General features: G+C 71.2%; 44 protein-coding genes (1 of these 44 cut by a window edge). 10 read left to right on the top strand and 34 right to left on the bottom strand.

Translation table 11 applies throughout. The features are described from left to right. The 4 genes in view from ACFMQL_RS18660 to ACFMQL_RS18645 are tightly spaced (at most 47 nt apart) and all read right to left on the bottom strand, a layout consistent with a single transcriptional unit that may run on beyond the window. Positions 1-1188, bottom strand: the 5' portion of a protein-coding gene (locus tag ACFMQL_RS18660) for an NHLP family bacteriocin export ABC transporter peptidase/permease/ATPase subunit (protein WP_364059763.1). The gene continues 1071 nt to the left of window position 1, outside the view; the window shows 1188 of its 2259 coding nt (coding positions 1-1188); it begins with the start codon at positions 1186-1188; its stop codon lies off the left edge, out of view. Positions 1189-1197: 9 nt separating this feature from the next. Further along, the gene (locus ACFMQL_RS18655) at positions 1198-2022 is read right to left on the bottom strand and encodes an HlyD family efflux transporter periplasmic adaptor subunit (protein ID WP_364059760.1); all 825 of its coding nucleotides are present in this window, start codon (positions 2020-2022) and stop codon (positions 1198-1200) included. Positions 2023-2026: 4 nt separating this feature from the next. Continuing rightward, the gene (locus ACFMQL_RS18650) at positions 2027-3352 is read right to left on the bottom strand and encodes a SagB family peptide dehydrogenase (RefSeq protein WP_364059757.1); all 1326 of its coding nucleotides are present in this window, start codon (positions 3350-3352) and stop codon (positions 2027-2029) included. 47 nt (positions 3353-3399) lie between these two features. Further along, complete coding sequence (locus ACFMQL_RS18645) at positions 3400-5604, bottom strand: TOMM precursor leader peptide-binding protein (protein WP_378786250.1); 2205 nt, start codon at positions 5602-5604, stop codon at positions 3400-3402. A 395-nt stretch (positions 5605-5999) separates the two neighbouring features. On the opposite strand from ACFMQL_RS18645, the gene ACFMQL_RS18640 reads away from it, so the two are divergent. Beyond that, entirely contained in the window at positions 6000-8849 is a 2850-nt protein-coding gene (locus ACFMQL_RS18640) for an AAA family ATPase (RefSeq protein ID WP_378786248.1), read from the top strand. Here ACFMQL_RS18640 and ACFMQL_RS18635 read toward each other — a convergent pair whose 3' ends face one another. The 9 genes from ACFMQL_RS18635 to ACFMQL_RS18595 form a co-directional block, all read right to left on the bottom strand. Then, the gene (locus tag ACFMQL_RS18635) at positions 8850-9299 is read right to left on the bottom strand and encodes a hypothetical protein (RefSeq protein ID WP_364059748.1); all 450 of its coding nucleotides are present in this window, start codon (positions 9297-9299) and stop codon (positions 8850-8852) included. A gap of 274 nt (positions 9300-9573) precedes the next feature. Beyond that, complete coding sequence (locus ACFMQL_RS18630) at positions 9574-12228, bottom strand: cellulose binding domain-containing protein (RefSeq protein WP_364059745.1); 2655 nt, start codon at positions 12226-12228, stop codon at positions 9574-9576. A gap of 167 nt (positions 12229-12395) precedes the next feature. Continuing rightward, positions 12396-12884 (bottom strand): hypothetical protein, encoded by a 489-nt coding sequence (locus tag ACFMQL_RS18625; RefSeq protein WP_364059742.1) that lies wholly within the window; start codon positions 12882-12884, stop codon positions 12396-12398. A 73-nt stretch (positions 12885-12957) separates the two neighbouring features. Then, entirely contained in the window at positions 12958-15855 is a 2898-nt protein-coding gene (locus ACFMQL_RS18620) for a glycoside hydrolase family 3 C-terminal domain-containing protein (RefSeq protein WP_364059739.1), read from the bottom strand. A gap of 13 nt (positions 15856-15868) precedes the next feature. Continuing rightward, on the bottom strand, positions 15869-16690 hold the full coding sequence (locus ACFMQL_RS18615) for a carbohydrate ABC transporter permease (RefSeq protein ID WP_378786246.1): 822 nt from the start codon (positions 16688-16690) through the stop codon (positions 15869-15871). Beyond that, positions 16687-17559, bottom strand: coding sequence for a sugar ABC transporter permease (locus ACFMQL_RS18610; RefSeq protein WP_364059732.1), 873 nt, complete (start codon positions 17557-17559; stop codon positions 16687-16689). The genes ACFMQL_RS18615 and ACFMQL_RS18610 overlap by 4 nt, the downstream gene beginning before the upstream one ends. After that, on the bottom strand, positions 17560-18864 hold the full coding sequence (locus ACFMQL_RS18605) for an extracellular solute-binding protein (protein ID WP_364059729.1): 1305 nt from the start codon (positions 18862-18864) through the stop codon (positions 17560-17562). Between the two features lie 17 nt (positions 18865-18881). Beyond that, on the bottom strand, positions 18882-21167 hold the full coding sequence (locus tag ACFMQL_RS18600; protein ID WP_364059726.1) for a TIM-barrel domain-containing protein: 2286 nt from the start codon (positions 21165-21167) through the stop codon (positions 18882-18884). Positions 21168-21344: 177 nt separating this feature from the next. After that, complete coding sequence (locus ACFMQL_RS18595; protein ID WP_364059723.1) at positions 21345-22733, bottom strand: NAD(P)H-quinone dehydrogenase; 1389 nt, start codon at positions 22731-22733, stop codon at positions 21345-21347. 72 nt (positions 22734-22805) lie between these two features. On the opposite strand from ACFMQL_RS18595, the gene ACFMQL_RS18590 reads away from it, so the two are divergent. Further along, complete coding sequence (locus tag ACFMQL_RS18590) at positions 22806-23258, top strand: gamma-glutamylcyclotransferase (protein WP_364059720.1); 453 nt, start codon at positions 22806-22808, stop codon at positions 23256-23258. Here ACFMQL_RS18590 and ACFMQL_RS18585 read toward each other — a convergent pair. Beyond that, the gene (locus ACFMQL_RS18585) at positions 23255-24559 is read right to left on the bottom strand and encodes an MFS transporter (RefSeq protein WP_364059717.1); all 1305 of its coding nucleotides are present in this window, start codon (positions 24557-24559) and stop codon (positions 23255-23257) included. The genes ACFMQL_RS18590 and ACFMQL_RS18585 overlap by 4 nt on opposite strands. A 110-nt stretch (positions 24560-24669) precedes the next feature. Between ACFMQL_RS18585 and ACFMQL_RS18580 the strand changes: the two genes are divergently transcribed. The 4 genes from ACFMQL_RS18580 to ACFMQL_RS18565 are packed head-to-tail and all read left to right on the top strand — an operon-like array spanning position 24670 to position 29409. Continuing rightward, the gene (locus tag ACFMQL_RS18580; protein WP_364059714.1) at positions 24670-25662 is read left to right on the top strand and encodes an Lrp/AsnC family transcriptional regulator; all 993 of its coding nucleotides are present in this window, start codon (positions 24670-24672) and stop codon (positions 25660-25662) included. Then, positions 25659-26963, top strand: a complete 1305-nt coding sequence (locus ACFMQL_RS18575) for a M20/M25/M40 family metallo-hydrolase (protein WP_364059711.1) — start codon at positions 25659-25661, stop codon at positions 26961-26963. The genes ACFMQL_RS18580 and ACFMQL_RS18575 overlap by 4 nt, the downstream gene beginning before the upstream one ends. A gap of 2 nt (positions 26964-26965) precedes the next feature. Further along, the gene (locus ACFMQL_RS18570; RefSeq protein WP_364059708.1) at positions 26966-27781 is read left to right on the top strand and encodes a purine-nucleoside phosphorylase; all 816 of its coding nucleotides are present in this window, start codon (positions 26966-26968) and stop codon (positions 27779-27781) included. After that, positions 27778-29409 (top strand): phospho-sugar mutase, encoded by a 1632-nt coding sequence (locus ACFMQL_RS18565; protein WP_378786244.1) that lies wholly within the window; start codon positions 27778-27780, stop codon positions 29407-29409. Before ACFMQL_RS18570 ends, ACFMQL_RS18565 begins: the two co-directional genes overlap by 4 nt. Positions 29410-29546: 137 nt before the next feature. Here ACFMQL_RS18565 and ACFMQL_RS18560 read toward each other — a convergent pair whose 3' ends face one another. From ACFMQL_RS18560 to ACFMQL_RS18515, 10 genes are all read right to left on the bottom strand, one after another. Then, a complete protein-coding gene (locus ACFMQL_RS18560; RefSeq protein ID WP_364059702.1) occupies positions 29547-30005 on the bottom strand; it encodes a hypothetical protein in 459 nt (152 codons plus the stop codon). Between the two features lie 141 nt (positions 30006-30146). After that, positions 30147-30632 carry a GyrI-like domain-containing protein gene (locus ACFMQL_RS18555; protein WP_364059699.1) on the bottom strand — a complete coding sequence of 162 codons (486 nt, stop codon included), beginning with the start codon at positions 30630-30632 and terminating at the stop codon, positions 30147-30149. 155 nt (positions 30633-30787) lie between these two features. Continuing rightward, the gene (locus tag ACFMQL_RS18550) at positions 30788-31396 is read right to left on the bottom strand and encodes a PH domain-containing protein (RefSeq protein WP_364059696.1); all 609 of its coding nucleotides are present in this window, start codon (positions 31394-31396) and stop codon (positions 30788-30790) included. Next, the gene (locus ACFMQL_RS18545) at positions 31393-32466 is read right to left on the bottom strand and encodes an adenosine deaminase (protein WP_364059693.1); all 1074 of its coding nucleotides are present in this window, start codon (positions 32464-32466) and stop codon (positions 31393-31395) included. The genes ACFMQL_RS18550 and ACFMQL_RS18545 overlap by 4 nt, the downstream gene beginning before the upstream one ends. A gap of 46 nt (positions 32467-32512) precedes the next feature. Further along, positions 32513-32860 carry a cupin domain-containing protein gene (locus ACFMQL_RS18540; protein WP_378786241.1) on the bottom strand — a complete coding sequence of 116 codons (348 nt, stop codon included), beginning with the start codon at positions 32858-32860 and terminating at the stop codon, positions 32513-32515. Between the two features lie 9 nt (positions 32861-32869). Next, positions 32870-33559, bottom strand: a complete 690-nt coding sequence (locus ACFMQL_RS18535; RefSeq protein ID WP_378786237.1) for a hypothetical protein — start codon at positions 33557-33559, stop codon at positions 32870-32872. Between the two features lie 36 nt (positions 33560-33595). After that, the gene (locus tag ACFMQL_RS18530) at positions 33596-39442 is read right to left on the bottom strand and encodes a proline-rich domain-containing protein (protein WP_378786235.1); all 5847 of its coding nucleotides are present in this window, start codon (positions 39440-39442) and stop codon (positions 33596-33598) included. A 6-nt stretch (positions 39443-39448) separates the two neighbouring features. After that, the gene (locus ACFMQL_RS18525; RefSeq protein ID WP_364059681.1) at positions 39449-39751 is read right to left on the bottom strand and encodes a type VII secretion target; all 303 of its coding nucleotides are present in this window, start codon (positions 39749-39751) and stop codon (positions 39449-39451) included. Beyond that, positions 39748-40161 carry a YbaB/EbfC family nucleoid-associated protein gene (locus ACFMQL_RS18520; RefSeq protein ID WP_364059678.1) on the bottom strand — a complete coding sequence of 138 codons (414 nt, stop codon included), beginning with the start codon at positions 40159-40161 and terminating at the stop codon, positions 39748-39750. The genes ACFMQL_RS18525 and ACFMQL_RS18520 overlap by 4 nt, the downstream gene beginning before the upstream one ends. 139 nt (positions 40162-40300) lie before the next feature. Next, positions 40301-41665: an MFS transporter gene (locus tag ACFMQL_RS18515; protein ID WP_364059675.1), complete on the bottom strand. Its 1365-nt coding sequence runs from the start codon at positions 41663-41665 to the stop codon at positions 40301-40303. A gap of 136 nt (positions 41666-41801) precedes the next feature. On the opposite strand from ACFMQL_RS18515, the gene ACFMQL_RS18510 reads away from it, so the two are divergent. Then, positions 41802-42185: a MarR family transcriptional regulator gene (locus tag ACFMQL_RS18510; protein WP_364059672.1), complete on the top strand. Its 384-nt coding sequence runs from the start codon at positions 41802-41804 to the stop codon at positions 42183-42185. A gap of 51 nt (positions 42186-42236) precedes the next feature. Here ACFMQL_RS18510 and ACFMQL_RS18505 read toward each other — a convergent pair whose 3' ends face one another. The 6 genes from ACFMQL_RS18505 to ACFMQL_RS18480 form a co-directional block, all read right to left on the bottom strand. Next, complete coding sequence (locus ACFMQL_RS18505; protein ID WP_378790177.1) at positions 42237-43514, bottom strand: thymidine phosphorylase; 1278 nt, start codon at positions 43512-43514, stop codon at positions 42237-42239. Further along, positions 43514-43909 (bottom strand): cytidine deaminase, encoded by a 396-nt coding sequence (locus ACFMQL_RS18500; protein WP_378786231.1) that lies wholly within the window; start codon positions 43907-43909, stop codon positions 43514-43516. Before ACFMQL_RS18500 ends, ACFMQL_RS18505 begins: the two co-directional genes overlap by 1 nt. Further along, positions 43906-45186 (bottom strand): ABC transporter permease, encoded by a 1281-nt coding sequence (locus ACFMQL_RS18495; RefSeq protein ID WP_378786229.1) that lies wholly within the window; start codon positions 45184-45186, stop codon positions 43906-43908. The genes ACFMQL_RS18500 and ACFMQL_RS18495 overlap by 4 nt, the downstream gene beginning before the upstream one ends. After that, on the bottom strand, positions 45183-46325 hold the full coding sequence (locus ACFMQL_RS18490) for an ABC transporter permease (RefSeq protein ID WP_364059663.1): 1143 nt from the start codon (positions 46323-46325) through the stop codon (positions 45183-45185). Before ACFMQL_RS18490 ends, ACFMQL_RS18495 begins: the two co-directional genes overlap by 4 nt. Next, complete coding sequence (locus tag ACFMQL_RS18485) at positions 46325-47932, bottom strand: ABC transporter ATP-binding protein (RefSeq protein WP_378786227.1); 1608 nt, start codon at positions 47930-47932, stop codon at positions 46325-46327. Before ACFMQL_RS18485 ends, ACFMQL_RS18490 begins: the two co-directional genes overlap by 1 nt. 90 nt (positions 47933-48022) lie before the next feature. After that, positions 48023-49090 carry a BMP family ABC transporter substrate-binding protein gene (locus ACFMQL_RS18480; protein WP_364059657.1) on the bottom strand — a complete coding sequence of 356 codons (1068 nt, stop codon included), beginning with the start codon at positions 49088-49090 and terminating at the stop codon, positions 48023-48025. A 299-nt stretch (positions 49091-49389) separates the two neighbouring features. Here ACFMQL_RS18480 and ACFMQL_RS18475 point away from each other — a divergent pair, with 299 nt between their 5' ends. Then, positions 49390-51279: a Xaa-Pro dipeptidyl-peptidase gene (locus tag ACFMQL_RS18475; protein WP_364059654.1), complete on the top strand. Its 1890-nt coding sequence runs from the start codon at positions 49390-49392 to the stop codon at positions 51277-51279. Positions 51280-51933: 654 nt separating this feature from the next. Here the strand turns inward: ACFMQL_RS18475 and ACFMQL_RS18470 are convergent. After that, entirely contained in the window at positions 51934-53157 is a 1224-nt protein-coding gene (locus tag ACFMQL_RS18470; protein WP_364059651.1) for a M20 family metallopeptidase, read from the bottom strand. A 518-nt stretch (positions 53158-53675) separates the two neighbouring features. On the opposite strand from ACFMQL_RS18470, the gene ACFMQL_RS18465 reads away from it, so the two are divergent. Next, complete coding sequence (locus ACFMQL_RS18465) at positions 53676-55067, top strand: peptide ligase PGM1-related protein (RefSeq protein WP_364059648.1); 1392 nt, start codon at positions 53676-53678, stop codon at positions 55065-55067. Here ACFMQL_RS18465 and ACFMQL_RS18460 read toward each other — a convergent pair. Further along, on the bottom strand, positions 55039-55317 hold the full coding sequence (locus ACFMQL_RS18460) for an SCO4848 family membrane protein (protein ID WP_378790176.1): 279 nt from the start codon (positions 55315-55317) through the stop codon (positions 55039-55041). The genes ACFMQL_RS18465 and ACFMQL_RS18460 overlap by 29 nt on opposite strands. Before the next feature lie 33 nt (positions 55318-55350). Between ACFMQL_RS18460 and ACFMQL_RS18455 the strand changes: the two genes are divergently transcribed. After that, positions 55351-56487, top strand: a complete 1137-nt coding sequence (locus ACFMQL_RS18455; protein WP_378786224.1) for a D-alanyl-D-alanine carboxypeptidase family protein — start codon at positions 55351-55353, stop codon at positions 56485-56487. Here ACFMQL_RS18455 and ACFMQL_RS18450 read toward each other — a convergent pair. Further along, a complete protein-coding gene (locus ACFMQL_RS18450; RefSeq protein WP_378786222.1) occupies positions 56476-56868 on the bottom strand; it encodes a YhjD/YihY/BrkB family envelope integrity protein in 393 nt (130 codons plus the stop codon). The two genes, ACFMQL_RS18455 and ACFMQL_RS18450, sit on opposite strands and share 12 nt — an antisense overlap. Further along, positions 56841-57485, bottom strand: coding sequence for a YhjD/YihY/BrkB family envelope integrity protein (locus ACFMQL_RS18445; protein ID WP_378786221.1), 645 nt, complete (start codon positions 57483-57485; stop codon positions 56841-56843). Before ACFMQL_RS18445 ends, ACFMQL_RS18450 begins: the two co-directional genes overlap by 28 nt. Between the last annotated feature and the right edge of the window lie 186 nt (positions 57486-57671).

Raw genomic sequence — 57671 nt, 5'->3', positions numbered from 1 at the left:
GAAGCCCGACCAGCGCTGGAAGGCGGCGGGCTCGGCGCCGGTCGCCTTGACGGTCTCGATGAGCTGCAGGGTGTTGAACGTGGTGGAGGTCAGGTTGCCGAGGTCGGCGCGGAGCGCGGCCACCGCGTCCGTGCGCGCCCTGGACACCTGGCGCAGCACCAGGATGTTGACCATCGCCATGCCCACCCCGACCAGGCCGAGCAGCAGGTCGTAGCGGATCAGCACGATGCCGTAGAAGAGCACCAGGACCAGGTTGACGAGGGTGATGGCGAGGTCGCGGGAGAGGATCTCGGCGACGGTGTCGTTGGCCTGCACGCGCTTGGCGACCTCGGCGGGGCGGCGCTGGAGGTAGAACTGCACGGGCAGCCGCAGCAGGTGCCGGAAGAAGCGGGCCGAGCTGACCAGCCCGAGCCGGATCTCCATGCGCAGCAGATAGTGCCGCTGCACCGAGGTCAGCACGAACACCGCGACCGCCGTGACCCCCACGCCGAACAGCAGCGGCACCAGGTAGCCGGGGTCGCGCCCGCTCAGCACCCGATCGATGAAGACCCGGCTGAAGGCGGGCCCGATGATGCCGGGTACGACCAGCAGCAGGCTGGCCAGCAGCACCAGCGGCAGGGCCCGCCCCGACGGCATGCGGCGGGCCAGCAGCGCCTGCCCGACCCTGGTGGGCCGGCCGCCCGGCCGGAAGTCGGGGCCGGGCTCGAAGGTGAGCACGACGCCGGTGAAGCCCGAGTCGAAGTCGTCCCAGTCGATCATGCGGGGGCCGTTGGCCGGGTCGTTGACCGCCACGGCCTTCCTGCCGAACCGGCTGCGCACGCCCTCCAGCACCATGAAGTGCTGGAACGCCCAGAACACGATGGCCGGACCGGTCAGCGTCCGCAGGTCCTCCGCCTCCATCTGAAAGCCCCTGGCGATGAGCCCGTACCGGCGGGCGGCGGCGATCACGCTGGAGGCCTTGGCGCCGTCGCGGGAGACGCCGCAGGCCGCACGGAGCTCCTCCAGCGGGACGAACTTGCCGTAGTAGCCGAGGATCATCGCCAGCGAGGCGGCCCCGCACTCCACCGCCTCCATCTGGATCACGGTCGGCGTGCGCCGCCGCCACCGCCACCGCCTGGCCGGCCGGGGCCGCGGCGTGCGCGGGGCGGCCGGCTGCCTGGCCTGCGCGGGAGCGCTCGTGGTCGTCACATCTCCCCCTCAGCGCCCGAGCAGCAGGTCGAACAGGGTCTGGCTGCCCAGGACGATCGCTCCGGCCACCGATACCTGCGACTGCAGGGGCACCGGCGGCCCGTCCTTGGTGGACCAGGCGTAGCCGGACGGCGTGGTCGGGTCGCGCTCCAGATCGACGATGACGAGCCGGGCGGGCGCGCCCTTGAGGTAGCCGCGGGCCGCCTCCACACCGCCCACCAGGTCGGCCGCCTGCTCCAGCATCACCGGGTACGCGCTGACGGAGTGAACCCGCCCGCGCAGCAGCCCGAACGCGCCCGGCGGCGCCGACGACACCGACAGGTCGACGGGCCGGCCCGGCACCACGCCCATCGCGCGGTCCACCGGCACGAACAGCATCGCCACCAGCCGGTCGTCGGGGGCGTCCGTGCGCTCGATGAGCAGCAGCTCCTCGCCCGGCGCGACCACGTGGCCGTCCACCGCGTTGAAGGCGACCACCCGCCCGGTGAACGGGCTGCGCACGATCCGCTCGCTCACCCGGCCCGTCCCGCCGTCGACGGCGATCACCGCGACCTCCTGGCCGCGCCGCACCGCGTCGTCGGGGCGGACCAGCATCGAGCGGACCGTGCCGCCGTACGGGCTCTGCAGCCGCGCGGTGCCCGCGGGATGGGTGAGCACGCCCGCAGCGGACACCGTCACCGGCAGCCGCCCCACGAAGAACCAGACGGCCGCCGCCGCCACGATGATGAGCACCACGAACGTGGCGATCCATCCGCGCGGCGAGGCCAGCAGCGTCGGCGAGTCGAGCTCGTCGGGCTCGCGCATCCGCTGCAGCGCCTTGAACCGGAACTTCATCGCTCTATCCCCGCCTGCTGCCGATCACCAGCTCGCCGACGCTGCCCTCGCTCAGGTAGCCGAGACCGCTGGCGCGCGCGAAGTCGCCGGCGTCGCCGCCGCCGAGCCCGCACACGGCCAGGTTCATCGCGGTGCCGACCAGGTAGATCGTCTGGTAGAGCACGCCCACGTGTTTGAGCACCAGCGGGTAGGCGATGGCCTCGTACTTCCACATGACCCGGCCGAAGCGGGCGGTGACGATGAGCAGCACCTGCGGGTCCTGTTCGAGCTGGGCCGCCGCCCTGGCCCGCTCCACCAGCACCCGCACCGCCGGCCCCGGCTCGGCCACCAGTTCCAGGGCGTGCCCCGCGGTGTCGTAGTGCCACAGACCCGGGTCGAGGCCGCGGCAGGAGACGACGAGCGGATAGACCTCCAGCTCGTGCACCGATCCACCGGAGGGATAGGGACGGTCGGCCAGCTCCTGGCCGTCGGGCGAGGCGAAGGCCGCGCGGCGCCGCATCGACCGGTAGAGCAGCTCGCCGAGCTGGTCGAGGGTGATGGGCGCGTCATGGTCGTGCTCGCGTATCGAGCGGCGGCGCTCCAGCGTCTCGTACAGGCCCCGGCCCGGCTCGTCCATGTCGGGGGCGGCCAGCTCGACCCGCTTGCCGCCGAAGGGGGCGGGGCTGGCGGGCAGGGGCTCGAAGCGGTCCTTGAACGGGTACGTGCCGCCGTACCTGTCGGTGAGCCGCGGCCCTCTGCTGTGGGCGTGCAGCCACAGGTCGCGCGGCTGCCACTGGGCCAGCTCCAGGTCGCCGTCCTCGGCCTCGGTGGTCAGCGCGTCGGCGGCGGCGAGGAAGCGCAGCAGCTCGCGGTCGCCCACCTCGGCCGGGGTGGTCCAGCCGGACAGCGCGCCCAGCAGACCGGCGGCGGCGGGCTCCAGCTCGACCACGGCGGGGCTGCGCGGGCTCCGCACGCACAGGACGCCGTCCTCCGCCGTGATCACGGCGAAGCGGGACAGCTTGATCCTGCTGCCGGGGCCGGGCGCGGCGGCGGGCTCGACGGGGCCGGCGCCCACGGGCCGCAGCCTGGCGCGCGGCGTGCCGTACTCCAGCATGCCGCCCATCGCCAGGCGGCGCAGCAGCAGGTTCCAGCGCAACAGCCCGGCCTCCCCCACGGTGGCCGCGAGCGCCGTCTCCGTCGCCTCGCCCGCCGCGAGCACGCGGAGCGCGGCCACCGTCTGCTCGGGCAGGTTCCGCAGTCCCAGCGAGCCGGCCGGCGAGGAGATGCGCACCTCGCCGTCCGACTCGGCCAGCGTCGCGTCGCGGCGCAATCGCCGTCTCGTCTCACTCACGCCGGGTTCCTCTCTCGTTCACTGCGGTGTCTCGGGGCCCGGGTCCGTCAGAAGAAGACGCTGACGGGGTTGAGCTCGTCCTCCGCGAGGGGCCTCGGGATCCAGCCGAGCGCGACCGGCACGTCGTACAGGCGGCCGGGGCCGAGCCGCCGCCAGAAGTGCCGCATGCCGGGCGCGATCACGCGGACGACGCTCAGCTCCAGGTCGGGCCGGCTCTGGTCGAGCACGATGACCTCCAGGCCGGCCGCGGCGGCCCGCTCCACGCAGGTCTCGACGTCGGCCGCCAGGTCCTCGCCGCCCGACGGGGGGTAGTCGGCGAGCGTGCGCGCCCCCTGCGCGGGATCGGGCACCAGCCATTGCTGCTCGGCCAGCTTCGTCTCCTTCCACCAGGCGAGCGTGGCGACGTCGTCGTCCAGGTAGAGCGTGTTGCCCTGCTCGTCGCGCCGCTCCACCGAGGGCAGGAACTGGTTGACCTCGGTCAGCGTCCTGATGGCGGCGATGCGCGGGTCGAGGTGCGCGCCGAAGCCGACGATGACGTCCTCGACCGGGTGGTTCCTGCGGTACGACACCCCCACGAACGCCGGGATGCCGAGGTCGGTGGTGATGTCGAGCAGCCAGATGTCGCGGTCCATGCCCTGGTAGAACTCGCGCACGGTGTCGACGTACGGGTCGTGCAGCGAGTCGAGGTGGAAGGCCGGCCGCCGGGCCCGGTTGTACCACCACAGCGCCACCGCGTCCCGCTCCACCAGCTCGCAGAAGCCCTGCAGGATGGCCTCCTCGACGGAGTTGCCCGACGCGTTGCCGTTGGAGTCGCCCACGCAGTAGAAGTGCCGCTCCAGGTCGGGGTGGCCGTACCAGGCGTAGCCCGAGGGCACCAGCCGCTCCCGCTCCTCGGTCAGCGACCAGGCCGACGACCAGTCCACCGGCAGGTCGGTGCGGAAGCGCTCGGGCACCAGGTGCAGGCGGTGCGCGGGGTCCTTGTTCCACTCCTCGCGGATGGCGTACTGGCGGTCGGAGAAGTGCAGCAGGCTCTCCGGGTGCACGGCCACGGCCGGGTCGAGGTCGGCGTAGGCGGCCTCGGTCACCGGCTCCTCGCCGCGCCACACGCCCGAGTAGCGCTCGATGGCCTCGCACAGGGCGCTCACCTTGGCCTGGACCTCGGTACGGCCCTTGCCGCCGCTCTGCCCGCGCAGGTTGCGGCGCAGCAGGTCCATGTTGTCGCCGATCATGGCGAAGTTGTGTCCCGCGGTGAAGCTGTAGGTGACGCCGTTGTCCTCGTCGGCGAACGTGTGCAACCTGGTCACCGCGCCGATGAGCGGGCTGATGTGCTTTTCGAGCCGTGCGTACGTACGCGCGGGCGGCTCGATCCGGTAGCCGCCGTCGGTGACGTGCCTGGCGTCGCGGGCCGAGAGCGTCACCTTGGGGCTGCGCTCGCTGATCAGCGTGGGGTCGCCGCAGGCCGGGCACTGCGGCAGCCGGATGACGGTGTGCTCGGTCACGCCCAGGGTGCGCAGGTCGATGGTGGTCATCTTGCCGTCGAGCCGGGATGCGGCGGCCGAGGGGTCGTCACGGCGGGCGGCGATCTTGGCGAGCTCCACCGCCAGCAGCCCGCCCGCCACCGAGGGGCCTGGCACCGACTCGCGCACCGGGTGGTACGGCATGCCGCCGCCGCGCTTGCCCGCCAGATAGCGCTCGACCTGCCGGTTGCCGGCCAGCCGCTGCGCCAGGCAGGCCCAGCAGGCGGTCTGCCCAGGCCGCAGCACCGGACCGATCCACAGGGTGACGCCGTCCGGCTTGATCAGCGCCCACGGGTGCCCGGCGGCGAGGTAGGCGGCGTTGAGCCGGTCGAGCGCGGGGTCGAGGTAGTCGCCGGTGACGACGACCGCCATCGCGCCCGCGGGGCCCGCGGCCTCCTCCTCGACGGTCCGCGTACGCATGCGCAGCCCGTGCTCGCGCAGCATGGCACCGATCGGCCCGGGGTCGGCGCCCTCGACGGCGACGACGACGAATTCGGTGCTTTCCAGCGCCGACCGTGCGCGCACCGGGTCGATTCCCTGCGCGTCCCAAAAGGCGAGGGTGTGCTCGGGCCATTCGGCCCGCCCGTCGGCGAGCACGCCGTAGGCGGCGAACTTGCGAATGGCCATGAGCGTCTGCATGAGCGGCAGCTCGTCGCTCAAGGCGGCGGCGATCTCCGCGACAGTATGCCGTCCGTCCAGGTAAGGCAGGACTTTTCCGGCCCCGGCGGCGGTCACCCGATAATGCTGGCCCTCGGCCAGGAGAAAGACCGTCGACCCGTCGAGTAACTGCGAAGTGAAATGCGCTTTGAGACGTGGGCGGTCCATGGCCCTCCCCGTTTTGGGTCCTCGTCGGTGCCGCCGTCCCGGTGCCGGCGGTTGATCGCAGAGTCGCATCGGGCTCGCCGCCATGTAAAGACGTAATTCCGGCGTACGCATTTGGCTGCACAATGCGGTGAAATACGTATGTGAGCCGCCGAGAATGCGCATCCGGGCCGGCGCAGAGGAGGGCACCAGGACTGACCATGCCTTGTCACAATTGTCCGATTTGTCGGTCAACTATTGACAGCCGACCTGCCTTTGGCGGGATGATCCCTATGACAGTCCAGGGGGCCAAGGCTTGGGGAGTAGCAATGTCTTCCGGACAGACGCTGCTACACCGTGACACCGAACTCGCCGCAGTGCGCGAAGCGCTGTCCAGGATCCGATCCGGCAACCCGGCGGTGCTGCTGATCCAGGGGGCACGCGGGATCGGCAAGACCACGCTGCTCAACGCGGCGCTGTCCGCCCTGTCGGAGACCGGCGCGCTGCTGCTCATGGCCCGCGGCCACCCGGCCGAACGCGAGCACCACCTCGGCGTCGTACGCCAGCTCTTCGAGCCGCTCATGTCGCCGGGCCGCGCGCCGCCCACCGGCCTGCGACTGGACCAGGACCGCGCGGACGACCCCGTCACCCCCGACGTGCTGCACGGGCTCTACCGCGCCACCCGTGACTTCACCGGCGACCAGCCGCTGATCATCGCCATCGACGACGTGCACCACGCCGACCAGCAGTCCGCCGAGTGGTGCTCCTACATCGCCAGGCGGCTCGACGGCCTGCCCATCGCGATGATCCTGACCAGCGACGAGCCCGGCGAGCCCGGCGGGAACGACCTGGCCAGAGACCTGGCGGCGCTGCCGTACATGCGGCTGCTGCGGCCCGCCCCGCTGACCCACCTGGCCGCGCGGCGGCTGCTCGCCGGCCAGCTCGGCACCGCCGAGCAGCAGGTGGAGGCCGAGGTCGCGCACGCCTGCCACCAGCTCACCCAGGGCAACCCCGCGCTGCTGCACGAGCTCGCCGCCAGGCTGGCCAGGACCGGCGTGCCGGCCACCCGCGACGAGCTGCCCCAGGTGCTGGACGCGGGCGCGGCGGCGATGACGCAGACCGTGCTCGGCTGGCTGACCGACAGCGACTCCGGCGCCGACGCCGACTGCGTCGCCCTGTTACGCAGCCTCGCCGTCGTGGCGCCCGACGACGGCCTGGAGATCGCCGCCATGCTGGCCGGCCAGGGCCAGGACGCCGCGCGGGTGGCTGCGGCACGGTTACGGCGGCTCGGGCTGGTCACCGGCGCGCCGCCCGACAGATTCGCACACCCCGGCATCCAGCAGACCGTGCTGGCCGGCATGGACCCGGCCGAGCGCGACGAGCTGCACCGCCGTACCGCTGCGCTGCTGCACCGGCTCGGCCGGCCGCTGCGCTGCTCGGCCCGGCACCTGATGTCGGCGGGCCCGACCGGCGACCCGCAGACCGTGACCGTGCTGCGCGAGGCCGCCGGCGAGGCCGGCAACGAGCACTCCTGGCAGGACGCCACCGGCTACCTGCACCGCGCGCTGGCCGAGACCGACGACCGCGAGACGGTGCTGGAGGTCACCGCCGAGCTGGGCGCGGTCGAGATGCACCGCAACCTGCCCGCCTGCCTGCGCCACCTGCGCACCGTCTACGGCCGGGTCAAGCGGGCGCCGCAGGCGCTGATGTCGATGACGCCGTTCGCCGACATCCTGGTCAGCGCCAACTCCGTCGAGGCGGGCGAGGTGATGGCCGAGGCCGCGGCCACGGCGGCGGCCACGCCGCACCTCGCGGGCGCCGACCTGGCCCTGCTGTTCGCCGCCCAGGCGCTGGTGTGGGGCCGCTCCGCGGGGCGGATCGGGGTGCGGCGGCTGAGCCGCTCGTTCGGCACCCTGCTCACCCCCGCCGCCAGGGAGTTCCTCAGCATCCTCGCGCTGGCCACCGGCGTACGCGGCCGCAACCTGCCGCGCATGCTCGCCCAGACCCGCCGCTGCCTGGACGGCCAGGGCGCGGTGCCGGTCACCGTCGTGCTGCCGCTCGTGTGGGGCGATCGCCTCGACGAGGCCTCCTATTGGGCGGAACGGCTGGTCGCCGAGACCAGGGACACCGGCTCGGCCACCCGCCTGGCCCTGACGCTGTCGGCCAGGGCCGAGGTGCGCTACCAGCTCGGCCGCCTGGACGCGGCGCTGCGCGACGCCAACGACGCGATCGCCAGCGCCCGCGAGGTCGAGGCGGAGGGCTTTCACGCCGTCGCCACCGCCTGTGCGGCCCGCATCATGGTCGAGCGGGGCGAGCTGGAGGCCGCCGAGTCCGCGCTGCGCTCGGTCAGGACGTACGGCGACTGGCATCCGCTCATCTCCGGCCACGTCCTGGACACGCTCGGGCGCGTGCACCTGTCGCACGGCCGGCCCCGCGACGGGCTGCTGACCCTGCTGGAGTGCGGGCGCCGCCTGACCGCCGCCGGCATCACGAACCCGGCCTGCGTGCCCTGGGGCCCGCACGCGATCCTCGCCTACGCCCTGTCCGGCGAGCGGTCGGCCGCCCGCATGATGGCCGAACGGGAGCTGGAGCTGGCGCGGGCTTGGGGCGCGCCCACCACGATCGCCCGCGCGCTGAGCGCGGGCAGCGTCGCCCACGAGGGCAGCACCCGGCTCGACATGCTGCACGAGGCGGTGGACCTGCTGGCCGACCGGGGCGCCCGGCTCGAACAGGCCAGGGCGATGGTCCGCCTCGGCATCGCCCAGCGCCAGGCGGGCGACTCCGGCAAGGCGCACGAGACGCTCGCCATGGCGCTGCGGCTGGCCACCGACTGCGGCGCGCTGCGCCTGGCCGCGCTCGCCGACAAGCACCGGGCGGCCACCGCGCCGCGCCGATCCGGCTCCCCCGCCGCCGGCCGCCACGGGCGCAACGGCCACCCGCTGACCGTGGGCGAGCGCCGGGTCACCGACCTGGTCCTGCGCGGAATGAGCAACATGGAGGTGGCGGCCACCCTGTCGATCAGCAAGCGCACCGTCGACACCCACCTGGCGCGGATCTACCGCAAGCTGGGCATCCACACCCGTGCCGAGCTGGCCGTCATCCTCACCGGTCTCGCCGACGACCACGACGAACCGCCGCCGGACGAACCGGTGCCCGCCGGGCTCCTGGAAGACCTCTGATCACCGCATCAGCTCGTACGCGGCGTACGCGACGACCCCGTACGCCATGTGCGGCACGATGTCGGAGATCCAGGAGGTCGCCGACCACTCGCGCGGGTCGGTGACGCCCAAGGCGGTCATCGGGCCGTTGGAGCCGGCCATGGCCAGCACCGTCAGCGCCGCCACCCCGACCGGGCACGGCAGGCGCCGCCTCCCGTCCAGCAGCCCGTAGCAGACGGCCGCGCCCGCGCCGGTGGCGTACCCGAGGAGCGCGCCGATCGCCTCCTGGCGGTTGCCCGCCCGCTCCTCGTCGCCCAGGCTCACGCCCGCCACCTCGGTCAGCCTGCGCGCGGTCTCCTTCGGTGTGCCGCTCGCGGGCCTCGCCCTGATGAGCATGTCGAGGTACGTGGCGAGGTTGAGCGCGCAGGTGCCGGCCGCGCCGGCGATCAGTCCTTTGACGAGTGTGTGCATGCCCCCGCAGCTACCCACCCTCCCGCCTCTCTTTCCCAGGAGAGGTCCTTCCCAGGAGAGGTCCTTCGTGGTGGGGGCGAAGGATCCTTTCGAGGAGAGGGTGCCCCTTCCCCTCCTCGAAAGGAAGTCCGTAGCCGGCGGGCCGCCCGGCAGCAGGCGCCCCTCCTGCCAGGCTGAGGTGCTTTTGGGAGTCCGTGTGCCTTTGCGGGGTGGGTGAGGCCGAGCCGTCCCGCCTGGCGGATGCGGGGTGGGACGGCTCGGGTTCCGGGGGCTGTTACGAGGGGGTGCAGGTCAGGGTGGCCGGTGGGGTGGCGCTTCCGGTGGCGTTGAAGCCGAACGAGGTGCTCGCCCCGGCCGCCACCGTGCCGTTGTAGCCGGCGTTCGTGACCGTGACCTCCTTGCCTGTCTGGGTGTGGGCGCCGCCCCAGAGGTTGGTGATCTGCTGGTCGCCCGGCCAGGTCCAGGTCACCTTCCAGCCGCTGATCGCGGCGTCGCCGGTGTTCTCGACGGTGACGCCGGCCTGGAAGCCGCCGGGCCAGGAGTTGCCCGCCTCGTACGTGGCCGTGCACCCGTCGTCGCCGGGGGCGGGCGTCTCGGTCGGCTCCTCGGTCGGGTCGCCGGTCGGCGTGACGGTCGGGGTCACGGTGATCGGCGGCCTCGTACGGTCGCCGTAGATGATCCCGCGCCCGTTGGTGCCGAGGTAGACGCGGCCGTACACGCGCGGGTCGCCGGTCAGCGCCTCGCCCATGTTGCCCCACTGGTGCTCGTCGTCGTTGATGCGCAGCCAGCTCGACCCGCCGTCGTCCGAGCGGTACAGGCCGGTGACGCCGTCGATGGTGGCGACGGCGAAGACGGCCGGGTAGTCGGCGCCGGGCGCGGCCTTGCCGAAGCCGACGTTCACGGCGTTCGTGATGCCGGACAGCTTGGTGAACGAGGAGCCGCCGTCGGTGGAGTGCCAGATGCCGCCGTCGCCGGCCACCCACACGTCGCCTTCGATGCCGGGCACGGCCTTGAACTTGCCGCTGGCGGGCAGCCCCGTGGCGGCGGTGGCGGCGAAGGTGGCCCCGCCGTTCGTGCTGCGGTAGAAGCGGCCGCCGCTGAGGCCGTAGAACGTCATCGCGTTGACCCGGTCGGACTCCACGATCGCGCCGGTGGGCAGGCCGGAGGCGGTCTGCCAGGAGTTGCCGAACCCGACGGAGTAGACGGGCGTCACGCCCTTGGGCGCCCAGACGAAGCGGGAGCCGTCGGCCGCCGCGGCGACCGTGCCGCCCTCGTTGACGCCGCCCGGCTCGGTGCCCTGGAACCAGTTGGCGCCGCCGTCGGTGGAGAAGGCCACGTGGCTGTCGTCCGGGCGGTCGGAGTCGGTGAAGTTTCCGGCCCTGACCATGATCGACGGTGCCTTCTCGGCGTAGTCGAGGCTGGTCGTGGAGGTGAAGTTGGGCTGGGTGAACATCATGGACGGCACGGCGTCCAGGTCGGTGTGACGGAAGCCGGCGATGTCGCCGAGGCCGCTGATCAGCGGCGCGCCGCTGGGCGGGCTGATCAGGTCGAGCACGGCGGTCTCTTCAAGGCCGCGGGCCATGGGTTTGATCGTGAACTTGCCGCCGGAGTCCCACGCGGTGAGGTTCTCGGTGCCGTAGATGGTGGCGCCGGTGCCGTACATCATCCGGTCGGAGTCGAACGGGTCGATCTCCAGCGACTCGGTCATCCAGCCGAGTTTGGGCGTGACCTCGGGCGGCTGCGGGTCGGTGCCGAAGGTCAGCCACGGGTTCTCGCTGATGTCCATGGTGTAGCGGAACGAGCGGTCGGGGTAGGAGGTCCAGTCCCACACCCGGGTCCAGGTCTCGCCGGAGTCGGTGGAGCGGAAGAAGATGACGTCCGGCCACCAGGAGATCTGCGTGGCCACCATGATCGTCTCGGGGTTCTGCCTGTCGATGGTCAGGCCGCTGTAGCCGAAGTAGGCGTCGGAGCTGGACGACGGCACGGGGCTGATCTGGGTCCAGGCGCCGGTGCCGGTGTCGTAGCGCCACACGTCGCCCTTGCCACCGTCGTACGGCCCGCCGGTGTCGCTGGTGGCGATGTAGAGGTAGCCGTTCTCGGTGTCGAGCACGCCCTTGTGCGCGATGTAGCCGGTGGGCTGACCGGCCAGGCGCGACCAGGTGGCGCCGCCGTCGGTGGTGCGGTAGACGGTGTCGTCCTTGTCGGCGACGCCCACATAAATGGTCTTGGTGGGGCTGCCCTCGCTGGACGAGCGGGGGTCGTAGGTGACCCAGACGACGCCGGGGCGGTGGCTGAGGTAGCCGTTGGGGTCGCTCGGGTCCTGGGCGTAGTCGCCGGGGTTGGGGAAGCTGGTCACCTTCGACCAGGTGGCGCCGTAGTCGGTGCTGCGCCACAGGCCGTTGCCGTTGGGCGCGCCGAGGTACAGCACGCGGTCGTCGTTGGGGTCGACGGCCAGCGCCTCGCCCATGCCGCGGCCGGGCATGTTGCCGCCCAGCTTGAACGGCAGCGGCGTGACCTGCCAGGTGTCGCCCTTGTCGGTGGAGCGCAGGATGGCCCCGTTGCCCGGGTCCCAGTCGTTGGTGTACATGCCGACGGCGGCGTACACGCGGTTGGTCTGCACGGGGTCGGTGGCCAGGCTGATCACGCCGTTGTAGCCCCACGTGTCCCAGCCGACCCAGTCGAGCAGCGGGGTCCAGGACTTGGTGGTCTGGTTCCACCGGTACGCGCCGCCGATGTCGGTGCGGGCGTAGATGAGGTTGCGTTCCGACGGGTTGAAGATGATGCCGGGGACGAAGCCGCCGCCGTCGATCCGCACGTTCTTGAACTCGTACGGGTCGGAGGCGACGGCCGCGACCGGCGTCATCCGCACGATGGCCGCCACGAGCAGGACGGCGGCGGCCGTGAGCATGACAAGCAGCCTGTTTCGCATGCGCGGCTTCCTTTCCGGGCACGCCAGAAGCGCCCCAAGAGCGTGGATGACCGCCATGCACGAGCAGAATGCGAGACCCTGACCGTCGCCGCGCCTTCGCGCATGAGCTTCACAAGAAGGCTCACACACGGGCGTGGCGGCGGTCAATAGTTTGGATGTACGACGAATTAACGAGTAACAGAAACGCTGGCCTCAGGGCGTTCCGAGCGCGCACCGAGCGCCGCCCACAGCGCGATGGCGATGTAGAGCGCCTGCTCGGGGATCCGCTCGATCAGCGGCGAGGCGATCGAGGTGCCGGCGATGGCGGCGTAGATGTTGGCGGGCAGCAGGACGACGAAGAGCAGCGCCAGGCAGATCCCCGCGGGCTTGCGGAAGCGCGCGAGCACCAGCCCGGCGGCCCCGGCCAGCTCCAGCACCCCGGTCAGGTACACCATGAACCCCGGGAACGGTACGAACGGCGGCACCATCGCCACCATGTCCCCGTAGTTCGGCATGAAGGTCACGCTCTCCGGGACGAAGTGCGCGCTCGCCGTCATGACGAGCATGACCGCGAGGCCGTGCGCCGCGCTCTCCCGCCACGTACCGAACCTGCGCACGCCCAGCGCGCCGAGCGCCCGGAACACGAGCGTGGCGACCACGAGAACGATCACGGTCATGAGAACTCCTTGGATAGTCGTGCTATCTACTCATAATAGATACCACGACTATCCAATGGCGTCACATCTTTTCTCAGCGTGCGACGGCGAAGTCCTTGATCCGCAGGTCTCCCTTGAACACCAGATAGAGATCGCCCTTACCGGGCCGCACGGTCGCGGTCGCGGTGCCGTAGGCGTAGATGCCGCCCGTCGCCGGCACCTCGACGGTCGCCAGCAGCGCACCCTTCGGCGAGCCGCGCCGCACCTCGAACGAGCCGCCGCCCGCCGAGGCCACCGACGCCGTCAGCCGCCCGCCCCACGAGGCGCGGGTGAAGGCCAGCCAGTCGCCCGCCGAGCCCTCGACGACCTCGCCGCTCACCTTGCTCTCGTCGGCGAACACGACGCCCCGGTAGTCGTCGAAGTCCATCGCCCTGGTGGTCGTCGTCAGGTCGCGCACGGGGACGGTCTCGCCGGAGACCCGCAGCGTCGTGGACTGGCGGATCCGGTCGGATGCGGAGCCGACGAGCACGTCATGGGTGGCGTTCTCGACGACCCACGTGTTCCTGGTGTGGTCCCAGACCGCGAGGTCGGACTTCTTCAGCCGGAACGTCACCGTGCGGCTCTCGCCCGGCTTCAGCGTCACCCGCTGGAAGCCGCGCAACTGCTTGACCGGCTGCGCGAAGCGGGAGTCGCGCTGGTGGGTGTAGAGCTGGACGACCTCGTCGCCGGTGACCTTGCCGGTGTTGGTGACCCGGACGCTCACCTGCTCCCCCTGCACGCGCAGGCCCTGGTAGCCGAAGGTGGTGTAGCTGAGGCCGTGCCCGAAGGCGTACAGCGGCTTCTCTTTGCCGTACAGGTACGTCATGCCGGTCTTGACCAGGTCGTAGTCCAGCAGATCCGGCAGGTCGTCGCGGGCCGGCCAGGTCTGGGTGAGCCGGCCGCCCGGGTTGACGTCGCCGAAGAGCACGTCGGCGAGCGCGTGCCCGGTCTCGGCGCCCGCGTGCGTGGTCCACAGCAGCGTCGGCGCGTCCACGATGACCGGGTAGCTCGTTTCCAGCACGACCACGGTCTTCGGGTTGGCCTTGCGCACGGCCTCGATCAGCCGGAGCTGGCCCTCGCCGAGCCGCAGCGTGTCGCGGTCGTGGAACTCGCGCCCGGCCACGAACGGGTGGCTGCCGACCACGACCACCGCGACCTGCGCCTGCTTCGCCTGCGCCGCGGCCTGCGCGATGCCGTCGGAGACGACCTCCTTGGCGAACGTCGCGGCCTGCGCCTTGGGCACCAGGCCGAGCGCGCCCTCGGGGGTGACGCCCACGTACGCGTCGGGCAGGCCGAACCAGCTCTCGACGGTCTCGTAACCCGCGTATCGGATGAGGTAGGAGCCGTCCTGCTGCTTCTCCAGGGCGAACTGCTGGGAGACGTACCAGCCGTCGGGCTCGGCGTCGTCGGTGTCGAGCGAGCGCCAGTCGCCGCCGAGCAGCCGGCCGTTGCCCGCGTTGCGCAGCGTGGAGACGCCGCCGGTCCAGTCGGTCAGGTCCCACTGGGAGGCCGCCGTGGGCGCGGTGTCGATGAGCGCGGCATTGTCGTCGGGCCCGGTGCCGGTGGCGGTGAGGTACTTGCCGGACTCCACGTGCTTGAGCGCGATCCGTTCGAGTCCCTCAGCGGTCGTCACCTCGGGCACCCGCTCCTTGATCCCGTCGAGCGGTGTCACCTGGTAAGGAAGCCGCCCCGAGTACCAGTCGCGGTAGAGCTTGCCCGCCAGCGGGCCGACCACGGCCGCGGACTTCGGCGCCGACAGCGGCAGCACGCCGGAGTTCTTCAGCAGCACCGCCGCCTTCCCCGCGGCCTCGCGGTTCAGCCGCTTGTGCGCGGCGCTGTTGATCACCTCGGCGCCGATCTTCTTGTACGGCCCGCCGTCCGGGTCGAAGTGCCCGAGCCTGGTCCTGATCGACAGCACCCGCGACACGGCCCTGTCCACATCGGCCTCGGTGATGCGGCCCTGGTCGAGCGCCGCCTTCAGGTGGGTGGCCAGCGGCCCGCCGTCGCCGTCGTCGATGGTGAAGCCGTCCAGCCCGGCCTTGAGCACCGCCGCGAACGCCTCGGGCTTGTCGTCGTAGTAGCGCTCCAGGTCGGTGAGCGCGTGCGGCCCCCAGGCGTCGCTGACGTTGTAGAGCGTCTTGCCGGTCCACGACCGCACGACCGTGTCCAGGTCGGGGTTGACGTGGTTGGGCCGCCCGTTGACCAGGTTGTACGACGCCATCACCCCGGTCGCCGCGTCGGCCGCGATCGGCGCCTTGAACGCGGGCTCGTAGTACTCGTGCTTGAGCTTGGGCGTCAGGTTGGAGGAGGTGAGGCTGCGGTCGGTCTCGTTGTTGTAGGCCAGGTAGTGCTTCAGCACGGGCGCGGTCTTGAGGTAGAAGGGGTCGTCGCCCTGCAGGCCCTTGCCGTACGCGGTGGCCATGGCCCCGGTCAGCAGCGGGTCCTCGGAGTAGCCCTCCTCGTTGCGTCCCGCCCGCGGGTCGCGCAGCAGGTCCACCACGGGCGCCCACACCTGAAGGCCCCACAGCACGGGGTCGGTGGCGTTGTAGCCGCGCGCCTCGTCGCCGACGGCCGAGCCGATCCGCTTGACCAGCTCCGGGTCCCAGGTGCTGGCCAGGCCGACGGCCTGCGGGAAGACCGTGCCGCTTGCGAACTTCTGGCTCCAGCCGTCGTCGCGGTGGTTGGACCAGGCGACGCCGTGCAGGGCCTCGGTGCCGTTCTTGTGGTAGCCGATGCCGAGCCGGGGGATCGCGGGCTGCGACTGGTGCAGCAGGCTCAGCTTTTCGTCCAGCGTGAGCCGGCCGAGCAGGTCGGACACGCGCTGTTCCAGCGGGAGCGCCGGGTTCTGGAAGGGGAAGGTCTCGGCGGCCTGAGCGGGCGCTGGGGACGCTGCGGGCGCGATGAGCAGCGACGCGGCCAGCGTGAGCGCGGCCGATAACGGGACTTTTCGCATTACGGGGTCTCCATCACTTGATGGCGCCGACCGTCACACCTCGGGTCAGCGTGCGCTGGAAGATCAGGAAGAACACGACCGCGGGCAGCACCCCGAGCAGCGCCGACGCGCTGGACATGGTGGCGTCCATGTACCGCTCGCCCTGCAGGACGCCGAGCGCCACCGGCACGGTCTGGGTGTCGTTCGAGATGAGCAGGATGAGCGGGAGGAAGAACTCGTTCCAGGTCCAGATGAAGAAGAAGATCAGCAGCACGTTGATCGTGGGCAGGCTGATCGGCACCACGATCCTGACCAGCGCGCGCAGCCGCCCCGCGCCGTCGATCGCCGCCGCCTCCAGGATCTCCTTCGGGAACTGGCCGAGCACCGCGCTCAGCAGGTACGTGCCGAACGCCGCCTGGATCGCGGTCATCACGATGATCACCGAGAGCTGCGTGTCGTACAGGCCGGCCACCTTGGCCAGGTAGTACAGCGGGTAGGCCAGCGACTCCTGCGGCAGCGTGTTGGCCACCAGGAACAGCACGAGGATCCACAGCCGGCCCTTCACCCTGCCGATGCCCAGCGCGTACGCGTTGAGCACCGACAGCGCGACCGCGAGCACCGCCACGGACGCGCTGATCAGGAAGCTGTTCCAGAGCTTGGTGCCGAACTCCACCCGGTTCCAGAAGTCCACGATGCCCTGGAGGTAGAGCCCGTCGGGCAGGCTCAGCGGTCCCTGGGAGCTGTACTCGGCCGGCGACTTGATCGCGTTCATGGCCACGATGACGAACGGGAAGATCATCACTACGGCCAGCACGGCGAGCGCGGCCAGCACCGCCCAGCGTCCCGGGCCCCTCATGACTCACGCTCCTGCACCCGCAGGAAGAGGAACGTCACCACGACGATGATCAGCGCGAGCACCGTGGCGATCGCCGAGCCGTAGCCGACGTTGCTCTTCTGGAAGAAGTTCAGATACGAGAAGTACGACGGCACCATCGTCGCGTTGCCGGGCCCGCCGCGGGTCAGCACGAAGATCGGCCCGAACACCTTCAGCGCCGCGATCGTGCAGGTCAGCAGCACCACGAAGATCTCCGGCCGGATCTGCGGCAGCGTGATGTGCCAGAACCTGCGCCACCACGAGGCCCCGTCGATCTCGGCGGCCTCGTAGTAGGACGGGTCCACCCGCTGCAGCCCGGCCATGAAGATGACCACCGGATAGCCGAGCTGGAACCAGACCATGACCCCCATCACGGTCGCGAGCGCGAGGTCGGGGTCGCCGAGCCAGTCGAGGTCGAGGCCGAAGATCTGGTTGACGGCGCCGTACGACGGGTGCAGCATCCAGCCCCACACCACGCCCGCCACCGCGACCGGCAGCACCTGCGGCAGGTAGTACATCGCGCGCAGCGCGGCGGCCGTGCGGGTGCCGAACCGCTTGCCGATGTAGTCGAACAGGGCGGCGGCCAGCACGAGCCCGATCGCGGTCGGCACGATCGCCATCGCCACGATCAGGGCCACGTTGTGCTGGAACGACTCCCAGAACCGCTCGTCGGACAGCAGCCGGATGTAGTTGTCGAAGCCGATCCAGCGCGGCGTGCCCACCCCCGACCAGCGGGTGAAGCTCGCCGCCACGTTCATCGCGAACGGCACGACGATGACGGCGGTGAACAGCAGCAGGCTGGGCACCAGGTAGAGCCAGTAACCCCGCCTGCCGCGTGTGCGTGCGCTCATCTAGTTGCCCAGGTCGGCGAGATTGTCCTCGTACGGCCCGGCGATCTCGTCCAGCACCTGGGCAGGGGTCTTGCTGCCGTTGATGAGGTTCTGGACGCCGGCCACCAGCACGTCGTAGTAGCCGGGCGCGGGCCAGTCGGGGTAGAAGGCCAGCCCGTCGGCGGCGGTCAGCTTGTTAAAGGTCTCGATCAGCTCCTTGCTCTTCTCGTCGGTGATGGCGGCCGGGTCGGCGGCCACGGGCACGCCGCCGGAGTTGCCGAGCAGGTTCTGGATCTCCTTGCTCATCGTGATGTCGATGAAGTCGTAGGCCAGGTCCTTGTTCTCGGAGTTCTCGGGCACCACCCAGAGGTTGCCGCTCGATCCTGGCGCCATGGTCGAGCCGGGGAACAGGAAGTGCCCCCACTCGAAGTCCTTGATCTCGGAGGCGAAGCGGCCGTACCACCAGCTTCCGCTGATGACCATCGGGAACTCGCCCTTCATGAACGCCACGCCCATGTCCTCGGCCTTCAGGCCGGCCGAGTTCTGGGCGATGTAGCCCTTCTTCACCCAGTCGGCGAACGTCTCCGCACCGTAGGTGAACTCGGGCCCGTGGAAGTCGACCTTGCCCTTGTAGAGCTGGTACGCCTCCATCCACGGCTTCTGCGCCTTGCTCAGCGCGAGCTGGTAGACGATCTGCTGGGCCGGGTACTCGGCGCCGGCGTTCGCGATCGGGGTCACCCCGGCCTTGACGAAGGTGTCCAGCGCGGCGGTGAACTCCTCGTACGTGGTCGGGACCTCGACCTTGTGCTTGGCGAAGAGGTCCTTGTTGTAATAGACCATCACGAACTCGCCGTAATTGGGCACGCCGTACCACTTGCCGGAGCCCATCACGCCGCGTTCGTCGTACTTGGCGGTGGTCTGCAGGCCGCCGGGCAGCAGCTTGTCCCAGCCGCGCTTGGTGGCCTCCTCGGTGAGGTCGGTCAGCAGGCCCTGCTTCGACAGCAGACCCGACGTGGCGTTGCCCTTGTTGTACTCCATGAGGTCGGGCGCCTCGTCCGAGTTGAGCACCATGCTCGCCGTCTTCTGGATCTGCTCGAAGCTCTTCTCCTCGAACTCGACCTTGACGTTCGGGTGCGACGCCTCGAACTTCTTGATCGCCTCCGCCCACGCCTTGCCCATGGCGCTCTCGGCGCTCTCGTAGTGCCAGAGCTGGAACACGCGCGGCTCGGTGCCGCTCGGGTCGGGGCTGCCCGAGCCTCCTGAGCCGCAGGCCGACAGGGCGAGCACGGCGGCGGCCAGCATCGCCGCGCCTCGTGATCTGAGCATGATCCCTCCAGGGGGTGTTACGAGAGGACGGCCCGCACGGGAGCTCCGGTCACCGGGACGATGTCCACGCCGGTGACGCGCTTCGGGCCGGTGACGGCGACGCGCAGCTCGTCGCCGTCCCTGGTGGCGACCGCGACCGTCAGGCCGTCGGCGTCGTGGATGTGGACCGTGGCGTCGCCACCCCCGAAGGCGACGAGCGTGATCTGCTCCGGCACGTCCACCGTGTCCCCTTCCTCCTGGACCGGAATGAGCGCGCCGTAGCGGACGAAGAGCGGGATCTGGTCGAGCGGCTTGGCGACCCTGACGTAGCGGGAGCCGTCGAGCACCTCGCCCGTCCAGTAGTCGACCCACCGGCCCGCGGGCAGGTAGACCTGCCGGACGCCTTCGGGCGCGGTCATGGGGGCCACGAGCAGGTCCCGGCCGAGCAGGTACTGCAGGTCGGCCTGCCAGGCCACCGGGTCGTCCGGGTAATCGACGCACAGCGCCCGCATCATCGGCGCCCCCGTACGCGCGGCCTCGACGGCGGCCGAGTAGATGTAGGGCATCAGCCGGTAGCGCAGCCTCAGCGCGGCCACCGCCTCGGCCTCGACGGCGGGGAACTCCCACGGCTCGCGGGTGGTGGTGCCGTGCAGGCGCAGCAGCGGCGACAGCGCGCCGAACTGGGTCCAGCGCACGTACAGGTCGTCGGTGGGGCGGCCGGTGAAGCCGCCGGCGTCGTGGCTCCAGAAGGGCACGCCCGACAGGCCGTGCGCGAGCCCGCCCCTGATCGTGCTGCCCATGGCGGCGTAGCTGGTGTAGGTGTCGCCGCCCCACTGGGCGCTGTGGCGCTGCCCGCCCAGGTACGACGAGCGCGCCCACACCAGGCCGTGCCCGTTGACCTCGCGGGTGACCTCGGCGACGACGTCGTTGAACAGCAGCGTGTAGACGTTGTGCAGGTCGGTGCCGGACATGCCGTTGTAGGCGACCGAGTCGGCCGGCACGCCCTCGGCGAAGTCGGTCTTGAACAGCGCCACGCCCTGGCGCAGCAGCGGGCGGAGCAGGCCCTTGAACCACTCGACGGCCGCCGGGTTGGTGAAGTCGACGATGCCGCAGGCGGGGAAGGAACCGTGCCAGCAGTCGGCGACGTACACGAGCCCCGCCTGATTTTTCAGGAAATATCCGGCTTCAGCGGCCTCGCGGAAGAGCGGGCTGAGGTGGGAGACGTACGGGTTCATCCACAGGCAGACCTTGAACCCCATCGCGTCCAGCTCCGCCAGCATCGCGTCAGGGTCGGGGAAGTTCTTGGCGTCCCACTCCAGGTCCGACCAGTGCCCGTCGGTCTGCCAGTACGTATCCAGGTGCAGCACGTCGCACGGGATGCCGCGCTCCCTGATCGTGCGCGCCCTGGCCAGCACCCGCTCCTGGCTGTCCACGCAGAACCCGGACGAGATCCAAGTGCCGAACGCCCACTTCGGCGGCAGCGAGGGCCGGCAGGTCAGCCGGTCGTATCGCTCCAGCACCTCAGGCGGCGTCGGCCCGGCGATCACGTAGTAGTCGAGCACGTCGTCGGGCACCACGATCTGCACGACGCTGTGCGTGGACTGGCACATGTCGAACTCCACCGGCGCGCCGCTGTCCACGAGCACGCCGTAGCCCCGGCTCGACAGGTAGAGCGGCACGTTCTTGTACGCGCGCTGCGACTCGGCACCGAAGGCGTCGAAGTTCCACATCACCGGCCGCTGGCCGCGCTTGTCCAGCCGGGTGAACGACTCGCCGAACCCGGAGAACGCCTCGTCGGGCGCGGCGGCGAAGCTCTCGTGGTAGGCCACCGGCGTGCCCGAGACGCGGGAGCGGCCGAAGGGCAGCGTGCGCAGCCGGCCGCTGATGTCGGTGTGCCCCCGGTCCTGCTCGACCAGCGTCGCGCCGGAGGCGTCGGTGAAGCGCAGGTGAAAGGGCGACAGGCCGATCTCGGCGCGCAGCGAGCCGGCGTCGATCACGATCGGCTCGCCGGGCTCGGCCACCGCGCGGGCGCCCTCGTACGTGCCGGGCGTCACCAACGCGATCGCCTGCTCCGAACGCGGCCGCGCGGTCGCGTCCTCCGACAACCTGACCCTGATCACGCCCTCGCCGGCCGCACCGACCTGCACGACCAGCGTTTCCTGCGCCGTGGTCACCGCCTTGAGCAGCACCTCGGCGCCGTCGGCCGCCAGCAGCTCGGCGGAGGCGAGCGCCGACAGGCCGCCCTCACCCCGCTCGCGTACCGGCAGCTCGGGCGGGTCCGCGACGAAGTATTCGTGCGCGACCAAGGGCGGGCGATAGGGCATGGAGGCTCCTTCAACGCGGGCGCAAGACTCTGAATTAGTTTGCTGTCCATACCAACAAAGGTCAACGGTCGGAGGACCCTCCGCGTACCGCGCGGCAAAAGAGAAGGGCCGAGGCGGATGCCTCGGCCCTGAATCGTCGCGCCGTCGCAGGAAGGGCGGCGGCGGGATGGTCCGGTCTCAGATGGACACGCCCGGCTGCATCAGCCGGCGCGCCGCCTCGGTGATCGAGCCCGACAGCGACGGGTAGACCGCGAACGTGTGGGCGAGCTGGTCGACGGTCAGCCGCTGCTGCACCGCCACCGACACGGCCAGGATCAGCTCCGACGCCCGCGGCGCGACCACCACGCCGCCCAGCACGATGCCCGTGTGCGGGCGGCAGAACAGCTTCACGAAACCGTCGTTGAAGCCCTGCATCTTCGCGCGGGCGTTGGTGGCGAGCGGCAGCTTGACCACGTTCGCGTCGATCTCGCCCGCCTCGATGGCCCGCTGCGCCACGCCGACGGCGGCGATCTCGGGGTCGGTGAAGATGTTGGAGGCGACGGTGGCCAGCCGCAGCGGCTGGACGGCCTCGCCCAGCGCGTGCCAGACCGCGATGCGCCCCTGCATGGCCGCGACGGAGGCGAGCATCAGCACGCCGGTGCAGTCGCCGGCGGCGTAGACGTTGGGCGCGGACGTGCGCGAGACCTTGTCGACCTTGATGAAGCCGTTGCGGTCGAGCTGCACCCCGGCCTCCTCCAGGCCGATGCCGGAGGTGTTGGGCACCATGCCGACCGTCATCAGCGCGTGGGAGCCCTCGGCGGTGCGGCCGTCCTCCAGCGTCACCACCACGCCGTCGGCGGTGCGCTTGACCGAGGCCGCCCGCGAGCGGCCCATGACGTTCATGCCGCGCCGCCGGTAGACCTCTTCCAGCACCTCGGCGCCGTCGGCGTCCTCGTTGGGCATCATGCGGTCGCGGCTGGAGACCAGGGTGACCTCCGACCCCAGCGACCGGTAGGCGCCGGCGAACTCGGCGCCGGTGACGCCCGACCCGATGACGATCAGGTGCTCGGGCAGCTCCTTGAGGTCGTAGAGCTGCCGCCAGTTGAGAATGCGCTCGCCGTCGGGCTCGGCGCCGGGCAGCACCCGCGGGGTCGCCCCCGTGGCCACCAGCACCACGTCGGCCCTGATCGTACGGTTACCCGCCCGCACCACCTGCGGATCGACCAGCCGGCCCCGCGCCCTGATGATCTCGACGCCCTCGGCCTCGACCCGCGTCGCGATGTCGGCCGACTGCGCCTGCGCGAGCTCCTTGACCCGCTTGTTGACCAGCGGCAGATCGACCCCGACCGAGCCCGCGTCGCCGTCGGCCCCGCCGGAGAACGACACGCCGAGCGAAGGGGCGTCGAGCAATGCCTGCTTGCGCACGGAGGTCGCGATCAGCGTCTTGGACGGCACGCAGTCGGTCAGCACGCACGCGCCGCCGGGTCCGTCCTGCTCGACCATCGTGACTTGCGCGCCTAGCTGAGCGGCCACCAGCGCCGCCTCGTAGCCGCCTGGTCCGCCGCCGATGATCACGATCCTCGTCACGTCACCATTGTCCCGCATGCCCCTTGCTGAGAGCGAAACGGGGCGCGCCCTCACGCGCTAATCTTGTTCGCTGTGCCTGTCTACGCCGCCTACGGCAGCAACATGGACCCCGAGCAGATGGCCATGCGCGCCCCGCACTCTCCGATCCGGGGCGTCGGATGGCTGCCGGGATGGCGCCTGACGTTCGGGGGTCACGACATCGCCTGGGAGGGCGCGGTCGCCACGATCGTCGAAGATCCCAACGAGCACGTCTTCGTGGTGCTCTACGACGTGCCCGAGTGGGAGGAGACCTCGCTCGATCAGTGGGAGGGCGCCGTGCGCGGCGCGTACCACAAGGTGCGGCTGCGGGTGCAGACGCTCGAAGGCGAGGTCGTGGCCTGGTTCTACGTGCTCGACGGCTACGAGGGCGGCCTGCCCTCGGCCCGCTACCTGTGCAGCCTGGCCGAGGCGGCCGAGCGTGCGGGCGCCCCCGACGACTACGTCAAAGAGCTGCGCGAGCGCCCCTGCACGTCCTACGGCGGTTAGCTGAGCGGCTTGTCCTTGGTCTCCTTGAGCACGAAGAGGTAGACCAGGGTCGAGATCAGCGCCAGCGCCGACATGTACCACGGGAAGGCACCGGGGTTGCCCGCGTCCTTCAGCGCCGTGCCGATCAGCGGGGCGGTGCCGCCGAAGACCGCCACGGTCAGCGAGTACGGGAACCCGGCGCCCGCCGCCCGCACCCGGGTGGGGAAGAGCTCGGAGTTCACCGCCGCCGAGATCGAGGTGAAGCAGCCGAGGAAGACCATGCCGATGAGCTGCACGATCAGCAGGCTCGCGTACGAGTCGGTGAGCAGCCCGAGCAGCGGCACCGGCAGCACGAGGAACCCGACGCCGAACGTGATCAGCATGGGCTTGCGACCGATCTTGTCGGACAGCATGCCGAGCAGCGGCTGCAGGATCATGAAGAAGACCAGCGAGATCGTGCCGATCTGCAGCGAGTCCGCCTCGTCGAAGCCGACGGTGATCTGCGCGTACGTGGGCAGGAACGTGGTCCACGTGTAGTAGGCGACGGTACCGGCGATCGTGATGCCCACGATGGTGGCCGCGGCCTTCGGGTAGTTCTTGAGGAACTCGAACATCTTGGGCCGCTCGGCCTTGCCGCTCTTGACCTCCTCGGCGAGCGCGGAGGTCTCGTCGGCGCCCTTGCGGATCCACAGGCCGACGAGGCTGAGCAGGGCGCCCACGAAGAACGGGATGCGCCAGCCCCACGACTTCATGTCGGGTTCGAGCAGCACCGTGGTCAGCAGCGCGGCCAGGCCGGAGGCCAGGAGCTGGCCGATGGTGGTGCTGACGTACTGGAAGCTCGAGTAGAGGCCGCGGCGGCCGGTCGGGGCCGACTCCACAAGGAACGTGGTCGCGGCGGCGAACTCGCCGCCGACCGACAGGCCCTGGATGAGCCTGGCCAGCGTCAGGATGACGGGGGCGAGCAGGCCGACGGCCGCGTAGGTGGGGGTCAGGCCGACGATCAGCGAGCCGACGCCCATCAGCACGATGGTGAACGTCATCGCTGCCTTGCGCCCGTAGCGGTCGGCGAACGCGCCCACCACCAGGCCGCCGAGCGGGCGCATGAAGAAGCCCACTGCGAACACGGCGAACGAGCTGATCAGCGGCACCAGGTCGTTGTCGGAGTTCTCGGCGAAGATCAGGCCGGAGAAGATGGGGGCGAGAAAGCTGTAGGCGTACCAGTCGTACCACTCGACGACGTTGCCGATGCTGGCCGCCATGAGCTGGCGGGTGCGGCTCTTGGGGATGCCGAGGGGTGATGGCGCCACCGGGGAAGTCGCCACGTGGGCTCCTTTGCTGACAACTTCAGTGATGGCCTACTGTGCAATCGGACGACCGAAACAGTCAAATGTCGATGCAAACTTTTACAAACCAGACATAGAAACGGCATCAGGTGGATGTTCTCGACCGGCGACTCGTCGCCGCCCTGCAAGTGAGCCCCCGCGCGTCGTGGGGCGAGATCGGCAGGGCCGTCGGCGAGCACGAACGCACGGTCGCGCGGCGCTTGCAGCGGCTGATGGCCGACGGCGTCGTCCGCGTCACCGCCATCTACGATGACCTGCGCACCGGCCACGGCCGTCCCGTGCACCTGCACGTCCAGGTACGTCCCGGCTCGGTGCCCGAGGTGGCCAGGGCGCTGGCCGCCCGCAACGACACCCGCTCGGTCTACGCGCTGACCGGGGCCGCCGACATCGGCTGCGAGCTGGTCGCCCCCACCAGGGAGGACCTGCACCACATCCTGTCGGCCGAGGTGACCGGCATCGACGGCGTGCTGCAGACGCAGACCCAGGTCGTGCTGCACACGTTCAGGACCGTCGCCGAGTGGCACGCGCCCTACCTGACCGAGCGCGAGGTCGCCGAGCTGCGGCCGCCCCCTCCCCCGGAGCCGCTGCTCGACGAGGAGGGCCTGACGCCGCTGGAGAAGGAGATCGCCGAACTGCTCGCCGCCGACGGGCGCATCGCGTTCACCACCGTCGCCGAGCGCCTGGACGTCTCCGTGCCGACCGCGCGCAGGCGGCTCACCTCGCTCATCGAGCGGCGGCTGCTGCTGCCGCGCGCCGAGGTGGAGCCCGCGCTGCTCGGCCTGGAGGTCGAGGCCATGCTCTGGCTCAAGGTCCGCCCTCACGGCCTCGACAGCGTCGGCCAGCAGCTCGCCGCGCACCCCGACGTCCGTTACTGCGCCGCCACCACGGGCACTCACTCCCTCATCGTGCAGGTCGTGGCCGCGCACGAAGCGGCGCTCTACCGGTTCATGACCGGCGTCGTCGGCAAGTACGACGAGATCACCGACGTCGACCTCACCCTGATCACCCGCGCCTACAAGCGCGGTCACCTCCATAAGTCCGGATTGCTCACGCTCGATCACCGTTGGGAGAACACACCATGACCCCTGCCGAGAGGGAAGTCGCCGACCTGTGCGCGGAGCTCATCCGCGTGGACAGCAGCAACTACGGCGACGGCAGCGGCCCCGGTGAGCGGGCCGCCGCCGAGGTCGTCATGGCCAGGCTGGCCGAGGTCGGCATCGAGCCGGCCTACATCGAGAGCGAGCCGGGCCGCGGGAACGTCATCACCCGCATCGAGGGCACCGACTCCTCGCTGCCCGCCCTGCTCGTGCACGGCCACCTGGACGTCGTGCCGGCCAACGCCGCCGACTGGTCGGTGGACCCGTTCGCGGGCGAGGTGCGCGACGGCTACATCTGGGGCCGCGGCGCCGTGGACATGAAGGACATGGACGCGATGATGCTGGCCGTGCTGCGCCGCTTCAAGCGCGAGGGCGTCAGGCCGCGCCGCGACATCGTCTTCGCCTGGGTGGCCGACGAGGAGGCCGGCGGCGTCTACGGCGCCAAGTACCTCACCGCGAACCACCCCGAGCTGTTCGAGGGCGTCACCGAGTCGATCAGCGAGGTCGGCGGCTACTCGCTCGAAGTGGACCCGTCGCTGCGGCTCTACCTCATCGAGACCGCCCAGAAGGGCCTGGCCTGGATGAAGCTCATCGCCGACGGCACGGCCGGCCACGGCTCCATGCTCAACGACGACAACGCCGTCACCGAGATCGCCAAGGCGGTGGCCAGGATCGGCGCCCACGACTGGCCGCTGACCTACACCGAGACCGTGCGCCGCTTCCTCACCGAGGTCGCCGACGCCTTCGGCATCCCGTTCGACGAGAACGACCCGCAGCCGATCCTCGACAAGATCGGGCCGCTGGTGCGCTTCGTCGGCGCGACGCTGCGCAACACCACCAACCCGACGCAGCTCGGCGCCGGCTACAAGTCGAACGTCATCCCCGGCCAGGCCACGGCCGTCGTGGACGGGCGCTTCCTGCCCGGCCACGAGGAGGAGTTCTTCAAGACCATCGACGAGCTCATCGGGCCGAAGGTGCGGCGCGAGTTCGTGCACCACGACATCGCGCTGGAGACCTCGTTCGACGGCGCGCTGGTCGAGTCGATGATCGCGGCGCTGAAGGCCGAGGACCCGTCCGCGCGGGCCATCCCGTACTGCATGTCGGGCGGCACCGACAACAAGACGTTCTTCGCCGACCTCGGCGTGCGCGGCTTCGGTTTCGTGCCGCTGCGGCTGCCCGCCGACATGGACTTCGCCTCGATGTTCCACGGCGTGGACGAGCGGGTGCCGGTGGACGCGCTGCAGTTCGGCGTGCGGGTGCTGGACAGGCTGCTTCTAAACTACTGAAGGTGACGAAAGACGCATACACCCTGGCCAGTGAGGCCGCCGCGGCGCTGCGCAGCGCCGCGGGCCTCGACAAGCTCGACGCGCCGCTGGACGTGGCGCTCGTCATGGGGTCGGGGTGGGTGCCCGCCGCCGACGCGCTCGGCGAGACGGTGAGCGAGATCCCCTTCACCGACCTGCCGGGCTTCCGCGCCCCCGCCGTCGCCGGGCACGGCGGCAAGATCCGCGTCGTCCGCACCCCCGGCGGCCGGTACGCGCTGATCTACCTCGGCCGCACCCACCTGTACGAAGGGCTCGGGGTGGACGCGGTGGTCCACGGCGTGCGCACGGCCGCCGCGGCAGGCGTGCGCACGCTGGTGCTCACCAACGCGGCGGGCGGCCTGCGCCCCGAGACCCAGAACGTCGGCGACCCGGTCCTGATCAGCGACCACATCAACCTGACCGGGGCCAACCCGATCACCGGCACCACGTTCATCGACCTCACCGAGGTCTACTCGCGGCGGCTGCGCGCGCTCGTGCGCGAGGTCGACCCGACCCTGGCCGAGGGCGTGTACGTGGCCTTCAGGGGCCCGACGTACGAGACGCCCGCCGAGATCCGCATGCTGCGCACGCTCGGCGGCGACATGGTCGGCATGTCCACCGTCCTCGAGGCCATCGCCGCCCGCGAGGCGAACCTGGAGGTGCTCGGCATCTCCCTCGTCACCAACCCGGGCGCCGGGCTGTCGGGCGAGCCGCTCGACCACGAGGAGGTCCTTCAGGTCGGCCGGGCGACCGCCGCCCGCATGGGCGTGCTGCTGGCCAAGGTGGTGGACCGGCTGTGAGCCTCCTGGAGGAGGCCCGCGCCTGGCTGGCTCAGGACCCCGACCCCGACACCAGGGCCGAGCTGTCGGCCCTGATCGAGACCGAGGACCTGCCCGCGCTGCGGGAACGCTTCGGATCCCGGCTGGAGTTCGGCACCGCGGGCCTGCGCGGCGAGCTGGGCGCCGGGCCGAACCGGATGAACCGGGTGACCGTGATGCGCGCCGCCGCCGGCCTGGCCGCGGTGCTCGGGCCCGGCAAGCACGTCGTCATCGGCTACGACGCCCGGCACAAGTCCGACGTCTTCGCCCGCGACACCGCCGCCGTGCTCACCGGCGCCGGGGTGAACGCCTCGCTGCTGCCGCGCCCGCTGCCCACGCCCGTGCTGGCCTTCGCCGTACGCCACCTGGGCGCCGACGCCGGGGTGACGGTCACGGCCAGCCACAACCCGCCCCGCGACAACGGCTACAAGGTCTACTGGGGCGACGGCTCCCAGATCGTGCCGCCCATCGACGCCCGGATCTCGGCCGCCATCGACGCGGTCGGGCGGGTGGACGAGCTGCCGCTCGGCGGCCCCGGCACGCTGACCGAGCTGGGCGACGACATCGTCGACGACTACATCGCCGCACTGACCACGCTCCCCCTCGGTGACGCGCGCGAGCTGCGGGTGGCGTACACGCCGCTGCACGGCGTCGGCGCTGCCACGCTGACCGGCGCGTTCCTCGCCGCCGGGTTCGAGAGCCCGATGGCCGTCGAGGAGCAGCGCAACCCCGACCCTGACTTCCCCACCGTCGCCTTCCCCAACCCGGAAGAGCCGGGCGCGATGGACCTCGCCGTCGCGCTGGCCGCCAAGACCGGCGCGGACCTGGTGCTGGCCAACGACCCCGACGCCGACAGGTGCGCGGTGGGCGTGCCGCTGCCGGACGGCGGCGTACGCATGCTGACCGGCGACGAGGTCGGCGGCCTGCTCGCCGAGCACGTCATCGCGCACACCACCGGCGACCGCATGGTGGCCACCACCATCGTCTCCTCCAGCCTGCTCGCCAAGATCGCTCAGGCGCACGGCGTGCGCTACGGCGAGACGCTGACCGGCTTCAAGTGGATCATCAAGGCGGGTCCCGGGCTGGTGTTCGGCTACGAGGAGGCCATCGGCTACAGCGTCGGCTCCGACACCGGCCTGCCGGTCCGCGACAAGGACGGCATCGGCGCCGCGCTCACCGTCGCCGCCATCGCCGCCGCTGCCAAGCGCGACGGGCGTACGCTGCTGGACCTGCTCGACGACCAGGCCCGCCGCTACGGCCTGCACGCCACCACCCAGCTCTCCTTCCGCGTCGCCGACCTGTCGCTGATCGCCGGGGCCATGGCGCGGCTGCGCGCCGAGCCGCCCACCGGCCTCGGCGGCCTCGCGGTGACCGCCGCCGACGACCTCACGCGCGGCGACGGCGGCCTGCCGCCGACCGACGGGCTGCGCTACCGGCTGGCGGACGGCGCCCGCGTAGTCGTCCGCCCGTCCGGCACCGAGCCCAAGCTGAAGTGCTACCTGGAGGTCGTCGTCCCGGTCGCCACCACCCCCGCCGTGGCCCGCGCGGTGGCCGCCGAGCGTCTCGAGGCGATCAAGTCCGACCTCGCCGCCCGGCTCGGCCTCGGGTGACGGCGTACGAGCGCTTCCTCGGCCACGTCCTGCCGGACCCCGAGGGGCACGACTCGTGCGGGCACGACCTCGCGTTCCCGCGGGTGCGCTGACCGCTCGGGCCGGCAGGCGCGCTGACGGCTTGGAAGAGCAGGGCTTCAGCCGGCAGGGGCGCTGACGGCTTCGGCCGGAAGGCGCTCGGCCAGGCGGAGCAGGCCGGCGGCGGCGAGGGCAAGCAGCGTGCCGAGCGCCGCCCAGAGCAGCGGCGGCGAGAAGCTCACCAGCGCCGAGAACCCGGCCGGCGCCACCACCTGCCCGACCGCCCACGTCATCTGGTGCACGGCCAGGTAGCGCCCCCGCAGCCCGGCGGGCGCCGCCCCGGCGGCCAGCGACGCGGCGGGCGCCGTGTGCAGCAGCTCGGCCAGCGTGAAGACCAGGGTCGCCACGACCAGCACCGCCACCCTGGGCACCCCTGACGGGGCCAGGGCGGCGACCCCGTACAGGGCGCAGGCCAGCACGAACACGCCGCCCGCCAGCGCCATCGCATGCGTACGGCGGGCATGCCGCTGCACGTGCCGCACCGGAAGCTGACCCGCCGCGACGAGCAGGGTCCGCACAGGACGACCGATGCCGACGTCCCACCCCGCGCAAGAGGACCGACGCCGCCGCAGGCCCGAGCGGCGCGTGTCTGCCCCGGCAGGCGCATCCGGCCCGGTGGACGAGACCGCCTGGCAGGCGGGACCCGGGCCAGGGAGCGGTTAGGCCAGGCGGATCTGGAGGTCCGTGAGCCAGCCGGCGGGGTCGGGTTCGGTGCGCGGGTCCGTGTTGTACAGCTCCAGGCGGCAGCCCCAGTGCTCGGCGCCGTCTCGTTCGGTCACGTCCCACGTCACGCCTTGCTCCGCGCCCCACGCGAGCAGCGCGCCCGTGGCCCCCGCGAGGCCGTCGAAGGGGCCGCGGTGGGTGGCGGTGGCGTAGCGGCCGGCGGGCAGCACGCCGGCGAAGTAGTCGCCCTCCACGTCCACCGGCTCGGCGACCGGCACGCCGGCCTGCAGCACCATCCCGTCGCCGTCGGGCTCGAAGCTCTCGTAGCGCAGGAACGGTGCCCCGGCAGGGGCGAGGCCGCGTCCGGCCAGCCAGCCGACGATCTCGCCGATCCGGTCGGCGATGGCGGGGATGGTGCTCATGGTGACGGTGCCGCGCACCCCGACGTAGGGCCGGTCGGGCAGTTCCACGATCTCAGGCATGATGAAGCCTCCTTCTCCCCCATCAGACCGGCCGCGGCCGCGAAACTCATCGCCCAGGCGACGCGACGCCAGCCGCCACACCCCGTGCGACGCCGATCCCGGCCCCCGCGCGGCGCCAGCCGCCACCCCGCGCGACGCCGGTCCCGGTCCCGTCCCTACGCGACGATCGCCACGATCACCAGCACCAGCGCGACCGCCAGCACCGCGATCGAGTCGTACGACCACGTCACCCGGGCGGGCCCTGCCTGCTCGTCACGACGCTTGGCGGACTCGGCGCGGTCGCGGATCTGGTCGCCGACCCAGTCGGCGTGCGTCTTGCCCGCGAACGCCTCGGCCGCCGCCTGCTCGCCCTTCGACAGGACCGGCTCGGTGGCGAAGCGTCCTCGCTGCTTGGCGGGCGTGCCGCGCCGCTGCGCCTTGGCGCGCTCGCGGGCGCTGCTCATCGGCGTCCACAGCCGGAGCACCTGATCGTCGCCGTGGCGGACGTTGATCGAGTGGGAGACGCTGACGTCCTCGATGGAGGCCCACGGCAGGAACGTGGTGCGGAACGGGTTGCGCCCCACCAGCCCTTCCTCGGTGAGCACGGTGGCGGGGCGCAGCGCGACCGCGTAGACCAGCGCCGTCAGCGCGGCGAGCACGGCCAGCGCCACCAGCGACGACTTGCCGCTGAAGCGGACGATCAAATCGACGACGTTGAGCGCGACGAACACCAGCCAGACCCACGCCATGACGTAGGCGGCCTTACTGCGGTAGACCTGCTTCACGGCTGCCACTTGAGCTGTGCGAACCCGGGCTTGATGACGCCGTTGATGAGCGCGAGCCGCTCGTCGAACGGCAGGAACGCCGACTTCATCGCGTTGACCGTGAACCACTGCAGGTCGTCCCAGCCGTAGCCGAACGCCTCGACCAGCTTGTGGAACTCCTGCGACACGCTGGTGGAGCTCATCAGGCGGTTGTCGGTGTTGACGGTGACACGGAAGTACAGCCGCCGCAGCAGCCCGATGGGGTGCTCGGCGATCGACTCGGCGGCGCCGGTCTGCAGGTTGGACGTGGGGCACATCTCCAGCGGAATGCGCTTGTCGCGTACGTACGCCGCCAGCCGCCCCAGCTTGGCGGTGCCGTCGCTCGACACCGAGATGTCGTCGATGATCCGCACGCCGTGGCCGAGCCGGTCGGCGCCGCACCACTGGATGGCCTGCCAGATCGACGGCAGCCCGAACGCCTCACCGGCATGGATGGTGAAGTGGGCGTTCTCCCGCTGCAGGTATTCGAACGCGTCGAGGTGGCGGGTGGGAGGGTAGCCGGCCTCGGCGCCCGCGATGTCGAACCCGACCACGCCGACGTCGCGGTAGCGCACCGCCAGCTCGGCGATCTCGCGGGAGCGGGCCTGGTGGCGCATGGCGGTCAGCAGCGTGCCGACCCGGATGTTCCGCCCCTGCGAGCCGCGCTGGAAGCCCTCGAGCACGGCCTCCACCACCTGGTCGAGGCTCAGCCCCAGGGTGGTGTGCTGCTCGGGCGCGAAGCGCACCTCGGCGTAGACCACCCCGTCGGCCGCCAGGTCCTCCGCGCACTCCTGGGCGACCCGGATCAGCGACTCGCGGGTCTGCATGACGGCGACGGTGTGCTCGAACGTCTCCAGGTAGCGTTCGAGCGAGCCGGAGTCGGCCGCCTCTTCGAACCACTGGCGCAGGTGGTCGGGATCGTGGGTGGGCAGCCGGCCGTAGTCGGTCTCCCGGGCCAGCTCGACGATCGTCTCGGCGCGGAGCCCGCCGTCGAGGTGATCGTGCAGCAACACCTTGGGAGCCCGCCGGATCTCGTCAAGCGTGGGGCTCATCCGCCCATGATATGAGGACGGCCCGGCCCCCGGTCGCCCCCGCCCGTCACTCGCGGCCGGCGGCCTCGGGGGAGAACGCGGGCAGGCAGACCGCGATGTACTCGGCGCCCTCGGGTCCGACGCTGTAGCGGACCTTCTCCCCCGGCGAGGTCACCACCGACTGCCCCGCGTCGACCCTGGTGGTGCCGCCGTCGTGCTCGACCAGCACGGTGCCGCGCAGCACCACGGTGTACTCGGTGAACGACGGCGTCTGCGGGGGCTCCTCCCAGCCGGGCGGCGCGATCATGTGGGCGATGGACACCGCCTCGTCGCCGCTGTTGACGCGGCCCACGTGCTCGTCGATCACCTTGCCACCGGGTACGGGGATGCGGGACGCCCCCTCGATCTTTCTCACCACGACAGGTCAGTGTGCCACGTCGAGCACGAGCCGGTCCGGCGACCCCTGCTCGGTGACCCGGAACCCGGCCCGCCTGTTCAGCGCGAGCCCGATGCCGACGCGGCCCTCGAAGTCGCCGGTCCTGACGACCTTGGTGATGTTGCCGAGCCCGGCGGTGTAGACGGGGCCGCCGCGCCAGGTGGGCTTGCCGTCCTCGTTGTGCGCGTGCGCGGGGAAGAGCGTGAGCAGCAGGTACGCGCCGCCGGGCACGTCGATGGGCTTGCCCGAGCCGTCCTGGACGAACTCGTCCACCCATTTCACGTCATATCCGGGTATGCCGCCACGCAGGTCCACCACGAGCCGGTCGTACGTGTCGTGCGCCGCGTACCGCACGCCCGTCACGATCGCCGGCTCCATGCCGCCGCGCTCGACCTCCACCTCGGCCGTGCGCGTCGGCGCCGGCTCCGCCGCCGCGCTCTTCCCTGGCGAGGAAGATGCCGTGGGCGGGGTCTGCGACAGCGTCGCCTGCCGCACGTCGCCGCACCCCGCCAGCACGGCCGGCACGACGAGCACGGTCAGCGCGGCGAGGCGGGCGAGCGGGAGCGTCCGGGCACGCGACCGCTGCCTCGGCGGCAGCAGGCGGGCGCGCGACGGCCTTTCCGGCTGCGCCAGGCGGGCGCGCGACGGCCGGCTCGGCGGCGGTGATGACGTGCGCATGCCCGGTAGATTCCCAGCGCGCGGGCCCGCAAGCGCCTATCGTTCGAGCACTCCGGGATGGGCGTCCTCCAGCGCGGCGAGCCCCTCCGGCGTGAGCCTCAGGTAGAGGCCCCGCTCCACGTCCAGCACGAGCGGCGTGCCCTTGCCGCGGACCACGACCGAGATGTCGCACTCCAGGTACGTGTTCTCGTGCTCCTTCTCCAGGAAGTTGCGTTCGAGCACGTCGGCGTTGCGCGACCCGGCCTCCTCCCGGGCCTTCGAGCCGCCGCCGACGCCGCCGTACGCCACGGTCGGCGGCCTCTCATGGTGGCCGCCCTCCGGCCCCGAGCCGTGACCGCCTTCGCCACCGAGCGCCGGGTCGCCCACGCTGCCGGAAAGGCCGCCGCGCCCGGACCGGCCCCGGCCCTGTGCCCGGCCGTGCCCGGTCGTGTCCATGGCCTGCGCGTACACGCGCTGCTTGACCCGGGCCTCGGCGATCTCGCGGACCCCGGTGACCTCGATGCCGACCGTGCCGACGCCGGGCAGCTCGTACGCGTGCGTCAGCAGGTCGCCGAGGTGGGCCCGCATCGTACGTTCCTTGGTGGCCTCGTTCAGCGCGATGCCCTCGGGGCGGGAGAGCTCGAACCCGGCGGGCCTGTCGGCCGTCGCGGGCACCTCGGCGCGCAGCTTGGGCGCCACCGCCGCGAGCGGCGCCCACTCCTCCACCACCCTGGCGGCGGGGAAGGCGACCTGGTTGACGTCTCCCTTGGGCACCCCGTGGCCGAGCATGGCGGTCAGCGGGCCCGGCCCGCCCGGCTCCGCCCAGCGCGGCCGGGCCGCGACGACCTCGGTGCGCGCCGCGACCGGCGTGCCGTGCGGCACCTCCGTGGTCAGGTGGCCCGCCACCAGCAGTCCGACCTCGCCGTGTGCCTTCGCGCCGGTCGTCGCGGTGACCCCGACGTGCCGGTCGAAGAAGCGTACGGCGCCGTCGTGGCCGGTCAGCTCGCCCGCCCTGAGCAGCAGGCCGCGCGCCGCGCCCTGCACCGGCTCCATGACGGGGCCGACCTTGGTGCGTTCGAGCGTGATGTCGTACGTGACCGGGTGCCGGAACTCCTGCGGGGCCTCCCTGGTCTGGAAGCGGTTGATGTCCTTGACGTTCGTGCCGCGGGTGTCCACGCCGTGGGTGTCGTGGTAGGTCGCGGTTCCGGCCTCGCCGCCGACGATGTCGCCGTCCGAGGTCCCGATGTAGCGGCCGAGCAGCTCGGCGCCGTGATCGGTGCCCCGCTCGTTGAGCGTCAGGCCGCCGCTGAGCCGCTCGCTGCGCAGCATCAGGCCCGTGTCGGGGCGTTCGCCGACGTGTACGCCGTCGCCGAGTTCGGCGGTGACCCTGATGCCGACGCGTTCGGTGACCCGCCCGGCCGCGTCGGTGACGAACAGCCACGAGGACACGCCGTTCCCGCGCAGGTCGCCCAGCTTGGTGGCGAGCGCCTCCTGGCCGAAGTGGCCGCGCAGGTGCTCGGCCACCGGGTGCGTGGTGAACTCCTGGCCGGGCAGGAGCAGGCCCTCGCCGCGCAGCGTCTCGACGATCGCGGGCAGGACGCCGCGCGCATCGAGATGGTGCACGGAGGCGGTGCTCATCGCCGCCTCGGGGGCCACGTAGGCACGCGCCACGTCCCCGGCCGTCTCGGCCCCCTCCGCGGCCTGCTCGGGGGTACGCCCCGCCTCCGCACCGGACGCCTCGGGGACGTCCAGGGCGTGGCGGCGGGCCACCTCGTCGGGCAGCACGATGTCCATGATGTCGGACACGCGAAGGTAGACCGGCTCCCCTTGCTCGACGACCCGCCCGTCGGTCCTGCTCGGCGTCACGGTCAGCACCAGGTCGCCCCGGTACCAGTGCGAGGTGCCGCCGTCGTTGTAGGTGACCCGGCTGACGTCGCCGCCACCACGGTAGGACGTCTCCAGCGACATGCTCTTCGCGGCGGCGTGCCCGCCGGCCCGCGCCAGCAGCTTGTGCTCGGTCCCGGTGGCCGGGTGGCCGCCCTCGCCGTCGCCGCCGAGCGTGAGCCGCACGCCGGCCCGCGCGTGCCCGCCGACGCTGCGCGCGCCGCGCTCGCCCTCCGCCACGCGCGAGTTGCTGCTGGCGTACGCCTCGTGCTCGACCCCGGTCTCCGACTTCACGTACGTCATGCCCGCCACGTCGGCACGCACGTGCAGCTCGTGCCGCCAGCCGCCGTGCTCGGCCACCAGGTGGGGCAGCCCGCCGGGATGCGACGTGATCATGGTCTCCAGGCCGATCACGTCCACGACGTTCTCGATCGTGTACGGCACGTCGAGCCGCCGCGCGGGCGCCGGCAGATCGGCCCAGGCGGCGTAGACCTCGCCTACCGCCCGCGCGAGGTCCGGCATCGCGCCCAGGCGGACGATCGCGTGCAGGCGGTCGTCGTGGGCCCACACGTCGCGGGGCGGCTCGGACAGCGGCTCGATGCGGCCGACGCCGGCGACGTCTTCCGCCAGCAGCGGCGTCTCCTGCAGGTGCGGCTCGGGCACGACGATCTCCGCCCGGCTGCCGTCCACCCGCCATGAGGTGTCCGCGACCACCTCGCCGTCCCGCGAGATCCGCATGCTGACGTCGAACGAGAGGTCCCTGGTGAAGGTGAAGCCGCCGCCCGCCTCGGTACGGTCGTAGCGCGTGTGTCCCGACGTGACCGCGACCGTGTCGGCCTTCGTGCCGCTCAGGATGCCCGCGATGTTGGGGGCGTCCACCTTCAGCAGGCCCCCGGGCACGCCGGTGTTGAGCGCCCCGCCGATGTCCACCCGTGCCACGGCGGCCAGCTCGCCGCGCAGGCCCGCCGAGACCTCGCGCTGGCTGGTGCCGTTCCAGGAGGTGATGCGGCGCTCGTTCAGCACCTGGTTGGCCGCGCCGACCTCCTGCCTGGCGCCGAGCTCGCCGCGCGCCACCACCTCGATCGTGTGCCCGGCGATCGCGCGCTCGTACCTGATGCCGTTCAGCGCGTACGTCAGGTCCGCCTCCAGGGCGGCGCCGCCGAAGCGGAGCTCCAGGTCGCGGACGATCTGCCGCCTGATGTTCTGCGGCATGTCGGGCAGCGCCTGCCCGACGGCCTGGCGCAGCTCGGTGAACAGCCGCGTGTCCGCGTGCACCCTGATGGCGCTGCCCAGGCCGGGCCCGCGTCCCGCCGCGAGCGTGCGCGGTTCGAGCGGGTGCGGGTCGTAGACCGTCCTGTCGGGGGCGAAGTCCCGGCGTATGCGGTTCAGCTCTCTGTGCAGGTCGGCCAGCTCCTCCTGGATGCGGCCGAACTCGCTCGGCGGGGTCAGCTCATGGCCGAAGACGTCGCGTTCGAGTCCCGGCGCGTCCCGGGCCGGCAGGGCCAGCTCGGCGGGCACCTCCACGGTGAACGTGCCCATCGTCTCGGTCTCGACCCGCAGGCGCAGGTGGGCGTCGTACATGGTGAGGTCGGCCTTCTCGGTGACCACGGTGTGGTTGCCGAGCGCCCGGTTCGAGGTCGCGATGTGGTCGGAGCCGAAGCCGAAGCCGAAGACGCCGCGCCCGATGGCCTCGGCGAAGCGCCCGACGCGCACGCCGATCTTGCCGCCCACGTGCAGGTTGAGGTCCCTGCCCTGCCGGTACGCCGTGTTCTCGCCGTTGCGGCGCCCGAGGTCGTCCCTGAGCATGCCTTCGACAGGGGGACCGTCCACGCGTACCGGCTCGATCCGCGCCACCTCGCCGGTGATCCTGATGGACTCCTCGGCCGAGCGCAGCATCGACGTCTTGAACGTGACCGCCTCGGAGACCGCCCCGCTCGACAGCAGCGCCTGGCTGCGGTTCTTGATGCCCTGCTCCTGCAGGATGGTCGAGGTGAGGTGGTCGATGATCTTGACGACCTCGCCCGCGGGCACCCCCTGGGCGAGCGCGCGGCGCTGCACCTCCAGGACGAGCGGCGTCATGTCCAGCCCGCTGACCGTGATCCCGTGGTCGCGGAACTTGCCCGCCGCCCCCTGCGGCACCTCGTGGCGCGGCCGGGCCGGCGGGTGGTCGGAGGGCCGCGCCGGTCCCTCGCGGGTGAACTGCTCGGGGAACGGGAGGGTCACCGACAGATCGGGGACCTTGCCCGCTCCCGTGAGCTTCGCGCCGTCGCGGTAGACGTCGATGGCGATGTCCGCGACGAAGTAGTCGTGCGTGGGCGAGATGACCTTGTGGCCGCTCATCACCTCAAGGGTGCTCATGTGCGTGGTCCGCGTGGAGTCCACCAGGCCCGTACGGGGCAGCGCGGTCGACTCCTCCGCCGCGTCCGGCGACTCGGACAGGTTGCGGACCAGGCCGCCGTTGACCTCGCGTGAGGAGGAGCGTACGGACTTGCCCTCCACGCCGTCACCGCCGAACGCGACCGGCTTCTCCGGGGCCACGTCCGGGTTCTCGACGTGCCTGAAGTGTTCGGGGCGCAGCTTGAGGTAGAGCGCCTTGTCCCCGACGCTCAGCGCGTGGCCCTTCGCCAGGCGCTCGGTCCAGGCGTCGCGGTCGCCGTCGGCGAGCACCCGCTCCAGCCAGTCGCGGACCGCCGCGCGCTCCCGCTTGGTGAGGCCGGGCATGCCGTCGGTCATCGTCTGCGCGGCGGCCTTCGCGTCGCGCGGGACCTTGACGTCGTGCACGGCCGTCTCGCCGAGCGAGCCGATCTCGACGGTACGCGGCGGGCGCAGCGGCCCACGCGACTGCCCCGCGCCCTCACCCGCCCGAGCCGTCTGCCCGGCCCCTTCGGACCGCGCCGCCTGCCCGCCGCCGTCCGGGTGGGCCGTCTGCAAGGCGGCCTCTCCCCTGGGCACGGCAGGTGTCACCACAGGGCCGCCGACCGGCTGCTGTGCGCCCGCCTGCGGAGAGCCGCCCTGGGGCCCGGACTGCGGGGAGCCCGGCTCACGGGGACCGCCGGGCTGGGGGTCCGGTGCCGAGGCGAGCGAGGTGCCGGGCATGGGCCCGCCCTGGCCGCCGGGCCCGCCGCCGTGCAGGGACGTCACCAGGTGCTGCCCGTCCGCGCCGAGCGCGCTGGACGTGATGCCCTTGGCCAGCATCTCCCAGCTGAAGTTCCCCTGCGCCAGCATGGTCCCGGCGGTGGTGAGGCCGCCGGTCACGGCGTACTGCGCCGCCTGGCCGTACAGCGAGGAGTGGGCCGCCGCGATCAGCTTCTCCGCCGTGGACATCTCGGCCTTGGTCAGCCCGGCGCGCAGGCCGGGCGTGGCCAGCCGGGACAGCCCGCCCGTCAGCAGGCCCATCAGCATGCCCATCGCGCCGCCGCTCGCCGCGGAGATCGCGATCGTCTTGAGGTCGAACTCGTCCCTGCGGCCCTGCTGGATCTGCAGCGCCTGGACGCCGGCCTCCATGCCGCCCACGACGGCGGCGTAGATGGCGATGTTGCGCAGGCAGATCTTGGCGATCTGCATGACCGTCATGCGCGCGATCTGCAGGCGCGCGGGGATGAGCAGCAGCACCGCCTTGTTGACGATGGCCGCCTTGATCAGCATGGCGAGCTGGGCGATCAGCAGCCAGACCGTGGCCTCGATCATGTATTTGGCCCATTGGATCTGCACGCCCACGCCGTTGAGCGAAAGAGCGGCGTTCACCAGCCGCTCGACCAGGGTGGCGACCTTCGCGTCCGCCGTCTTCTTGACGTGCGCGGCGAAGGCGAGGTGCGCGTCGCCGTCCCAGTCGGCGCCGATCAGGCGGGCGCTCTGCGGCAGGTACGCGTCGGTGCCCTCGACGACCTGGTACGCGGCGGTGATGCAGGCGTCGGCCATGCGGAAGCAGCCGCTCTCGTCGCCTTCCGGCCAGTCCATGCCGACGACCCAGCCGACGTACGGCTTGGCCCAGTCGGGCACAAGGAACCCGTCGAACCCCATGGGCGATCAGCCGCGCCGCTCCGGCGGCCGGTCCGCCGCCTCGTAGTTACGGCTCGCCACGTTGAGGCCGGAGGTGAGGTCGTCGAGCTCGCCGAGGTAGGCCTTGAAGGCGTCCTCGATGCCCTGCTCGATGCCGGGCAGCTTCCTGGCCAGCTCGGCGCCGTACTCGTCGTTGCCGAGCGTCTTCCTGTCGCGGTCGAAGGCGGCCCGCAGAGCGGTCCTCGCCTCCTCCACGTTGGTCTTCAGGTCCTGGTAGCGGTTGCCGTGGCGGCGCAGCGACTCCGGCCGTACGGAGAAGCCGTCCTTCACCTCGCCTCCTGCCGCCGGGCGTCCTCTTGCGCGGCCGGCGAGGCAGGGCCGGGCAGGAAGGGGTCGATGCCGGGGTTCTCGCCGAAGAGCGCGTCGAGGTGCTCGGTGTCGGGCATGAGCGGCGCCATGAGCGCCCTGCCCCGCTCGGCGACCTCGGCGGTGGCCATGTCGGCCTGGCGCATGATGGCCTCGGCCAGCTCGGACGGCGACAGGCTGCGGTAGACGCGCGGGTGCAGCTCGATCCCGCGCAGCCGGCCGCCGGTGCCGACGGTGACGGCGACCAGCCCGTCCTTGGAGCGCGCGGTGTGCTCGATGGCGTTGTACTCCGCGTACGTCTCCCGGACCCGAGCGACCTCTTGGTCGATCTCGCGCGCCATCTCCTCGATCGTCGCCTCGAACGCGTCGGCCACCCGGCATCCTCCCATTCGTCCTCCGGGATTGTAGAGTCGCCGGCCGTCAACGGATGATCAGATCTCGCAGCATTGGGGGAGAATTAACCCTTTTGTCACTGAGCCCCCGCACTGAGCGAATGCAGGGGCTCTGCGATGATCACACCGTTTCGTACGCCCGTACGGACTCGGCCTGCGCCGGAACCGCCTTGCGGGCCCGCAGCCCGGTCGCCGAGATCGCCAGCCCGACCAGCGCCAGCACCAGCGACACCACGATCGCCGCGCGCAGCGAGCCGATCGAGAGCGTCTCACCGCCGCCGCCCGAGGTGAGCACGGCGGTCACCACGGCCAGCACGATCGCGCCGCCCACCTGCCCGGAGGTGTTCAGCAGGCCGGAGGCAAGGCCCTGCTCGTCGTCGTCCACGCCGCTGGTGGCCTGGATGTTGAGCGACGGGAACGACAGCGCGAACGCGATGCCGAGCAGGATCATGCCGGGGATCACCATGCCGCCCAGGCTGGGGGTGCGGTCGATGCCGAGGAAGATCGCGTACCCGCCGGCCAGCGCCGCCGCGCCGATGACGATGAGCCTGCCGGTGCCGAACCTGTCGGCGAAGTCGCCCATCTTGGTCGAGGTGAGCGCGACGAGCAGGCCGGCGGGCAGGAACGCGAGCGCGGTGCCGAGCGCCGACCAGCCCAGCAGGTTCTGGAAGTACTGCATGGCCACGAACTGGAAGGCCACGTACGAACCCATGAGGATGACCAGCCCGAGGTTGGCCCGCACGATGTGACCTGAGCGCAGGATGCCGAGCCGCACCAGCGGGTGGCGCACCTTCAGCTCGGCGAACACGAACAGGCCGAGCAGCGCGGCCACTCCGGCCAGCGAGCCGATCGTGCGGAGCGACGCCCACCCTGCCTCCGGCGCCTGCACGACCGTGAACACCAGCAGCAGCATCGACGCGGTGATCGTCACTGCGCCGAGGAGGTCGTGGCCGCCCTCGGCCCGCTCCTCACGGCCGCGCGGCAGCACCTTCAGCGCGGCGAGCAGCGCGACGATCGCGACCGGCACCGGCATCAGCAACGTCCACCGCCAGCCCAGCTCGGTCAGCAGTCCCGACAGCACCAGACCGAGGGAGTAGCCGCTCGCACCGCAGGCGGTGAAGATGCTGAGCGCCCTGTTGCGCTGCGGCCCCTCGGGGAAGGTGGTCGTGATGATCGACAAGGCGGCCGGGGCGGTGAACGCGGCGGCCACGCCCTTCACGAAGCGCGCCGCGATCAGCAACCCGCCGTCGTCCACCACACCGCCGAGCAACGACGCCACGGCGAACACGCCCAAGGCGACCAGGAACACCCTGCGCCGCCCGAGCAGGTCGGCGGTCCTGCCGCCGAGCAGCAGCAGGCCGCCGTAGCCGAGCACGTAGCCGCTCACCACCCACTGCAGCGATGAGGTCGTCAAACCGAGATCGTGCTGGATGGCGGGCAGCGCGACACCCACCATCGAGACGTCAAGCGCGTCAAGAAAGATCACTGCACAGAGGACGGCCAGTGCCGCCCAGCGCGAGGAAGAGGAGGTCATGACGCGACACAATACATGCACGCGCATCTAATGCAAATGCATTTAATGTCGTTGCATGCTCGTTTGACGTGGTGGTAATCTCCGCGACATGGACGCGGAGCACGTGGTCGAGACCTGGCGTTACGTCCTGGCCAAGCACTCCCAGGCGATGTGCGCGCTGGAGCGGGAGCTGGGCGAGCGTCACGGCCTCGGGCCCAGCGAGTTCGAGGTGCTCGACCGGATCGTCCATCACGATCGCAAGCTCCGCATCCAGGAGCTGTGCGACGAGGTCCACCTCAGCCAGAGCGCGCTCTCACGGGTGGTGGGGCGGCTGGAGAAGGCCGCGCTCGTCTCGCGCGGGGTCTGCGACGCCGACCGGCGCGGGGTGTTCGTCAGCATCACCGAGGAGGGCCGCGCGCGGCACGCCGAGGCGCTGCCCACGCAGCGCGCCGTGCTCAACGAGATCTTCAGCGGCGAACCGGCGGCGCGATGACGAACGCCGCACGACCCCCGTCCGGCCGTGCGGCGGCTGCCTTTGCGCGCGTCAGGGGGTGATGCGGTCGATGATGAGCGGCAGCCGCTCCTCGGCGGCCTCACCCACCTCGTACGCGCCCTCCAAGGCTTCCAGCGCGCGCTCGAAGCGCTGAGCCTCGTCGGCGTGCAGCGTCATGAGCGGCTGCCCGGCCCGCACCTCGTCACCGGGCTTGGCGTGCAGCACGACGCCCGCGCCCGCCGACACCGGGTCCTCCTTGCGCGCCCGGCCCGCGCCGAGCCGCCAGGCGGCCAGGCCGACCGCATAGGCGTCGAGCCTGGTCAGCACGCCGGAGCCGGGCGCCTCGACCGTCATGGTCTCGGCCGCCCTGGGCAGCGGCGCGTCGGGGTCGCCGCCCTGAGCGGAGATCATCCGCCGCCAGACGTCCATGGCCGAGCCGTCCGCCAGCGCCTTGGCCGGGTCCTTGGCCCCGGTGATGCCGGCGGCCTCCAGCATCTCGCGGGCCAGCCGTACGGTGAGCTCGACCACGTCCGCGGGACCGCCGCCCGACAGCACCTCGATGGACTCGGCGACCTCCAGGGCGTTGCCCACGGCCAGCCCGAGCGGCCGGTCCATGGCGGTGAGCAGGGCCACCGTGCGCACGCCCGCGTCGGTGCCGAGCGCGACCATGGTCTCGGCCAGCTCCCTGGCGTCGGGCACGGTCTTCATGAACGCCCCCGAGCCGACCTTGACGTCGAGGACGAGCGACCCGGTCCCCTCGGCGATCTTCTTCGACATGATCGACGAGGCGATGAGCGGGATCGACTCGACGGTGCCGGTGACGTCGCGCAGCGCGTACAGCTTCTTGTCGGCGGGCGCGAGACCGGACCCGGCGGCGCACACGACCGCGCCGGCCGTGCGCAGCACGTCCAGCATCTCGGCGTTGGACAGCGAGGCCCGCCAGCCGGGGATCGACTCCAGCTTGTCGAGGGTGCCGCCGGTGTGCCCGAGCCCGCGCCCGGAGAGCTGCGGCACGTACGCCCCGCAGGCCGCGACCAGCGGCGCGAGCGGCAGCGTGATCTTGTCGCCGACCCCGCCGGTCGAGTGCTTGTCGGCGGTCGGCCGGTCGAGCGAGGACCAGTCCATGCGCTCGCCCGAGCGGATCATGGCCAGGGTCCAGTCGGCGATCTCGCGCCGGTCCATGCCGTTCAGCAGGATCGCCATGGCCAGGGCCGACATCTGCTCGTCTGCCACCTCGCCGCGCGTGTACGCGTCGATGACCCAGTCGATCTGCGCCGTGGTCAGCTCGCGCCGGTCCCGCTTGGCGCGGATGACCTCGATGGCGTCCATCATGAGCTCCTGCTGAGGTCCTGGGGCCCGAACGCGTACGGCAGGATCTCGGCCATGCGCTTGGGCCCGTCCTCGGTCTCGACCAGCAGGTCATCACCGCCGAACTCGTACAGCAGCTGGCGGCAGCGCCCGCACGGCATCAGCAGCTCGCCGTGGCCGTCCACGCAGGTGAAGGCGACCAGCCTGCCGCTGCCCGAGCGCTGCAGCTCCGACACCAGGCCGCATTCGGCGCACAGGCCGACCCCGTAGGAGGCGTTCTCGACGTTGCACCCGGTGACGACGCGGCCGTCGTCCACCAGCGCCGCCGCTCCCACAGGGAATTTCGAGTACGGCGCGTAGGCGTGCCGCATGGCTTCGGCGGCCTCCTCGCGCAGGCGGTCCCAGTCGATGCTCAATGTTGTTCCCCCCGGCGATAGCTCACGCCGTCCGCCTTGGGCATCCGCAGCCGCTGCGAGGCGACCAGGAGCACGAGCAGCGTGAGCACGTGTGGCGTGATGAAGACGAAGTCGTTCGGCAGCTGGTCGATGACCAGCCAGAGCCAGAACAGCACGGCTGCGCCCACGACGGCCAGAGCCATCAGCACATACTGCCTGACCCCCGGCGCGGCCAGCTCGGCGGGCCGGTCGGGCGCGGTCATGCGGCGGATCTGCAGGGCGATGTAGACCAGCAGCAGCACCGCGCCGAACAGGAAGAACGTGTTGACGGTCTGCGCGCTGCGCAGCTGCAGGCCGTTGGCGTAGCCGAACAGGGCCGAGCCCGCGGCCAGGCCGCCCGGCCGCCAGTTGCCGAAAATCATGGCGGCGAGGCCGATGAAGCCGCGGCCCTGGGTCTGGCCCTCGACGTACTTGTCGGAGACGAAGACCAGGAACACGCCGCCGAGCCCGGCGAAGGCGCCGGAGATCACCACGGCGATGTACTTGATCCGGTAGACGTTGACGCCGAGCGACTCGGCCGCCCACGGGTTCTCACCGGCCGAGCGCAGCCGCAGGCCGAACGCGGTGTGCCAGAGCACGAAGAACGTCAGCGGCAGCAGCAGCACGGCCAGCACCACGAGCAGGTTCATCTCGTGGGTGAGCCCGCGCAGCACGCCGGCGATGTCGGCGACCAGGAACCAGTGGGTGCTCTCCAGCTTGCCGAGCAGGTCGGGCCCCGAGGACAGCAGCGGCAGGCTGATCGTGGGCGTGTCCCCGCTGACCGCGGGCGAGCTGGTGATGCCCGCGCCCGCCTCGGCGGCCGGTGTGCCCTCCTTGTAAAGCACCTCCGACAGGAAGCGGGTGATGCCGGGGCCGAGCAGGTTGATGGCGACGCCGCTGATGATGTGGTCGACGCCGAACGTCACGGTCGCGACGGCGTGCAGCAGACCGCCGAGCGCGCCGCCGATCAGCCCGGCGACCAGCGCCGCCCACGGGCCCCACTGGTATCCGGCCCAGCCGGCGAACCAGGTGCCGAGCACCATCATGCCTTCGAGGCCGATGTTGACCACGCCGGCCCGCTCGGCCCACAGGCCGCCGAGACCGGCCAGGGCGATCGGCACGGCGAGGATCAGCGCGGCGCCGACGGTGCCGGACGAGGTGAGGTCGTCGAAGCCCGTCAGCACGCGGACCAGCGACACCACCAGGATGAGCCCGGCGACGGCGATCAGCGCGAGGTGGTACTTGCGGACCTTGGTCATGCTGCCACCTCAACGGGGGTGTTCCTGCCGAGCTGCTGGGCGGCTCGCCGTTCTTCGATTCTGAGCGCGATCCGGTTCGTCACCTCGTTGGCCACGACGACCAGCAGCACGATCGCGCCCTGGATGATGGTGACGACGGAGGCGGGGATGTCGGCGAACTGGAGCGCGCCCTGCGCCCGGTCGAGGAAGGCGAACAGCAGGGCGGCGAACGCGATGCCGACGGGCTTGTTGCGGCCGAGCAGCGCCACCGCGATGCCGAGGAAGCCCAGCCCGGCGGTGAAGTTGTTGGTGTAGGCGCCGCGGTCGCCGAGGATCTCGGGCAGGCCGATGAGACCCGCGATGCCGCCGGACAGCATCATGGCGGCGATGATCATCGTCTTGGGGTTGACGCCGGAGGCGAGCGCGGCCGGGCCGTTCAGGCCGCTGGCCTTGATGTTGAAGCCGAACCTGGTGCGTTCGAGCACCACCCAGATCACCACGCCGAGCACGACGGCGACCAGCAGGAAGCCCCACAGACCGCCGTTGCGGGTGGGCGGCAGCATGCCGAACCACTCGAAGACGAAGTTCAGATCGGGGAACATGCCGGACTCCGGCAGCGGCGGCGTGGTCGTGTTGAGCTGGCCCTCCGCCCGCTCGCCCGCGAACGGCTCGCGCAGCAGGTACGCCGACAGCGCGATCGCGATGTAGTTGAGCATGATCGTGGAGATGACCTCGTTCACGCCCCTGGTCACCTTCATGACGGCGGGGATCAGCGCGTACAGGCCGCCGACCGCGGCCGCCACCAGGATGATGACCGTGATCTGGATGGGGGCGGGCGCGGTGAACGTGGAGCCCACGAACGCCGCGCAGATGGCGGCGATGCGGTACTGGCCCTCGACGCCGATGTTGAACAGGTTCATGCGGAAGCCGACGGCGACCGCGAGACCGGCGATGAACAGCGGCACGGCCCGGTTCAGGAGAGTGGCGACGGAGTTGGACTGGGCACGCGCGCTCTCTCCGAAGTCGAAGAAGGCGGCCAGCGCGTCGATCGGGCTGCCGCCCGCGACGACGATGGCCACGCTGCAGACGGCGATCGCCAGGACGACGGCCACGGCGGCGCCGACGACGGTGAGCAGTGCCCGGTTGAGCCCGGCGGGCATCACTTCTCCTCGTTTCCGGCGATGGCGCCGGTCATGTAACCGCCCAGCTGTTCGGGCGTGATCTCGCAGGGGTCGAGCGCGGCCACGAGCCGGCCGCGGTAGATGACCTGGATGCAGTCGGACAGGCCGATCAGCTCGTCGAGGTCGGCGGAGATGAGCAGCACGGCGAGCCCGTTGGCGCGGGCGTTGCGCAGGTGGTCCCAGATCGCGGCCTGCGCGCCGACGTCGACGCCGCGCGTGGGGTGTGCGGCGATGAGGAAGGCGGGGTCGCCGCTCATCTCACGGCCCACGATCAGCTTCTGCTGGTTGCCGCCGGACAGGGCCAGGGCCAGGGTCTCCACGCTCGGGGTGCGCACGTCGTACGCCTCGATGATGCGCTGGGTGTCGGCCTTGGACGCCTTCCTGTCCACCCAGATGCCGCGCCTGGCGGGCTTCCTGGTCTGGTGGCCGAGCACGCGGTTCTCCCACAGCGACGCCTCCAGGAGCAGGCCCTGGCGGTGGCGGTCCTCGGGGATGTAGCCGATGCCGGCCTCGCGCCGCTTGAGCGTGGACCAGTGGCTGATGTCGCGGCCGTCAAGCTCCACCAGGCCGTGCGCCGGGCGGATGCCCATGATGGCCTCGATCAGCTCGGACTGGCCGTTGCCCTCGACGCCGGCGATGCCCAGGATCTCGCCCTTGCGCACCTGGAACGTGACGTCGTCCAGCAGCAGCCGCTTGCCCTCCTCGCGCAGCCTGGCGGCGTAACCGGCGAAGCCGACGCCCTTGGGCGGCGGGTGGTGCCCGTCGGCCTCCACGGTCAGGTGGGAGACCTGGAGCGCGACGGTGTCGGTGACGGTGGAGTCGCGGGTCTCGGCCGTGGGCAGCTCGCTGCCCACCATCAGCTCGGCGAGCTGCCGCGCGGTGACCTCGCGGGGATCGACGCTGGCCACGGTGGTGCCGCGCCGGATGACGGTGATGGCGTCGGCGATGCCGAGCACCTCGTCGAGCTTGTGCGAGATGAAGATGACCGTCAGGCCCTCGGCCTTCAGCTCGCGCAGGTTCTGGAAGAGCTCGTCCACCTCCTGCGGCACGAGCACGGCGGTCGGCTCGTCGAGGATGAGGATGCGGGCTCCGCGGTAGAGCACTTTGAGGATCTCGACGCGCTGGCGGTCGCCGACGCCGAGGTCCTCCACCAGCTTGTCGGGGTCCACCCGCAGGCCGTGGGTTTCGGCCAGCTCGATGATGCGCCTGCGGGCCGATGCGGTGTCGAGCCGTCCCGCCCGCTTCGGCTCGGCGCCGAGGACGATGTTCTCCAGCACCGTGAAGTTGTCGGCGAGCATGAAGTGCTGGTGCACCATGCCGATCCCGACCTCGATCGCGTCACTCGGCGTGCGGAAGCTGACCTCCGTGCCGTTGATCTTGATCGTGCCCTCGTCCGGCTTCTGCATGCCGTAGAGGATCTTCATCAGGGTGGATTTGCCCGCGCCGTTCTCCCCGACGATGGCGTGCACCGTACCGGGCTGGACGGTGATGCAGATGTCGTGGTTCGCGACGACACCGGGGAAACGCTTGGTGATGCCCTCCAGCTCTACGGCGGGTCGCGCCGTGGCCAGGGTGTCAGCACTCATTTCGCCTCTCCTAGAAGCGGGTGGGGCGCATAGACAGAAGGCCCGAAGTGTACGGACTCCGGGCCCTCAGTTGTTCACGTCCAACCCCGATTACGGCTTGGCAGGAACCGTGATCTTGCCGTCGACGATGTCCTTCTTGGCAGCGTCGAGCTTGTCCTTGATGTCGTCGATCTCGCCGCCCGTGGTGGACAGGCCGACGCCGTCGACCTTGAGGTCGTACGTCACGTTCGTGCCGCCCTTGGCGCCGCCCTGGAAGGCCTTGATGAACTCGAACACGCTGACATCGACGCGCTTGAGCATCGAGGTCATGATCACCGACTGCAGCTCCGGCTCCTTGACCGTCTCGCGCTGGTCGGAGTCGACGCCGATGGCCTTCTTGCCGGCCGCGGCGGCCGCCTGGAACACGCCGAGACCGGAGTCGCCGGCGGCGTGGTAGACGATGTCCGCGCCGTCCTGGTACATCTTCTCGGCCGCGACCTTGCCCTTGTCGGGGGCCTTGAAGCCGCTGAAGTCACCGTCGGGGGTGAGGTAACGAATGTCGATCTTGGCGTCCGACTTGACCGACTTCACGCCGGCCACGAAGCCAGCCTCGAACTTCTTGATCAGGTCGGACTCGACACCGCCGACGAAGCCGACGTGGCCGGTCTCCGACTTGGTCGCCGCGGCGACGCCCGCCAGGTAGGAGCCCTGCTCCTCGGCGAACAGCAGGCCGGTCACGTTGGGGGCGTTCGAGGCCGAGTCGACGATCGCGAACTGGATGTCGGGGTACTCCTCGGCCGCCTTCTTGACGTCCTCGGCGTAGGCGAAGCCGACACCGATGATGGGGTTGTAGCCCGCGTCCGCGAGCTGGCGCAGCAGGTCACCGCGGTTGGAACCGTCGGCGGACGGGCTCAGCTCCTTGATCTCCGCACCCAGCTCCGCCTTGGCCTTCTCCAGACCGGCGTATGCCGCGTCGTTGAAGGACTTGTCACCACGCCCACCGACGTCGAACGCGAGACCCACCTTCAGCGAGCCACCGCCCGCCTCCGAGCTCGCGGCCCCCGTCGGCTCCTGACCGGCCGTGGTGTCACCACCGCCGCCGCCACACGCGGCGGCTGCCATGAGCATGACGCCCGCCACCGAACCGAGCATCAGCTTGCTGAATCGCTTGCCGAGCAAGGCGACTCCTTCCATTTCCCCGCCGCCGGATCTCATCGCAGGCGCGAAGAAACGCGCGGCACCTGCACGGAAGATAGTTGCTTGACCAGGGACCACCAAACCGTCGCACAGGGTCGCAACCGCTCCGTTATCGACATCACTCGCGTCCGTGACCTGGCACCTGAATCAGGCACGAAGCAGGCACACGGTACGACATCCGGAAACTTTCTCCCAACTTCGCCCCTCGTTTCCCCCTTGCCCCAAGGGCTCATCGTGACGGAGATTCCCAGCGAAGGTCGAACACTCTCATCGGAGCCCGCATGCATCCTCGCAAGGCCCGCTGGAGGCTCGCCGTGCCGCTGGCCGCGTTACTCGTGACCAATCTCACCGGCACCGCGCCCGCCTCGGCCGACACCCCCGCCATCAAGGTCGAGAACAACGCGACGCAGCCCGTCTTCTCCCGGGCGGACGCCGTCAGGCAGACGGTGTTCGTCGAGGTCGAGGGCACCGACAGCGACAACGACGGCAAGCCTGACCGGGTCGCCGTCGACATCCTGCGCCCCAAGGAGACCGAGCAGGGACTCAAGGTCCCGGTCATCATGGAGGCGAGCCCGTACTACGCGCCCGGCAACGACGTCGCCAACCACCCCGTGGACGTCGACGAGCACGGCAACCCGCTGCCCGCGCTGATGACGCTCAAGTCCCGCCAGGACGCCGGGCCCTTCGACGGCTACTACGACAACTACTTCCTGCCCCGCGGCTACGCCATCGCCCTCGTCGAGAACGTCGGCAGCGCCCGCGCCACCGGCTGCCCCACCTCCGGCGACCGCAACGAGACCGCGGGCCCCAAGGCCGCCATCGACTGGCTCAACGGCCGCGCCAAGGGGTTCGACGCCGACGGCGACCCCGTCCACGCCACCTGGTCCACCGGCAAGGTCGGCATGATCGGCGTCTCGTACAACGGCACCCTGCCCAACGCCGTCGCCGCCACCGGCGTCGAAGGGCTCGAGACGATCGTCCCGATCGCCGCCATCTCCAGCTGGTACGACTACTACCGCGCCAACGGCGGCGTCCTCGCACCCGGCGGCTTCCAGGGCGAGGACCTCGACGTGCTCGCCAAGTACGTACTGACCAGGGAGAACGGTCAGGAGGCGTGCGGCGCCGTCATCGACGAGATCGCCGCCAAGCAGGACCGGATCACCGGCGACTACAGCCCCTTCTGGGACGCCCGCAACTACCTCAACGACGTGCGCAAGGTGAAGGCCAGCGTCTTCGTCGTGCACGGGCTCAACGACTGGAACGTCAAGACCAAGCAGTTCGCCCAGTGGTGGTACGCGCTGGCCAAGCAGCGGGTGCCGCGCAAGATCTGGCTGCACCAGGGCACCCACATGAGCCCGTTCAACTTCCGCACCGCCGAATGGCTGCGCCAGCTCCACGGCTGGTTCGACCACTGGCTGCACGGCATCGACTCCGGCATCATGCGCGAGCCGCAGGCCGACGTCGAGATCGCGGCCGGCCAGTGGGAGCGGCACCGCTCGTGGCCGCTGCCCGGCACCGTCACCGTGCCCCTGCGCCCCGGGCCCGGCTCCTCCCTCGGGCTGCTGCCCCGGCCCGGTGCGCGCAAGGAGACGTTCGTGGATCAGAAGGTCAGGACAGCCGAGCAGCTCGTCGAGGCCACCGGCCGCGACCCGAACCGGCTCGCCTACACCACCCCCGCGCTGCCGACCGACGTCCGGATCTCCGGTACGCCGACCGTGAAGGTGCGCGCGTCCTTCAGGGACGGTGCCTCGCCGTACCTGACGGCGCTGCTCGTGGACTACGGCACCGACGTCCGCCCGAACGGCACCCTCGTCTCGACGGGCGAGCAGTACTGCTACGGCCAGGGGGTGCCCGGTGACACCGGCTGCACCGTGCTGCGGAACCTCGGGACGGCGAGCACGCCGTACAAGATCGTGACGCGGGGCTGGCTCGACGTCCGCAACCGCCACCGCGCCGACCGTACCGAGCCGCTGCGGCCCGGCAAGGAGTACGACTTCACCTGGGACTTCCAGCCCACGGACTACCTCTTCAAGAAGGGTCACCGCCTGGGCCTGGTCATCATCTCGACCGACTACGACTACACCCTCCGCTATCCGCCGGGCACCAAGATCACCGTCTCCCCGTCCCGCTCCACCCTCAACCTCCCCGTAACCCTCGGCCGCCTCCCGTAGCCCTCTCCCTCCGCACCGAAGGGACCTCACCGAACTACGGCGAGGTCCCTTCTGGGGGTTGGAGAGGGGCCCTCCGGCGGCGTGCAACGATGCCGGGCGAGGCCCGCAGCACAGCGGGAACCTGCGCAGCCGAACGGGCGCCGCAGCGCGCCCCGCGCCAGACGGCCCCGCGCCAGAAGGCCCCGCGCCGACGTGCGCCGAAGCCCCTCGCACACGGCGCGAGCGCGACACCCTCCCTCCGCACCAAAGACCCCGCCGCACCACGGCAAGGTCACTCGGAGGTCGGACCGCAAACCCCGCCACAACTCCGGCGAGGCCCTTCGGAGGTCGGGGCACGGACCCCGCCGCACCACGGCAACGCCCTTCGGAAGTCGAAGCACGGACCCCGCCGCACCACGGCAACGCCCTTCGGAAGTCGAAGCACGGACCCCGCCGCACCACGGCGAGGCCCTTTTTGAGGGTTGAGCCGGGGACCTCGCAGAAGTGCGGCGAAGCCCCCTTCGAGGTCAGAGGCCGGGCGGGGACCCCGGCGAGGGCTCGGCGCGTCCCGGAGTGCGACGTCCCCCTGCAAGCGAAAGGACCCTCGCCGAAATGCGGCGAGGGTCCTCAAGACGGCGGGAGGTCAGCGCCCCCGTGCACAAGGCCGAGCCCGGGTCAGGCCATGGCGTTGGTGATGGAGTCGATCGGGCCGACCTCCCACAGCGAGGTCAGCGCCGTGGTGGCCATCACGCGCACCCCGGCGGCGATCGCCTTCTCGTCCACGTCGAAGGTCCCCTGGTGGATGTCGTACGTCACCCCGCCGGGCGAGCGGGTGCCGAGGCGGGCGAAGGCGCCGGGGATCGACTCGAGGTACCAGCCGAAGTCCTCGCCGCCGAGCGACTGCTGGGTCGGGACGACGGCGCCGGAGCCCAGGGCCTGCTCGGCCGCGGCGGACATCATCTCGACGCTGAGCTCGTCGTTGACCACGGGCGGCACACCGCGGGTGTAGTCGAGCGTGGCCTCAACGCCGTAGGCCCCGGCGACGGACTCCAGCAGCGACTTGATCAGGTCGGGCGCGGCGTGCCAGGCGTCCTCGTCGAGGCAGCGTACGGTGCCCTCGGCCACGCCGTCGTCGGGGATGGCGTTGGCCGCGGACCCGGCGACGACCTTGCCCCAGACGAGGCTGAGCGAGGAGCGCGGGTCGACGCGACGCGACAGCGCGGCGGGCAGCTCGGTGAGGATCTTGGCCAGCGCGAAGACGAGGTCGGCGGTCAGGTGCGGGCGGGCGGTGTGGCCGCCGGGCCCGGACACGCGCACGGCGATCTTGTCGCAGGCGGAGGTGATGGGGCCGGTCCTGATGCCGAGCTGACCGGCGTCGACGCGCGGGTCGCAGTGGAGACCGAAGATGCGGTCGACGCCGCTGATGCCGCCGTGGGCCATGACTTCGAGCGCGCCGCCGGGCAGCTCCTCGGCGGGCTGGAAGATCAGGCGTACGCGGCCGGGCAGCAACCCGGCGGCGGCCTGCTGGGCCAGGAAGAGCGAGGTGCCGAGCAGGACGGTGGTGTGCACGTCGTGGCCGCAGGCGTGGCAGGCGCCGGCCACGGTGGAGCGGTAGGGCACGTCCTTCTCGTCCTGCAGGGGCAGGGCGTCGATATCGGCGCGCAGGGCGATGGTGGGACCGTCGCCGCTGCCGACGTCGCAGATCAGCCCGCTGCCCTTGGGAAGTACGGAGGGCTTGAGCCCGGCGGCGGTGAGCCGCTCGGCGATCCGCTGCGTCGTGCGATATTCGGCGAAGGCCAGCTCCGGGTGCATGTGGAGGTCGCGGCGGAATGCCACGAGATCCTGCTCGGTCTCCGCCAGGAACGCGTCGAGCTCTCCTCGAAGCTCACGTCCCCGCATATGTCACCGTCCCGTCCTATGCCATGCACTGCCCGGAAAGTGCTAGGCGATGCATGGCTTCATGCGCTCCAAAAGAACCTCTCCATCGCCGCGGCGGCCACCACCTGGTTGAACAGCGGCCGGGTGCGGCGGTCACAAGATCGCCCCGCCCAAAAGTCGGCGTCACATCGTCAGGCGCACGGCCCCGCGTTGCATGTTCGCGAGCAGCCGTAGCCGCAGCCAGGAACACGGCGGTCGGCCGTGAAGCCTGATGGCGATAGCTTCGACTTTATCGCCCTCACGCGACTCCGGACCGACAGACTCCCCAAAAGTTGGCTTGGAGCACGTCCGAAATCGCAGGTTGTCACGTTCCGTACGGAGGCGACTGATCCTGAAATAGTCACAAGGGATCAGTAGATCGTGACCCGATGCTGCCAGTTCAAACGTGGTCAGCGATTACGAATCCTGTCACCTTCCGTCATGGTCATCAGTCTTCGGCGGTTGCTGCTTTTGGGAGGATTGCGTGTTTCACTCGCTATATGATCACTAAAATCCCGTTCGGGGAGAAGTATGCCGGGTTGAGCATCTTCGAGCCGGGCGAGGGGACCCTGGTGGTCGTACCCTCGCTCTCCCTTCCGCAGGACGAGCTCCGCCGGATCACGGCGGCCAGGTCCTACGAGGAGCGCCTGCTGTTCCTGCTGCTGACGCTCCGGGAGCCCGGGGTCAAAGTGGTCTATCTGTCCTCCGCACCCGTCGATCCCGACATCATCGACTACTACTTCGGCTTCCTGCCCGATCCGGATGACGCGGCCAAGCGTCTGACGCTGATCACCCTCGACGATCCCTGGTCCCAGCCGTTGACCAGGGGCGTGCTCGACCGTCCCGACGTGATCGAGCAGCTGCGCGCGGCGATCGACGGGGACGCTTGGCTGGTGCCGTTCGTGCTGAGCGAGCTGGAGGAGGAGCTGGCCTCGCTGCTCGGCGTGCCCCTTTACGGACCCGCCACGGCGCTCTCCTACTACGGCTCCAAGAGCGGCGCCAGAGAGGTGGGCCACGAGGCGGGGGTGCCGATGGCCCGCGGCTTCGGCGACGTGCGGACGGTCTCGCAGATCGAGGAGGCGATCGAGGCCCTGCCGGGCGAGCGGGTGATCGTCAAGCTCAACGACGGCTACTCGGGGCTGGGCAACGCCATCGTCACGAGGTCCGACCGGTCGCTGATCAGCTTCTCGGCCGACGGCGAGGACTGGGAGAGCTTCACCGCGAAGATCCGGGAGCGGGGCGCGGTGGTGGAGGAGTTCATCGAGCACCGGCCGATGTACTACCCCAGCGCGCTGGCCGGCATCACGCCCGGCGGTCAGGCCCGGGTGCTGGCCACCCACGACCAGGTGCTCGGCGGCCCCAACGGGCACGTCTACCAGGGCTGCACGTTCCCCGCCGCGCCGGAGTACCGCGCCGAGGTGGGCGCGTCCGCCTCCCGCATCGCGCAGGTGCTCGCCGAGCGCGGCGTGGTGGGGCTGTTCGGCATGGACTTCTTCGCGCTCAAGGGCGACGCCGGGTACGCGGCGCTGCTGTGCGAGATCAACCTGCGCATCGGCGGCACCACGCACCCGTACGGGGCCGCCGTGCTGACGACCGGCGCCACGTACGACCCGGACACCGGCCACCTCATGGCCGGTGACCAGCCCAAGTACTACACCGCGACCGACAACTGCTCGTCGGTCTGCCTGCGCGGCCGCACGCCGGGTGAGGTGATGCGGACCGCCGAACGGCTGGGCATCGGCTTCGACGCCCAGCGGCGTACCGGAAATGTGTTCCATCTGCTCGGGGCGCTGCCCGAGCACGGCAAGCTGGGCTTCACCTCGATCGGCGACTCCCGCGAGGAGGCCGACGAGCTGCACGCGCTCACCCGCCGTCTCCTGTGCGGCCTCTGACCTCTCCCGAGCCGCGCCACGCGCGCCAGCCGATCACCCCGAGGACGACGCCGAGCACGACGTTCACCACGATCAGTACCCCGTGCACCACGTAGAAGGCGGTGGGGTGGCCGTCGGCCAAGTTAAACCCGAGGTTCACCCACTCGAAGATCATGAATGCGCCTAGGATGATGAGGAATCCGGCGATCTTTCGTGACACATGTGCCTCTCTAGCATCGAACGTGGATCTTCGGGGGATGTGTCGCCACATGTGCACTAACACGGAGCTACGCTGAGACCCGCCATGTGGACGAAACTCGTGCCGGTCACGGCACTCATCGCCTCGGTCGCGCTCACCGGCGGGACCGCGCACGCGGAACCGACGACGCCGATCGGCGGCGAGGCGCTGGGCAGCCGCGGCCTGGTCGCCCCCGCAGGCGTCAAGAAGCCGCCCAAAAGCAAGGCTACTTCGTACGTCATCGCGGACGCCGACACGGGCGACGTGCTCGCGGCCAAGGACGCCCACGGGCGCTACCTGCCGGCCAGCACGCTCAAGACGCTGACCGCGCTCACGCTGATCCCCAAGCTGGACAAGAACCGCAAGATCCGGCCCAGCAGGAACGCCTGCAACCAGGAGGGCAGCGCGGTCGGCCTGTCGCCGAAGGCGACGTACAAGGTCGAGGACCTGTTCAGGGCGCTGATGATGGCGTCGGGCAACGACGCCGCCATGGCGCTGGCGGAGACGAACGGCGGCGTGGCCAAGACCATGGCCGACATGAACGCCGAGGCCAAGCGCCTGCAGGCGTACGACACGGTGGCCAAGACGCCCAGCGGGCTGGACGAGAAGGGGCAGAGCAGCTCGGCCTACGACCTCGCGCTGATCGCCCGCGCGGGCCTGGCCAACCCCGACTTCCGCCGCTACATCAGCACCAAGACCGCCAAGTTCCCGGCGCCCAAGGGTTATTACGAGATCAGCAACCACAACAAGCTGCTGTGGCGCTACGACGGCATGATCGGCGTCAAGAACGGCTGGACGTCGAAGGCACGGGCGAGCTTCGTCGGCGCGGCCACCCGGGGCGGCCACACGATCGTGGTGAGCATCATGCGGCACGAGGGCTTCTTCTGGGACGAGGTGGCCAAGCTGCTGGACTGGGGCTTCGCCGTACGCGGTAAGGCCACCCCGGTCGGCAAGCTGGTGGACCCGCTGCCCGCGAACGCGCTCGCCGGGCCGCAGGCCGCCAAGGCCACGCCGTCGGCGGCACCGTCGGGCGCCGCGTCCGTCACGCCGGCCGCGCAGCCGCCGCTGCTCGACACCGCCGCCTCCAAGCAGACCGACTCCACCAGATTGGTCGGCTCGATCGTGATCGGCGGCGGGCTGCTGTTCGGGCTGCTCTGGCTGGGCTTCGGCATCCGCCGCAAGCGCTCACGTTCAGGTCTCTGACGCGCGCTCCCGCTCCACCCTCCCCAGGGCCGCCTGCTCGGCTTCCCGCGCCTCCTCCCTGGCCCGGCTCGTCTGCTCGGCGGCGGGGATCGGGGAGGGGGCGGGTGGCGGGCCGAAACCCGCCGTGGCCGTCCACGCGGCCACGAACAGCACGAGCCTGGCCGAGAAGTTGATCCAGACCAGCAGGCCCACGATGACGGCGAAGACGCCGTACAGCGCGGAGTTGCCCAGCGTGTTCGCGAGCAGCAGCGTCGCGATCTGCTTGAGCACCCCGAACCCGATAGCGCCGAGCAGCGCCCCCTTGGCGATCACGCGGAACGGCTGGTCCGTACGCGCCACCCAGCCCAGCAGGATCACGAACAGCAGCCAGTCGGCGCCCACGCCGGCCCCACCGCCGCCGTGCGGAGGCCGAAGGCGGCGAGCTCGGACTCGGAGCCGAACAGCAGGCGTATGACGTTGGTCGTGGCCGTGGTGGCGAACCCGGCGACCAGCACGGACGAGATCGCCGTCACCCCGATCAGCAGCAGCGAGGCCAGGTCGCGCAGCTTGCCGAGGAAGAAGCCGAGCGGCGGCACGGTGGTCATGTACATCTCGCGCAGTGCGCCGCGCAGCGCGTCCATGGCGCCGAGTCCGGCGTAGAGCAGGCCGAGCAGGCCGATGATGCCGGCGGTCTCCTTGGCCGTGGCGATGGCGGCCAGGTCGAGCTGGCTGGAGATGCCGGGAAGGCGCTCCTCGATGGCCTTGGTCAGGGCCGCCTTGGCGGTCTCGCTGGCCGCCACCACGTAGCCGAGCACCGCGTACGAGAGCGCCACCAGCGGGAAGAACGACAGGAACGCGAAGTACGTCACCGCGCCCGCCAGCCGGTCGCCCGACTGGAGCTGGTAGCGCTGCACGGCCCTGATGAGGTGGTCGAGCGCGGGCCTGCGCACCCGCCAGTCGGTCAGCCTGCCGCGTCCCCACGCCTTCGCCGCCGCCACGCGCTCCGCCAGACTCGCCATCACACCCTCTTACCCCGGGCCCGGGGCGGTGATCATCCGACCACCGCGCGGGCGCTGTCCGCCAGGGCGGCGACGGCCGCCGCCACCTCGTGGTGAAGCACCTGCCCAGCAGGCTGCACGGCACGCCCCGCGACCGCCACCGCCGACCGGAGAACGCGAGCGTTTCACACGTTTCCGCGCCCGTCA

The sequence above is a fragment of the Nonomuraea fastidiosa genome (assembly GCF_042751225.1).
GTDB classification, from domain to species: Bacteria; Actinomycetota; Actinomycetes; order Streptosporangiales; family Streptosporangiaceae; genus Nonomuraea; species Nonomuraea fastidiosa.
The sequence above is the reverse complement of the archived record's forward strand: the minus strand, read 5'-3'. Positions and strand labels throughout refer to the sequence as shown.

Coding starts and splice junctions, on each gene's coding strand:
- ACFMQL_RS18655 (WP_364059760.1), bottom strand. CDS start 2,022: ATGAAGTTCCGGTTCAAGGCGCTGCAGCGGATGCGCGAGCCCGACGAG.
- ACFMQL_RS18640 (WP_378786248.1), top strand. CDS start 6,000: ATGTCTTCCGGACAGACGCTGCTACACCGTGACACCGAACTCGCCGCA.
- ACFMQL_RS18635 (WP_364059748.1), bottom strand. CDS start 9,299: ATGCACACACTCGTCAAAGGACTGATCGCCGGCGCGGCCGGCACCTGC.
- ACFMQL_RS18630 (WP_364059745.1), bottom strand. CDS start 12,228: ATGCGAAACAGGCTGCTTGTCATGCTCACGGCCGCCGCCGTCCTGCTC.
- ACFMQL_RS18625 (WP_364059742.1), bottom strand. CDS start 12,884: ATGACCGTGATCGTTCTCGTGGTCGCCACGCTCGTGTTCCGGGCGCTC.
- ACFMQL_RS18620 (WP_364059739.1), bottom strand. CDS start 15,855: ATGCGAAAAGTCCCGTTATCGGCCGCGCTCACGCTGGCCGCGTCGCTG.
- ACFMQL_RS18615 (WP_378786246.1), bottom strand. CDS start 16,690: ATGAGGGGCCCGGGACGCTGGGCGGTGCTGGCCGCGCTCGCCGTGCTG.
- ACFMQL_RS18610 (WP_364059732.1), bottom strand. CDS start 17,559: ATGAGCGCACGCACACGCGGCAGGCGGGGTTACTGGCTCTACCTGGTG.
- ACFMQL_RS18605 (WP_364059729.1), bottom strand. CDS start 18,864: ATGCTCAGATCACGAGGCGCGGCGATGCTGGCCGCCGCCGTGCTCGCC.
- ACFMQL_RS18600 (WP_364059726.1), bottom strand. CDS start 21,167: ATGCCCTATCGCCCGCCCTTGGTCGCGCACGAATACTTCGTCGCGGAC.
- ACFMQL_RS18575 (WP_364059711.1), top strand. CDS start 25,659: ATGACCCCTGCCGAGAGGGAAGTCGCCGACCTGTGCGCGGAGCTCATC.
- ACFMQL_RS18555 (WP_364059699.1), bottom strand. CDS start 30,632: ATGCCTGAGATCGTGGAACTGCCCGACCGGCCCTACGTCGGGGTGCGC.
- ACFMQL_RS18545 (WP_364059693.1), bottom strand. CDS start 32,466: ATGAGCCCCACGCTTGACGAGATCCGGCGGGCTCCCAAGGTGTTGCTG.
- ACFMQL_RS18535 (WP_378786237.1), bottom strand. CDS start 33,559: ATGCGCACGTCATCACCGCCGCCGAGCCGGCCGTCGCGCGCCCGCCTG.
- ACFMQL_RS18530 (WP_378786235.1), bottom strand. CDS start 39,442: ATGGGGTTCGACGGGTTCCTTGTGCCCGACTGGGCCAAGCCGTACGTC.
- ACFMQL_RS18510 (WP_364059672.1), top strand. CDS start 41,802: ATGGACGCGGAGCACGTGGTCGAGACCTGGCGTTACGTCCTGGCCAAG.
- ACFMQL_RS18505 (WP_378790177.1), bottom strand. CDS start 43,514: ATGGACGCCATCGAGGTCATCCGCGCCAAGCGGGACCGGCGCGAGCTG.
- ACFMQL_RS18495 (WP_378786229.1), bottom strand. CDS start 45,186: ATGACCAAGGTCCGCAAGTACCACCTCGCGCTGATCGCCGTCGCCGGG.
- ACFMQL_RS18490 (WP_364059663.1), bottom strand. CDS start 46,325: ATGCCCGCCGGGCTCAACCGGGCACTGCTCACCGTCGTCGGCGCCGCC.
- ACFMQL_RS18485 (WP_378786227.1), bottom strand. CDS start 47,932: ATGAGTGCTGACACCCTGGCCACGGCGCGACCCGCCGTAGAGCTGGAG.
- ACFMQL_RS18475 (WP_364059654.1), top strand. CDS start 49,390: ATGCATCCTCGCAAGGCCCGCTGGAGGCTCGCCGTGCCGCTGGCCGCG.
- ACFMQL_RS18470 (WP_364059651.1), bottom strand. CDS start 53,157: ATGCGGGGACGTGAGCTTCGAGGAGAGCTCGACGCGTTCCTGGCGGAG.
- ACFMQL_RS18465 (WP_364059648.1), top strand. CDS start 53,676: ATGATCACTAAAATCCCGTTCGGGGAGAAGTATGCCGGGTTGAGCATC.
- ACFMQL_RS18460 (WP_378790176.1), bottom strand. CDS start 55,317: ATGTGGCGACACATCCCCCGAAGATCCACGTTCGATGCTAGAGAGGCA.
- ACFMQL_RS18455 (WP_378786224.1), top strand. CDS start 55,351: ATGTGGACGAAACTCGTGCCGGTCACGGCACTCATCGCCTCGGTCGCG.
- ACFMQL_RS18445 (WP_378786221.1), bottom strand. CDS start 57,485: ATGGCGAGTCTGGCGGAGCGCGTGGCGGCGGCGAAGGCGTGGGGACGC.